At 47.0% G+C, this 43,992-nt stretch carries 25 protein-coding genes; 13 read left to right on the top strand and 12 right to left on the bottom strand.

The genetic code is table 11. The features are described from left to right. The first annotated feature begins 334 nt into the window (after nt 1-334). The gene (locus ED312_RS07645; RefSeq protein ID WP_123215419.1) at nt 335-1,444 is read left to right on the top strand and encodes a LytR/AlgR family response regulator transcription factor; all 1,110 of its coding nucleotides are present in this window, start codon (nt 335-337) and stop codon (nt 1,442-1,444) included. A gap of 200 nt (nt 1,445-1,644) precedes the next feature. Here ED312_RS07645 and ED312_RS07640 read toward each other — a convergent pair whose 3' ends face one another. From ED312_RS07640 to ED312_RS07585, 12 genes are all read right to left on the bottom strand, one after another. Continuing rightward, nucleotides 1,645-2,055, bottom strand: coding sequence for an OsmC family protein (locus ED312_RS07640; RefSeq protein ID WP_123215418.1), 411 nt, complete (start codon nt 2,053-2,055; stop codon nt 1,645-1,647). Nucleotides 2,056-2,142: 87 nt separating this feature from the next. Beyond that, nucleotides 2,143-3,015 carry a helix-turn-helix domain-containing protein gene (locus tag ED312_RS07635; RefSeq protein ID WP_123215417.1) on the bottom strand — a complete coding sequence of 291 codons (873 nt, stop codon included), beginning with the start codon at nt 3,013-3,015 and terminating at the stop codon, nt 2,143-2,145. 165 nt (nt 3,016-3,180) lie between these two features. After that, a complete protein-coding gene (locus ED312_RS07630) occupies nt 3,181-4,476 on the bottom strand; it encodes a cryptochrome/photolyase family protein (protein WP_123215416.1) in 1,296 nt (431 codons plus the stop codon). Continuing rightward, nucleotides 4,469-5,167: a lycopene cyclase domain-containing protein gene (locus tag ED312_RS07625; RefSeq protein ID WP_123215415.1), complete on the bottom strand. Its 699-nt coding sequence runs from the start codon at nt 5,165-5,167 to the stop codon at nt 4,469-4,471. Before ED312_RS07625 ends, ED312_RS07630 begins: the two co-directional genes overlap by 8 nt. A 1-nt stretch (nt 5,168) precedes the next feature. After that, entirely contained in the window at nt 5,169-5,621 is a 453-nt protein-coding gene (locus ED312_RS07620; RefSeq protein WP_123215414.1) for a sterol desaturase family protein, read from the bottom strand. After that, on the bottom strand, nt 5,618-6,100 hold the full coding sequence (locus tag ED312_RS07615) for an SRPBCC family protein (protein WP_123215413.1): 483 nt from the start codon (nt 6,098-6,100) through the stop codon (nt 5,618-5,620). The genes ED312_RS07620 and ED312_RS07615 overlap by 4 nt, the downstream gene beginning before the upstream one ends. Further along, nucleotides 6,097-6,597: a hypothetical protein gene (locus ED312_RS07610; protein WP_123215412.1), complete on the bottom strand. Its 501-nt coding sequence runs from the start codon at nt 6,595-6,597 to the stop codon at nt 6,097-6,099. Before ED312_RS07610 ends, ED312_RS07615 begins: the two co-directional genes overlap by 4 nt. Next, complete coding sequence (locus ED312_RS07605; RefSeq protein ID WP_123215411.1) at nt 6,594-7,430, bottom strand: phytoene/squalene synthase family protein; 837 nt, start codon at nt 7,428-7,430, stop codon at nt 6,594-6,596. Before ED312_RS07605 ends, ED312_RS07610 begins: the two co-directional genes overlap by 4 nt. Continuing rightward, nucleotides 7,427-8,908 (bottom strand): phytoene desaturase family protein, encoded by a 1,482-nt coding sequence (locus tag ED312_RS07600; RefSeq protein ID WP_123215423.1) that lies wholly within the window; start codon nt 8,906-8,908, stop codon nt 7,427-7,429. The genes ED312_RS07605 and ED312_RS07600 overlap by 4 nt, the downstream gene beginning before the upstream one ends. Before the next feature lie 4 nt (nt 8,909-8,912). Continuing rightward, nucleotides 8,913-9,587, bottom strand: a complete 675-nt coding sequence (locus tag ED312_RS07595) for a MarR family winged helix-turn-helix transcriptional regulator (RefSeq protein ID WP_317125668.1) — start codon at nt 9,585-9,587, stop codon at nt 8,913-8,915. A 273-nt stretch (nt 9,588-9,860) separates the two neighbouring features. Further along, nucleotides 9,861-12,512, bottom strand: coding sequence for a beta-1,3-glucanase family protein (locus ED312_RS24105; RefSeq protein ID WP_206363227.1), 2,652 nt, complete (start codon nt 12,510-12,512; stop codon nt 9,861-9,863). 37 nt (nt 12,513-12,549) lie between these two features. Beyond that, entirely contained in the window at nt 12,550-15,978 is a 3,429-nt protein-coding gene (locus ED312_RS07585) for a glycosyl hydrolase family 18 protein (RefSeq protein WP_123215409.1), read from the bottom strand. A gap of 464 nt (nt 15,979-16,442) precedes the next feature. Between ED312_RS07585 and ED312_RS07580 the strand changes: the two genes are divergently transcribed. From ED312_RS07580 to ED312_RS07525, 12 genes are all read left to right on the top strand, one after another. Further along, entirely contained in the window at nt 16,443-19,430 is a 2,988-nt protein-coding gene (locus tag ED312_RS07580) for a SusC/RagA family TonB-linked outer membrane protein (RefSeq protein WP_123215408.1), read from the top strand. A 17-nt stretch (nt 19,431-19,447) separates the two neighbouring features. Next, nucleotides 19,448-21,079 carry a RagB/SusD family nutrient uptake outer membrane protein gene (locus tag ED312_RS07575; RefSeq protein ID WP_123215407.1) on the top strand — a complete coding sequence of 544 codons (1,632 nt, stop codon included), beginning with the start codon at nt 19,448-19,450 and terminating at the stop codon, nt 21,077-21,079. Between the two features lie 100 nt (nt 21,080-21,179). Beyond that, nucleotides 21,180-23,060, top strand: a complete 1,881-nt coding sequence (locus ED312_RS07570) for a right-handed parallel beta-helix repeat-containing protein (RefSeq protein WP_123215406.1) — start codon at nt 21,180-21,182, stop codon at nt 23,058-23,060. Nucleotides 23,061-23,155: 95 nt separating this feature from the next. Further along, on the top strand, nt 23,156-24,244 hold the full coding sequence (locus ED312_RS07565; RefSeq protein WP_123215405.1) for a Gfo/Idh/MocA family protein: 1,089 nt from the start codon (nt 23,156-23,158) through the stop codon (nt 24,242-24,244). Nucleotides 24,245-24,255: 11 nt separating this feature from the next. Next, on the top strand, nt 24,256-25,836 hold the full coding sequence (locus ED312_RS07560; RefSeq protein ID WP_123215404.1) for a sodium:solute symporter family transporter: 1,581 nt from the start codon (nt 24,256-24,258) through the stop codon (nt 25,834-25,836). 81 nt (nt 25,837-25,917) lie between these two features. Further along, nucleotides 25,918-28,119: an alpha-L-rhamnosidase-related protein gene (locus ED312_RS07555; RefSeq protein ID WP_240643056.1), complete on the top strand. Its 2,202-nt coding sequence runs from the start codon at nt 25,918-25,920 to the stop codon at nt 28,117-28,119. 9 nt (nt 28,120-28,128) lie between these two features. Further along, a complete protein-coding gene (locus ED312_RS07550) occupies nt 28,129-30,975 on the top strand; it encodes a glycoside hydrolase family 2 TIM barrel-domain containing protein (protein ID WP_123215403.1) in 2,847 nt (948 codons plus the stop codon). A gap of 38 nt (nt 30,976-31,013) precedes the next feature. Further along, the gene (locus ED312_RS07545; RefSeq protein WP_240643055.1) at nt 31,014-32,129 is read left to right on the top strand and encodes a glycoside hydrolase family protein; all 1,116 of its coding nucleotides are present in this window, start codon (nt 31,014-31,016) and stop codon (nt 32,127-32,129) included. After that, on the top strand, nt 32,116-35,403 hold the full coding sequence (locus ED312_RS07540; protein ID WP_123215402.1) for a glycoside hydrolase family 2 TIM barrel-domain containing protein: 3,288 nt from the start codon (nt 32,116-32,118) through the stop codon (nt 35,401-35,403). Before ED312_RS07545 ends, ED312_RS07540 begins: the two co-directional genes overlap by 14 nt. 130 nt (nt 35,404-35,533) lie before the next feature. Next, nucleotides 35,534-38,947, top strand: coding sequence for a glycosyl hydrolase (locus ED312_RS07535; protein ID WP_123215401.1), 3,414 nt, complete (start codon nt 35,534-35,536; stop codon nt 38,945-38,947). 220 nt (nt 38,948-39,167) lie between these two features. Further along, nucleotides 39,168-41,486: a DUF5703 domain-containing protein gene (locus ED312_RS07530; protein ID WP_123215400.1), complete on the top strand. Its 2,319-nt coding sequence runs from the start codon at nt 39,168-39,170 to the stop codon at nt 41,484-41,486. A gap of 40 nt (nt 41,487-41,526) precedes the next feature. Then, complete coding sequence (locus ED312_RS07525) at nt 41,527-43,992, top strand: pectate lyase family protein (protein ID WP_123215399.1); 2,466 nt, start codon at nt 41,527-41,529, stop codon at nt 43,990-43,992.

Here is a 43,992-nt window from a genome sequence, read left to right as displayed (position 1 = left end):
ATTTCAAAGAACATGAATATAAACAACTGAAAATCAGTTTATTTCAAGTGGACACTAGTGAGTTAAACATTCTTTTAATTTGATGAAACAAAGGTATGTTCGCAGAGTGCCTCAAAAAATACACAAACGGCTATTATTAGTGTACTTTTTTCCCTTGTGCGGTATTTATTTAGGAAAAAGAAGAAGTTTTAACAGTTTTCCATAGCTGTGGAGGGATGTATCGGGAAGAATTTAATCTTTTCAGCAGCGTGGAGTTTTGGGTAAATTTGTATAATTTTTCGTTTCTGCAGGTAATCCGGATACGTTTACCTGAATAATAAATACCGGTGTTCGAATGAAAAAATCGCGTTTATATGTTTTCATTTTTTTGGGAATAAGTGTTGTCGTCCTGCTGGCGGGCTTTGTTTCGCTGCAATATTTTTATCGATCGGCGGAGAGAAGCCTGTGGGACACCCAGCTGGAATCCGGGCAAAGGGAAACCAGGGAAATAGCTGTGCTCCTGGAACAGCAATTGCGGGCGGGATTACCGGAAGAACAGGTAATACGTAATCTGCAACAAAGTATTCTGAATACCGATATCAGGAGTGAGTTTATCTGTATGTACAATACGCAAGGCATAGAATTGTGCCACCCCGATCCTGCTTTGGTGGGACAAAAGATAGGCGAAAACAATTCCCGTTTCTATCTGTCTGAAAGTGAAAAGGAAATTGCCTTCAGTGAAGTATTGCGATCGGGAGAACAGTATGAGGGCATACGATCGTTTTCTGACCCTGCTCGCTCTTCGGAGATCGTCAGTGTTTATCCGGTAGGCGGAACGGACTGGATGGTGGCATTTCACGCGAATATTTCTGTTTTGCAAACCCAGTTGTCCGGTTTGTATAACCGGTTCATGCTGGGAGCTCTCCTGGGGGCACTTGCTGTTATTTTGTGTTGTTTCGGGATAGTGCGGTGGATATACAGAAAATATGAGAAAGCCACGGAGACGGAAAAAAAAGAACTTACCGAAAAGGTGAACCAACTGACCGCCTTCAATGAAAGTCTCAGGGCTTCGAGAGAAAAATCAAAAGAACAATTCGTTACTGCATTGATAGAAGAAGAAACGGCATCCCGTAAGCGGATAGTGACATATCATAAGAACGAAATGGTGGCCATACAGGTAGAAGAGATCGCTTTCTTTAACCTGGTAAACGGTATGACTTATATACATACTTTTTCCGGACAGAAGTTTCAGAGCAATAACAGCCTGGACGAATTGATAAAGCAGGTGGGACCGGATAGTTTTTATCGTGCTAACAGGCAGTTTCTAATTAATGTACAGGCGATAAAAAACATATGGATGTATGGGAAAAACCAATTACGGATTACTGTAGAGCCAGATACCGGCGAAACCGTGGTAATAAGTAAAAATAAGGTGGCAGAGTTCAAACAATGGCTTGACAGGTAGGAAGAGTGAGGGTTGGTTGCAAGTTGCAGGTTCCAAGTTCCAAATGGCCCTGTTATCGTGAGTAAAAGTTGTAACACAGACACACAAAGAAGACACAGCGGTTCACGTAGCAGTTATACTTTGTGTAATTACTAAAGGCTCTACTTGTAATAACAGTAACTATAGCTTGGAACTTGCAACCTGGAACCTGCAATCCAATATCATACAAGTTTGGCTTCGAGTTCGATGTCAAAACTAAAGGCCTGGCTTACGGGGCAGGTTTCTTCGGCTTTTTTGGCGATGTCCTGAAAGGTATCGTTGTCAATCCCGGGAACTTTAGCCTGGAGTTGAAGTAAGGATTTTGTGATTTTTCCGTTGTCGAGGGTTACGGTAGAGGAAGTGCTCAGTTCCTCCACTTCATATCCTGCTTCGGTGAGATCCAGGCTCAGTTTCATGGTGAAACATCCCGCGTGGGCTGCGGCCAGAAGTTCTTCCGGATTGGTGCCTTTACCTTCGGCAAAACGGCTGTTAAACGAATATTGGGTCTTATCCAGCACATTACTACCTGTGGTAAGATGTCCTTTTCCTTCTTTGATACTGCCGTTCCATACGGCTTGTGCTTTACGTTTCATGGTTTATTACATTAAGAGTTAAACATTCTTTTATTTTTGATGAAACAAAGATAGGCCCGTCTTAAGCCGCCGGAAATACACAAAAGTCTATTCTGATTGTACTTTTTTCCCTTCTGTGTATTTTTTCCTGAAAACGGCCGGACTGCTTCCTGCTTTGTTGGTGAACAAACGGTTGAAATATGCAGGGTCTTCATAGCCCAGGTCATAAGCAATCTGCTTTACACTGAGTCCCGTATAGTTTAATAGTCTTTTGGCTTCAAGGACGATCCTGTCCTTTATGACTTCATTGGGCTGGGGCAGATCATGACGTTTAAATTTATTGGACAGCGTTTTAGCCGCTACACCGAGCAAGTCGGCATAATCGGATACACTGTGTTTTTTCCGGAAATGGATTTCCACCAGGCGGCTGAAGTCCCTGAAAAACTCGATTTCCTGGTTTGGCTCGCTGTTTAGTTTTCCCAGTTGCTGCTCTTTCCAGAGCCGTGTGGCACGTATAATGATTTGTTTCAGATAAATCCGAAGCATTTCTTCCTGAGTGGAAGCCTCTAGTTCAAATTCCTCACGGATCTGTTCGTACAGAGCGAGAATAATCGTATTCTCCCTCGGAGACAATTCGGTGACAGGGATCTGGTAAATATTGTTGAACAACAGGCCATCGCAGGCTACTTCGGCATCGTGTATCTGTATACAATAAAAGTCCCGGTTGTAATACATAAAATAACCCTGCTCTTTCCCGGCTTTGTCCATACGCATAAACTGGTTACTGTTTATAAAGAAGAGCGAAGGCCTGCGGGTGTTGTAACGTGTAAAATCCACAGTGAGTTCGCAACCCGCGGGGAGATATAGAACCTTGATATAAGCCGCATAGGACGAATGGTTTATTTCGTCCAGCGTAAGCACTGATACAGGTAAAAAACCTATTTTCTTATAGTTACTGGTGTATTCCCGGTTTAGTGTCATTTTTCTTTTAAAGATGCGTTTTTATACCGAAAGGATGCTATACAAGTAAAGTTAAACAAATTATGATAATCCGCGAAGTTGACAAAAGCTGTTTAGGAAGGAATTAACGTTATCCGGTCAAGCCTGTCTTTTATCAAGAGGAGTTTTTGTAGCATGTGGTTAATGTTATGAGGCCAGTCCGTTTTTATAGGCGTCCAAGGCACGTTTTCTGGCAAAGCTGTGCTCCACTATAGGTTGATTGAACAAATCCGAATCATAATCCGGATACCATTTGCGAATGTATTGCAGGTCTTTATCAAACTTCTTGGTCTGGGACTCCGGATTGAATATCCGGAAATACGGGGCGGCATCGCAGCCACATCCGGCAGCCCATTGCCAGTTGCCATTATTGGCTGCCAGGTCATAATCCAGTAACTTTTGTGCAAAGTAAGCTTCTCCCCAACGCCAATCGATAAGAAGGTGTTTAGTGAGAAAGCTGGCTGTGATCATCCGCACACGGTTGTGCATGCACCCGGTTTGATTGAGTTGGCGCATGCCTGCATCTACGATGGGATATCCTGTTTTGCCTTCGCACCAGCGTTGGAATTCTTCTTCGTTATTGCGCCACTTTATCTGCTCGTATTTTTCCTTGAAGCAGCGGTTTTCCACTTCCGGAAAATGGTATAGTATCTGCATGAAAAATTCCCGCCAGATCAGTTCGTCAAGCCAGGTTTTATTGTGTTGAAGGGCAAAACGCACGCATTGTCTTATGGAAATGGTGCCGAACCGGAGATCCTTACCCAGGTTTGTCGTATGCTCCATGGCAGGATAATCCCGGTATTTATCATAGGTGTCTATGACAGAGGGATTCAGTTCCGGTACGGAAAAGGTGATATCCGTTTTTTCGTAACCGATTTCTTTCAGCGTGTGGAATTTGTTGTTCTTTCCGGGAAGGAAATTGTCTTTTTTTATATCGAAAGCTTCATAATCCGTTTCCTTCAGTAAATTTTTCCAGGTCTTCGAATAGGGGGTATACACCGTATACGGATCACCGTCTTTTTTAACAACTTCGCTTTTTTCGAATATGACCTGGTCTTTGTAGTCCTGGAACGCTATATTTTTTTGCTTCAGTAGTTCGTGTATATTTTTATCCCGCTTTAATGCTTCGGGTTCGTAATCCCTGTTACAAAAAACACGTTCTATGTCATACTGTTCCAATAGCTTTTCAAATGCTTCTTGCGGAGTGCCGAAAAAGGTGAGGAGGGAAGAGCCGTTTTTCTGTAATTCCGAATTGATGTGTTCAAGCACCTGATGAATATAATGCACCCTGCGATCTTTTTTGTCGATAAATTGTTTCAGTATATCCGTATCGAAAATAAACACCGGTAAAACGTTCCTGTCCGATTGAAGAGCATGGTACAAACCGGAGTTATCATGGAGCCTGAGATCTCTGCGAAACCAGAATACGTTTATTTTATTCATTGTTTTCAATATTTTTCGAGAATTTGCGAAAAAAGAAGATATTCCACAGAACAAGCTCATAACCGTAAACGGCGTCCTCCACAGGAATGGTGAGTATCCGGATCTTCATGAAATCTTCGGGATTATAATTTACAACAGCTTCTTCCGGTCCCGTACCTGTGAGAATTCCGTTAACTACCAGGAATGGCAGAAGTAAAGCGGCATATACTGCCGTAATTTTGGTTATGGAATCATATTTAACTACAAATTTCAAAAAGACCAGGGAGAGTCCTGTGGTGAAGAAGGTCACAAAAGTATATAGTTTATCATAGTGTATTACCGCAATTCCAAAGCATAAAAAGATGGCCATGTAAATCCCATAAGGTACTTTTGACCGATCTTTCCCGAGGTTCAGAAACAGATCCAGGCAGTAGTATGTAAATACACAGGAAAAAGGAATGCAAATAAAAAAGAGCCATTCTTCTACGGGCAGGTTTAATAACCGGAACCCTGTAAGATACCGCTCGTTAAACCACCAAACGCCGTTTGCGGCAAACCATATGTCCCAGAGAATAAAAGGAACAGCTACTAAAAGGCTGGCTTTAAGAAAGGGAATAAAATATTTGTCGAACCTTACTTTTCTGTGAAATGCATATATAAAGCAAATAATAATCGTGAAAAAATTGACAGCCAGGTACAGGTAGTTTTCCATATTATCTTTTTTGTATATACATTTTGAAATACTTTACCGGTACCCAGAGAAAACCGAAGCATTCACCTTCTCCTTTGTCCGTATGTTTATGATGTTGTTTGTGGGCCCGCCGGATGCCCAGGAGATAAGGACTTTTGGTATTGCGGAAAATCCGTATACGCTGATGGATAAAAATGTCATGCACAAAAAAATAGGCAAAACCATACAGCGTTACTCCAAGTCCTATATAAAACCAGGGACTAAAGTCGTTTAAAGATCCGTAATATAGCATACCGATGGCCGGAATGGCAAAAATCAGGAAAAAATAATCGTTGCGTTCCATTTTCCCGCTATGACTCTTATCGTGATGGTCTTTATGCAAAACCCATAAAAACCCATGCATTATGTACTTATGGGTAAGCCAGGTAATACCTTCCATGGTAAAGAATGTAATAACTACAATAAGCAAGTTCATAGTACTTGTTTTTTTCGTCCGTTGCTGTTAAATCTCTCTTCCAGGACCCGGTATCTGTAATCAAAAATAGCTTCCAGTTTGCGCTTTATCATCATGCGGTGCAGCCATTGGCCTAATATACCCATTGGAAGTTTATAGTCTATCGTATCTTTTATCAGGACACCTTTTTCGTTAGGAATGAACTCGTGAAAATGATTCCACAGCGTATAAGGGCCTTTCTCCTGGAAGTCGGTAAAACTGCGACCTTCGCTGACCTGGGTGATAATCGTTTGCCAGTGCATCTGTATACCCAACAGGGGAGAGACTTTATAGTCGATGGTCATCCCTTCATAAATTTTATGTGTTTCGGGTTTTGAGACTATTTTAAATCCCATGGTATCCGGCGTTATTTCAGGGAGATTTTCCGGGTTGGAAAAAAAACACCAGGCAGTTTCTATATCACAATACAATTGTTGTGATTTGTGTAATTGATATATCATCTCTTTAACATTTTTTCCTCTTCCGGGGTTAACATATCATTTTTATTCAGGAAATTAAAAATAAGATCCTGTAATTCGGTATCAGTGATGTGAGAATAATTGTTCACAATAAATTTTTTGTCCTCTTCCAGATCGGATTTATAATTCAGGATACCGGGGATTTCCCGTTGTATGGACATCCGGATAAAACGTACTTCCACATCATCCGGTACCTGTGCTACGGCCTTTTCCAGGTTTTTCTTTCCTTCCGAAAAAATCTTCAGTTTTTTAAAAGGGTTGAACAGATGTTTCGCACTGATAATCTGGAAAGCTCCCAGGTAAGCTGTCTGCCTGCTGCTTTTTGTTATATTTTCGAGAATATCCAGTGTTTGCATGCATATTTCCTTATTAAACGGAGCCATAGTGTAACGTTTCCTTATATTTTCGGGAAATTCCTGTTGCTTCACGGCAAAAACGGTATTGGCCGTTGTAAAAAATATGAGCAACATTAGTTTCATATCATAGCCATTTTAAACTGAAGGTAGCTGCTCATCATCAATGATATTTTTTTACCGTTATGAATACGAACCCGTTCGGAAATGATCTTTTGTGCAGGTGTCTGCTGTATTTTGCGGAACAGGGAAGTATAATAGGTATAGGCCAGGTATATGCCGAATTTAGCCGAATGGGGTAACATTTTTATACCTTCCAGGGCTTCCCGGAATTCTTGTTCGATCTCCTTTTCGATCTCCAGTTTTACCCCGGTATCGAACTCCTTCATATTGACGTTCGGGAAATAAGTTCTACCGAGGATATTATAATCGTGTTTCAGGTCCCTGAGAAAGTTCACTTTTTGAAATGCCGATCCCAGTCTCATAGCATAGGGCTTGAGCTTTTGGTATTCTTCTTTATTACCTTTTACAAATACCCGCAGGCACATAAGCCCGATAACTTCTGCAGAGCCCAGGATGTATGTATCATAGAGATCGGAATCGTAATTAACAGGTCGGAGGTCCATTTCCATGCTACGAAGAAACGTATCTATAAGTTCCCATTCTATCCCGTACCGGTTTACGGTTTGCTGGAACGCATGAATAACGGGATTCAGGGATATTTGTTCTTTTATGGAATAGATCGTTTCTTCCCGCAGATGTTGCATGAGGTAGTTCTTGTCATAGCCGTGAAAACTATCCACAATTTCATCGGCCAGGCGGGCATATCCGTAAATTGCATATATGGCAGGGCGTATCTCATTGGAGAGTGCAAGTATCCCAAAAGAGAAACTTGTACTGTATTTTTTGGTGGTTTCCTGGCAGATCTTGAATGATAACTCGTCAAAAAGAATTTTCATACCAGTATGTTTTTAAGTTGATTTATTTCTTTGGCCACTATTTTACCGGAAATAATAGAAGGAGGAACTCCGGGCCCCGGAACCGTGAGTTGCCCGGTATAATACAGGTTTTTTACTTTTCGGTTTTTTATAGATGGTTTCAATACCGCTGTCTGGTTTAGTGTATTGGCCAGGCCATAGGCATTGCCCTGGTAGGCATTGTAATCCCTGATAAAATCTTTGATGCAATAACTTTTTTTATAGTCGATGTATTCCGCCAGGTTCGAAGTGCCGGTGTGTTTTTCCAGCCGGGAGATCATTTCCGTGAAATACGTTGCACGTAATTCTTCATGATCTTCTATACCCGATGCCAGAGGCATGAGCAGAAACAGGTTTTCATGTCCTTCGGGGGCCACTTCATCATCTGTTTGTGACGGACAACAGGCATAGAAAAGTGGTTTGGAAGGCCATTTTTTATCACGATAAATTTCATCGGCATGTACATCGAAGTCATTTTCAAAAAATAAGGTATGATGTTTCAGGTTTGGTATCCGGGTACGAAACCCCAGATAATAAATCAGGCAGGAGGGAGCAAATATCCTCTTTTGCCAGTAATCTTCGCTGTAATTACGATATGATTCATCCAGGAGTGTTTCCGTATGGTGATAGTCCGATCCAGCAATTACAGCATCGAATAAGAGGGTTTTCCCGTTGACGGTTATCGCATGGGCACGGTCATCAACGACATGTATTTTTTCTACGTCGGCATTCACGTGAAAATGTGCACCTTGCTGTCCGGCCACAGTGATCATGGCTTCGCAAACACGATAAAATCCCCCCATGGGATACCAGGTTCCCAGTTTATAACCACCGTAGTTCATAAGACTGTACATTGCAGGAATATCTTTGGGAGTAGCTCCTAGAAAAAGCACCGGAAATTCCATGAGCGTTATTAATTTCGGATTTTTGAAATACCGTCGCACGTGATTACGGAAATTGGTGAGCAGATCCAGTTTCAAAGTATTCCGGGCTATTTTCAACGAAAGGAATTCTGTCCATGACAGGCAGGGTTTGTTGATAAATTCCCGCATACCTATCTCATATTTTATTCTGGCTTCTTCCATAAACCGGTCCAGTTTACGGGCAGCTCCATCTTCGAGATTTTCAAAAAGCCTGCGCATGTCATCGTATTTTTCCGGAATAGCGGTAATACCATCACGAAATACCATTTCAAACTGGGGATCCAGGGAAACCAGCTTATAAAAATGATCGGGGGCAGTATCAAAATCCTTAAAAAACTCTTCGAAGATATCGGGCATCCAGTACCAGCTGGGCCCCATATCAAACACGTAGCCGTTAGAAGTTTTAAACTGTCTGGCCCGCCCGCCCATGGTACTGTTCTTTTCAAATACATGCACCTCATGGCCTGCCGAAGCGGTATAAGCAGCGGCAGAAATACCGGAAAAACCTGAACCGATAATAGCGATTTTCATTGTCATAGGATCAATTTTTTCCGGGTAAATACTGTGCATTTACCTTTTCAAGTAAATCTCCCGGCGAGATATTTTCAGAATAAATAGGGCGATGAAACCTGTCCAGCTTATCGAGCAGTCGTATGAGTTCCATTTTTTCGTGAGAGGTAAGGTTTCCCGTAACTATCTGTGTTGCTTTACGTATTTTCAGCATTTGCTTTTCCAAGGTTTCGGAACCTTTTACAGTTAAGTAAATTATCTTACTTCGTTTATCTTCCGAAGAGGTTTTCTGTTCGATCCATTCATGTTCGAGTAGCCGGTGAATTATTTTGATTCCCGCCGATTTATCGTGAATATTCTTTTTAATCAATTGCATTTTTGTCATAGGTCCGAAAGCCTTCAGGTTTATCAGGTAGATAAATTCTTCCTGGGTGGAAAATTCGGAATCGTGTATAGCGGCTTTTGAATAAGTCTTTGCATAACGGTTGAGATGTACCAGTAGCGTATTAATGACACTGTCCGGGCCGCGGCCGTTTTCTTTACCTTCCCAGTAAGGTTCGTTATCCTGAAGTAATACGGATTGTTCCCGGTGGCAAATCCACTTTTTAAAGCCCTCTACTCCGGGGCCATAGGCAGGATAGTCCGCGGATTTTTCGTAGTCCTCAACTAACGAAATAACATCTCTTAGCAGTGTATAGTTCATCATTTCTATTATAGAATTGGAGTAAAATTACTCTTTTTATTTTAAGTAATAGTATAAATATACTCTTTTTTTTAAAGATATTATCGTGAGGGGCAGGAATTCGTTTGGGTTTCTATGCTGTTAACAACATGTTATACATAGGTGTTGCGGGGTGTCTGTGATCGGAAATTAACCGCTGAGTAGGGAGGAAAGAAAGTGTTTCGGATAAATATAAAAAGGTTTATGGCATTACTCTTAAGAGAAACCATAAACCTTTTTCAGTTTTTAATATGAAATTTATTTCCGGATAAACCTCCGGGTTTTTTCTTCGCCGTTGACATTCATCTTGAGTATGTATATACCGCTTTTCAGGCTGGAAACGTCTATATCTTCTCCGGGCTGTACATTCCGGAATGGTATAACGAGTCGCCCGTTCATATCATATATGCCAATACCGGCATTATCTCCATCGAATTTAACTTGTAAATGGCCGGGAGTAGGATTGGGGTACAAGATGCTTTCTTCTTCTTTTTCCTGTAGAGCCGGGACTGAAGCTGTCGATTGCTGCACGATACGCCACCAGTTAATGTTCCATGCGCCACTCTGTGCGTAGATACCAAAATTGTGTGTTCCTGCATTGAGGTATGCGGAATGAGACACAGTAGTCCAGTTCTGCCATCCGCCTGTAGACGGAATATTAACCGTACCGAGTACCGTTGCTCCTGCATTGATATCCAGGGATAATTGTCCGCCTCCACTTTCGCTGGCTACCCGGTACTGTATGGTGTAATTACCGGAAGAGGGGATGTTAATGGCATTATAGGCCATCCAGTCTCCCGTATCTATATATCCCACATTCAGTCCGCCACCGGAATCTGTTGTGTTTTCGGTTTGCACACCACTCATGTTATTGTAACTTTCCGCCTCGATATGTTGTGAAAATCCGGGGTCTCCGCCGCCGCCGTTGCCATTGCGCTGATAAACTCTTACGTAATCTACATACATATTAGCAGGAAGAGCACTGTTGTCTACCTGGAAACCGGGCCAGTTTCCGCCTATGGCCATATTGAGTATCAGAAAGAAATTTTCATGGAATTCCTGGGTTCCGTTTACGCCGTTGCTAATGTCAGCTACGTGATATTCCTGTCCGTCCAGGAACCACCGGATATAGTTTTCGTCCCATTCCACTGCGTAAACATGATATGCCGTAACATTGGCCGGAGTATCTCCTCCGTAATTCGCATAGTTTCCGTTGTGGTCTTCCCAGTGCATGGTGCCATGTATATTGGGAGAAGTATTGATATGTTCCATGACGTCTATTTCACCGCATTTAGGCCACCCAATGGAAGATATGCTGTTGCCCAGCATCCAGAATGCGGGCCATGTACCCAGGGAAGAAGGGATGGCAATACGAGCTTCCATTCTTCCGTATTTAAAGGATTTTCTACCTTGGGTCTTCATCCTGGTTGAGGTGTAGCCATATCCTCCGAAATTTTCCTGCCTGGCCGTAATGACCAGGGCCCCGTTCTGAACGCTGGCATTTTCCGCCCGGTAATATTGCAGTTCATTGTTTCCCCACCCATTAGCACCATTTCCTGTTTCAAATACCCAGTCCGGGCCAATACCATCGGTAAATTCGTCTTGCCATACCAGTTGCCAATCACCTTCCACCGCATTTTGCTGACCGTTATTATCCCCGAAACCTATGACCACTTTTTGCGGATTCGGAGTATGTACCGAAGAAGAATAATCCCATACGTCGTCATACGGAAAGCCATAAGAAAGGTCATCTATACTTATTCCCTGCTGGTGCCAGAATTTGGCGTAGTGGTTACAGGGAGATTCCTGGTAGTATTCGGAAGCATCCGACCAATCCTGCTGCCCGACGTTCGGGGTAGTAATATCAATAACATGCCTGTTCAGAGCGGCACAAATTTGCGCCTGGACCAGTTTGTCGGTGGTATCATCCTGTACACCCATGTCAAGAACACCTTTACCTTCAAATACTTCCTGTGTGGTAGGACGCCGGGTAATAATAGCCTGTCGCCCCTGGAAACCTCCCGAAACGGCGGTCATTACAAGCTGTTCACCCTGAACACGTCCCTGCCACACCCCGGCATCCCCGGAATCGAAAATAAGGTCTTCATTGGCGTATTTGGCCCATACGGCATCGACATATGGTTTCATATAATGTACATAGGGACCGGGAATGGGCATCGTACCTACGCTGCCATCGGCAAAATCCTCAATTTTCCCGGGAGCCGTAATCTCTTCGGTCTCCGCGTCCAGGCACCCCTGGAATTCTACAGGTACGCTCGAAGGGAATGCAGCCAGGATTTCGCTGTGTGTGGCCTGTTCTCCCACTTTTTTGTAATAACCGCTATTACCGTACAATTCCATGGTTAAAGGATATTGGTAAGAATCCACCCTGGTAGGATTGCCAAAAAAACCATATTCATTATTGGTAAGTTCTATAATTTCATATTTGATACCGATATTCGGATCGGTGGGATTGGTATAACTGGGAGAAGTGTACCCTCTCTGTGCTCCCGAAGCTCCGAAAAAGTAGAGGTATAACGGGCTTCCGACAGAGATAAAAACCCGGCATCCCTGGATGGGAGGGATCATTATTGTTTTATTGGGAATATCACTTAGCCTGGTGAAGCAGTCGGCATATTTGCCATCTCCTCCCGGCCCTGCATTCCCTCCAACGACAGGTCCCTGGATCGTATTGTACGAAGGACTCATGGGAAAGGTATTACCCGTAGCGGTGTTTACCCAGATATGCTGGCTGGGTTCTGCAAGGTCTTCTCCTACTACAGCGACATAAAGTTCACTGTCAGGGTAAGGCGAGTTGTTGTTGATCTCAAAGGGAACGGTTGTTTGTGCTTCTGCATGGGCATAAAGCAACAAAAACATAAGTAGGATGTTATATACTGTTTTTTTCATAATGTAAGATTTTGGGTCACCCGCTTTATAAAAACATCTAGTTTTTAATCACGGGTATGGTTATAGATTTATTATCGGGACTGTAAATTTTGAGGTAATATGCTCCTCGCGGCAGGGAGGACCCTTCTATGGTTATTTCATTCCTGCCTTTACGAAGGTCTCCCTCACTGACATTCCGGATAAGCCTTCCGGAATTATTGTACATCAATATTTTTGTATTACCGCTTTTTTTGAGATTTACTTCCAGCGTAGCGGTTCCGTAAAACGGATTCGGGTACAGTACGGCCGGTGACACCTCTTTACCGGAAGCTATAGAAGCACTGTTACACGGCCCCAGGTATTCCCAGACATCCCATTCTGCCGAATGTGTTTCCGGGTTTTCGTTCTGCGTCCACCATTTTGCCCTGTATAATCCACCGTTATGAGAAACCTGGTCATCAGCAACATATATACTATTGGCCCCCCAGGCAGGAGCGGAACAACCGGAAACGGAACCTGCCGTAAGCGTTAGTTGTGCGCTTGCTGTGTTTCCTTCATTGTCCGTAACAGTGGCGGTTATGGTATACGTTCCGTCCGAAGGTGGAGTCCAGGAGGCAGCATAGGAACCTTGCGTTCCGGAAGCGGTAAGGGTTTGTCCGTTCACTTCAAATACAACAGAGGTAATGCTGCCGTCATCATTGGCGTTTACCGAAAGCGTTACCGGCTCCCCTGTGGTTACGGTACTGCCGTTGGCTGGTGATGTGAAAAATATACTCGGATTTCCTCCGTTACCCTGGCAATCATCAGGAGCTTCATCGTGAATGGCATTGAGCAGGGAAATAGCAATATTATCGTTCGTGTCCTGCGAAAGCTCCCATATCATAATCCCGGAAGCACGGTCTGCTGCCAATTGTGTTTTCTGCCGTATTGTGGCCAGCCCGTTGTAGTAATCACCATTATAAGTATCGCTGTTCGGATCGGCTCCGCTGGCTACGAGATTACGGTACGAACTCCAGGATGGCCGGGCGTAGAAAGGCACACCGAGGACGGCTTTGGATGCCGGAAGTCCACGCCCCAGCCAATAATCGAGCGTCTGTACGGCATAGCTGTAGGGCGAATGCGTAGATCCGCTTCCTCCGTCATAAGCCATAAGGTTAAGGAAATCAATATGAGGGAATACGCTGTCCAGGATACCGTCGGCATAATAGCCCACTGCGGCAACTGCTGCTGTGAGGAGTTTGCCGTTGCTATGCATCACTTCTGCAAGTTTTTGCATCATGGCAGCATAGTTCTGTGGCTGGTTACCTTCACGGGGATATTCCCAGTCTATATCCACCCCGTCCAGGTTGTACTGGTTGACAAGGCCGAGCAGGTTATCGGCAAAGTTCTGACGGGATGCGGCATTGGCGGAGAGTGTTTCAAACCCGGGATTGTTGAGGTCGGTCCATCCGCCTACGGCGATCATTACCTTAACACCGCTGGTATGAGCGCTGGAAACTATTTGTTGCAGTTTTGCCGGGTTTTCGATGGCCGTAAGGCTACCGTCTCCCGATGCCTGCGGATTGATAAAAGCATATATAATATGTGTCAGCTTGTCATATTGTATTTCGGCAGCAGTCCCAGCCCAGGACGGCATATACCCTACAATACGAAAATCATCAGGACAGGCGGAGTCTGTACTTGCGGTTATGGATATACTTTCCGAAGACACGGTAGTTCCTGCATCGCTTGTGGCAACTACTTTGATATTGTGACTGCCTTCCGGAATATTATTCCAGGTAAAACTATAAGGGGCTTCGGTATCTTCCCCCAGTTTTTCTTCCCCGTTAAAGAACTCTACCTTGGTTATGGTACCTCCCGATGCGGTGGCTTCAATGGTTATATTTTCACCGGCCCCGAAAGCCGTTCCGCTTTCCGGGGAGGTGATACGTACCGTGGGGAGTGTACTGCCTTCCCCGGCGAATGCTTCGTTTACCGTATTGATAAGGGGAGAGGACATAGAGGGCCAGCGTTTCAGTTTGGTACCGAAACTTTCCGGACTTCCGCTGAATTCGAGATCACCGTATACGGTCCATACGATGGCTCCGGCAAGGTCATTATCCACAATAAACTGCGATTTATGGGTTATGGATTCTTCATCATCATAACTCAGAAAATAATTATCCTTGGTCAGGTAGGGAACTTTGGCCTGGTCGTCCCAGTGCCTGGTCCATCCCCCGGCATTCATGGCCTGCTGAATGAAGAAATAATTGGGAGTCCCATCGTAAACATCCCTGGGCCAGTTGACAAAATCCGCGCAGGTAACGATAGCGCCGTCCGGTTGAACGGTTTCGTTTCGTTTTTGAGTAGCGGTATTGAGCCCGGCAGGACCGTCCGTAATCACCCCGCGTCCATAAAAAGGCATTCCGAAGTTGATCTTGTTTTTCGGAACCCCGAGCGAAGTAAGTGCATTTAAGGTAGACTGCCAGTTAAAATCCGGGGCCTCGGCACCGTCATAAGGATATAAAGGAGAATTATGCCCTGCAATGTCCGACCACCCGCCATTGAAATCATAGGTCATAAAGTTAAAATAATCCATGGTCGCTGAAAGGGAGGACCAATTGAACCCCTGGACTTTCACCGGGTCGGCAGAGAATGCGGCGGTGATAAGTTTATCCGGGCCAATGGCGGCACGCAATTCCTGTACGAGGATCAGGAAATTGGTAAAATCGGCCTGGCTTCCTGTAAAGTTCATCCCGGCGTATGGCCCCGGGTATTCCCAGTCCAGGTCGATACCGTCAAAACCTGTATTGATAAGCCTTTGGCAATCGGCGATAAAGGTCGCTCTTTTCTGCGGATCGGCCGCCATTTCGGGAAAGTGCTTGCACATGCTCCATCCTCCTATAGATGCCATTACCTTTACGTTGTTCTGATGGGCAAGTTCCAGTACTCCCGGGGCTCCGTCCTCTTTCCGGAGGGGCAGCGGCAGCGTACCGCTGAGCCCCCAGCCCGGATGTTCCCAGGTATTGCCGTTTACTTCGACCACAAAACCCTGGGCTTCCGCACGGGTCTTGATATCTTCACTGATATAATGCACCGCTTCGATCTCACCGAAAAGCAATAGCATATCCCAGCTGTCATAAATACTGGTAAAAAAAATGTCGGCCGGCTGTTGTACCTGGCCTTCCTGGTGAATGTTCTTGTTTCTCAGGTCCCCGCTATGAAGCGATCCGTCTACCGAAACACCGAAAAAGGAATAATTGAGAATGGTATACTTTGAATAATCGATATTAAGGTGCGTGAGCGAACCGGCAGACGGTACACCCGCAGCCGAGCTTTTCCAGGCATCCCAGTTGGTGATATAACCGATTATTTCTTTCTGATGGTCCGCCGTGGAGGCATTTCCGCCCGTATTTACCTGGGCATATGGGACGTTACCGAATGTCAAAAATAAGATAAGGGGTGTGATCCACTTCCGGAGAAGGATCTTAAGTAGGTGTGAATTCATGATAAAGGGTATTTGTGTTTCTATAAATTAAATTTTAATAATAATTCTTACTTTTTTAACCATTAAAAAGGTACAATAAAAACAGGCATGTTTCCAATTTTTTTAGCTTAACTGCAGCAATTTGTAGCTGAACAGGGCTGATTTAAGTACCAAGCATTTTCCGGTGATGATCTGTGTAAGTGTCTGAAAATAAAGTGTGTTCGATCCCCGTTTTTAAGCTGAATGAAAAACCGTATGGCTTTGGGAGACCCGGAGAAATGAAGATGAGCAAGGTATTAACAGGACAGAACAGGATACATTTTGCACTGGAGCATCATACTTTTGAAAGTCAGGTTTTTGATAGCAGGTTTGTACATTTTCAGGTATTCTCCCTGTACATTTTAACCCGGCCCTGTCACGCTACGGATATCGCTTTTCGGTATATATGACCAAATATATTAATTCATAATAATCAAAAAGAGAATATGATGTTACATAAACTGCATTTGATCGTTGGTCTGCTCTTTGCCACACTAGTCTTTTCGCAGGAAAAGACTATTACCGGTAAGGCAGTTGATGAAGGAGGGATAGTTATGCCCGGGGTGAATGTCCTTATTAAGGGCACCGGCAGGGGAACCCAAACCGATTTTGACGGAAATTACAGCATCCTGGCTTCCGAAGGAGAGCGCCTCATTTTTTCTTATATCGGAATGCAATCGATTGAAAAAATTGTAGGCACAGAGAATGAGATTAACGTAACCCTTGTGGAGAGTGCGGAAAATCTGGATGAAGTGGTGGTTATAGGATACGGTACGCAAAGTAAGCGGAACGTAACAGGGTCGGTAACCTCGGTAGAGGTAGAGCAGATGGAATCCCAGCCCAACACCAATGTGGCTCAGGCCATGAGGGGGAGGGTTGCGGGTGTACAGTTCAATGATAACGGCAGGCCGGGACAGAGCGGAAATCTTCTTATCCGGGGACAGTCGTCACTTACCGCCAGTAATGATCCCCTTATCATTCTGGATGGTGCATTTTTTTATGGTGAACTTTCCGATATAAACCCGGCCGATGTAGCATCTATGGAGGTGCTTAAAGACGCCAGTGCCACCGCTATTTACGGGGCTAGGGCTGCTAACGGGGTTATCCTCATTACTTCCAAGGGGGGTACATCCGAAAAACCGCTGATCCGCTTTAATACCTATGCAGGGTTTTCGGAGTATGCCAATACCGTTTCTCTCTACGATGCAGAAGGTTACCTGCAACGCCGGAGAGATTATAACATTCAGAATGCAAGACCGGGGGAAACTCCCATTCTGGACGTGGAAAATATACTCGATTCACAAACCGAATTATTGCAATACCGGGAAGGCAAAACCGTTGATCCCTGGAAATACGTGAAGCAGGGAGCCCTGCAAAGCTCATATAATCTCAGTGTTTCCGGGCGAACGGAAAAGACCAGCTATTTTATTTCCGGCGGATATGTGGACGAAAAGGGACTGATCCACGGGGATAAGGCAAGCAGGTTGTCCTTACGTATGAATATAGAGAACAAGATTACGCCCTGGCTCACCGTCGGTGTAAACAGTATGTACTCGCAGCGCAACCTTTCCGGGATCAATGCGGATATCGAAGGGGTGTACTGGCTGTCGCCCTATTCCAGGGTAGAGGATGAAAACGGTGAAATTCTGCCTTACCCTACCAATGATCAGTTGTTGCTCAACCCGCTCTTCAACGCTACACAGCGCAGGAATGAAGAAATTTACAACAATCTTATGGCCAGTGCCTTTCTGAAGATTGATTTCCCGTTTTTAGAAGGTCTTTCCTATAGGTTTAACTATAACCCCAATATACAATGGGGGCATGATTACACCTTTATACCTATCTATCAGCAGAATGGTATAAACAACCTGGGAGCGGCAAACAAGACCAATGAGAACCGCTTTAACTGGCAGATGGAACATATAGTGAAGTTCGAAAAAAGAATAGACGATCACAATTTCGACCTTACGCTTCTTTACGGGGCCAATAGTCTTTATATGGAAAGCACTACGGCGGAGGGGAGAAATTTTTTTACCGATGTCAACGGATGGGATAACCTGGAGATCGCAGACGTACAGCGCAACTATTCTTCGGGGGAGGACCGTACAGGAGTTTCGGCAATGGCCCGGCTCAATTACCAGTTTAAAAGCCGCTACCTGTTTACCTTTACAATGAGGAGAGACGGTTCTTCCGTTTTCGGAATAAATAACAAGTACGGCAATTTTCCTTCTGCCGCATTGGGGTGGATTGTAAGTGAAGAACCTTTTATGGATGCCGTGAGAGAAAAGATCAATCTCCTGAAATTGCGTCTGTCTTACGGAAAGATCGGTAACCAGGCCGTTTCCCCGTATTCTTCGCTGGACAAGTCCATGTTTGATCAATATGTGTTCGGCGATGGGAGCGACACCCATACGGGATCGTTCCCCGTTTCGGAAAACATGCCCAACCCCAATCTGAAATGGGAAACCTCTGTTTCTTTTAATGCCGCATTGGATTTCGGGCTCTTTAATAACCGTATCAATGGTACGCTGGAATATTACAATACCAAAACCACCGATCTGCTTACCGGGCGCAGTATTCCCACGACAAACGGTTTTTCCAATGTGCTGTCTAACGTCGGAGAGATCAGCAACAAGGGTTTTGAAGCGACACTTAATACAACCAACATCGATAAAAATGATTTCGGCTGGACATCATCGGTGGTTTTCTCTACTAACAAAAACGAGATCGTACATCTGTACGGGAGTGATACCGACGGTGACGGGACAGAAGACGATGACCTGAATAACGGTTGGTTCATCGGGCACCCCATCAGCGTTAATTTTGATTATGTTTTCGACGGTATTTATCAGGAGGGTGATGACCTTCCGGACGGGTACCGGCCTGGCTGGGTAAGGGTGAAGGATATCAACGGTGACGGACAGATAACTCCCGAGGACCGTACGATAGTCGGACAGAGACAGCCCAAGTATCGGATCGGATTTGGAAATGATTTCCGTTACAAAGGCATATCCCTCTCTTTCTTCCTTAATGCAGCTGCCGGATGGGAAGCCCCGATGCCTTTGCTGGACCCCAGCCCGTATTCCGGAGCAAATTATGCCGGAAGGTCCGTAAATATGATCGATGCCGGGTACTGGACCCCTGAAAACCGTTCTGCTTCGCGGCCGTCACTAAACTGGACGAATCCGCTGGGAATGTCTTTCTATCAGAGCAGGGATTTCGTGAGGCTACAGGATGTTACCCTCGCCTATAATTTTTCGGATGACCTGGTTAAAAAGCTGGGACTAAATGCACTTAAAGTGTATGTGAGCGGACGGAACCTCTATACCTGGACCGACTGGATAGGCCCCGACCCGGAAAGCGGTTATTCGACAATCAGAGATCTTTATCCTTCGGCGCGAACCATCGTAGGAGGGCTTGATATCAGTTTCTAATCCATAAAAAACAAGTGATGAAAACTAATCATATAAAATATACTGTATATCTGGTAATGATAGGAGTGGCATCCGTATTGTGTTCCTGCCAGAAAGATTTTTTAAAAGAAGAGCCCATAGGAATACCCAATTCCGGAAACCTGCTGGTAGATAAAGAAGGTTTTGAGAGTGCGGTTACCGGTTTGCATATCGCAGCAAGAGAACTGTTCTTTTATCCCGATGGTTCCCGTATGAACTCTTTCTGGCTGGGGACCGACGTGGCCTGTACGGGGGATCGCGGATTAGCCGATTTTGAGAATTACCAGACCTGGCTTACCCCGGCGCAATGGAGTGTGGAATTTTACTGGAACTGGGCTTACCTGGACCTTATTCCCAGGGCAAATAATATACTGGCCTATATAGACAATCCCGATATTTTCTGGGAAAGTGAAGAGGAAAAGAACGCCATAATTGCCGAAGCGAGATTTTTCAGGGGATATGCCTATAATATGCTTGCCAATCTTTATGGCGGAGTACCCATCGTAGACCGGATATCCGACAGTCCCAGAACAGATTTTGTACGTAGCACCCGCAGGGAAGTATATGAATTTGTCCGGGAAGACCTGGAGTACGCAAGTCAGTGGTTGCCTGCAGAAGCCCCGGAAGATGGCAGGATAGAGCGGGGAGCGGCCAACCATCTGCTGACGGAAGTATATATCAGCCTGGAAGATTATGAGGCGGCTGTGGCCAGTGCTACGGCGGTCATAGGTTCTCCGCGTTATCGGTTGATGACAGAGCGGTTCGGTAATTATACGGACAGGCCCGGAGATGTTTTTGCAGATTTGTTCAAGGATGAGAACCAGAACCGTTCTACTACGGTAAACACCGAGACTATCTGGGCGCTGCAATTTGAATTCCAGACCGCAGGAGGTACCGCAGGAGGACAAAAGTGGTATGCCAACGGATGGTTGAGAGCATGGGGACCAAAATGGTGGGATATAAGAGATCCTGACGGAAATACAGGTATGGAACTTACTACGGACAGTCTCGGCCGTGGAGTGGCATGGGTGAGGCCCACATCCTATTTCTATAACGATATCTGGAAAGAAGACCCTTCGGACATGAGGAATTCCGGATACAACATCAAACGGAAATACTATTACAACAATCCCGATTCCCCATATTTCGGGCAGGAAGTAGACCCAATGGCCATTCAGGCAGATACTATGGTGAATTATTATCCCATGATCATGAAGATAGAGCCTCAGTTATTTCCCGAAGGAGAATCTTTCGGAAGGGCTTTTAAAGACACCTATGTCATGCGCCTTGCCGAGACATACCTGTTAAGAGCGGAAGCATACTGGCGTATGGGAAATTCCGAAATGGCGGCTGCAGATATAAATGAACTCAGGAACCGGGCACATGCTACGGAAGTAGAACCCGCAGAGGTAGATCTGGATTACATCCTGGACGAAAGAGCCAGGGAACTTATTATTGAAGAACCCCGAAGACTTACGCTGAACAGGGTAGGCAAACTTGCCGAAAGAGTGAGGCGGTATAATCCGGAGAGCGGAAGCTCCGTTCAGGATTATCACAATCTTTTTCCCATTCCGCTTTCTGCCATCGATGCAAATATCGATGCCCGGCTCGAACAGAATCCGGGATATTAGTACTGTTAAGAGGTGCTGGCAAAACTGCAAGGAAGTACAGGATGGTTGAAACCCCGGGAAGCCCTAAATTTGGACAGAACATATAGAATCTGATAGTGTAATGAGACCTTTCTTATTAGTAATAAGCATAGTATATACTTTATTTTCAGTAGATTGTTGCTGGTCTTCGGAAATATGGGTATCCAATAATGGAAATGACCGGAATCCCGGGACGGAAGAAAAGCCGCTGGCATCGATTGACATGGCATTGCGGAAAGCGCGGGAATTACGCAGGTTGAACGATCCTTCCATCAGGGGAGGTATAGATATTATAGTGAAGGACGGGCTTTACAGGCCGGATGCTCCTGTGCTCATAAGACCGGAAGATTCCGGCACAGCGGAAAGCCCTACCGTAATACGTGCGGCTGACGGAGCCCGTCCGGTAATATCCGGTGGACGTAATATTGGTAACTGGAAGAAATTGCAACAACCGTTAGCGGGCCTTCCCGGAAGAGCCGAAGGCAAGGTATGGGTAGCCGAAATCCCTTTTATGAGAGGAGGATGGCTTCAGTTCCGCCAGCTTTGGGTAAACGGCAAAAAAGCTGTTCTGGCCAATACACTGAACGATGGTAAACTAAAACGGATCCTTTCCGTGGACAATGAGGAGGAAGCCCTGTGGATCCCTACCCCCGGTATTACGTTTGGCGATGGATCCCACCCGGAATTTGTAATTCATCAGTGGTGGGCCATAGCCAATCTCAGGGCCAGGAACATACAGGTAAACGGCAATAAGACCAAACTCACTTTTGAACAGCCCGAGAGCAAAATAGAATTTGAACACCCGTGGCCCGCACCATTTATAGACGAAAAAAAGGAATATAACGGTAATTCCGCATTTTTCTTCAGCAATGCCATAGAGTTGCTCAACAGTCCGGGAGAGTGGTTTGCCGACTACAAAACCGGAAAAGTATACTACTGGCCGAGAGAAGGTGAAGACATGCAAAAGGCCGAAGTTATTGCTCCGTTTTTGCAATCGATTACGAAAATTGTCGGCTCGGCAGATTGCCCGGTGTCCCATATCGGTTTTAAAGGGATCACCTTTGCACATACCACCTGGTTACGACCTTCCGAAAAAGGGCATGTACCGTTGCAGGCCGGATTTTATATTCTCGATGCCTATAAACTGGAAACCCCGGGAACCCCCGATAAGGCCGCGCTTGAAAACCAGGCCTGGGTCGGCCGTCAGCCTGCAGCTCTGGAAGTAAGGTATGCCGGTAATATTTTCGTGGAACGCTGCCGCTTTACACATATGGCGGCAACAGCTGTCGATTTTATTGCTGGCGTCAACCAAAGCCGGGTGGAAGGTAATGTTCTCTCCGATATCGGGGGAACAGGAATACAGGCCGGATTTTTCGGAAGTGAGGATTTCGAGGCACATTTGCCCTATGATCCTTCCGATCGCCGTGAGCTGGTCCGCCATATAAAAATAACCAATAACCTGGTATCCGACGCTACCAATGAAGATTGGGGCTGTGTGGGAATAAGTGTGGGATATGCACAGAACATAACCATAGCGCACAATGAAGTAAGAGATGTCAACTATTCGGGGATATGTGTCGGGTGGGGATGGACGAAAACCGTCAACGCTTCCCGCAATAACCTGGTGCACGCCAACAGGATACACCGTTTTGCCAGGCAAATGTACGATGTGGGGGGAGTATATACCTTGTCCGCCCAGCCCAATACGGAGATCAGCGGGAATGCTATTTACGATTTAATGAAAGCTCCCTATGCCCATATTCCGGAACACTACCAGTATATATATCTTGACGAAGGGTCATCCTATATCAGTATTAAGGACAACTGGACGGAAAAAGACAAGTTCTTTTCCAATACCCCCGGCCCCGGAAATGAATGGGAGAACAACGGCCCGGATGTATCTGAAGAAATAAGAAAAAATGCCGGTATTGAGCCGGAATACAAGGATATTTTAAAAGAATAGGCGCTGGAAAAAATATAAACATGCCTTAAAAATAATTCTCTTCGCTATAAAGGGAAATCCCCGGAAGGAAAAACAAAACCAATCGTGTAAACACAATGACAAACAATAAAAAATTACGGCTGGGAATACTGGGCCTGGGCGAAGGCAGGAGCACCATGCACGCCGCCCTGACGAGTACGGAAATAGAACTCATCCAGATCTGTGACCTGAATGAGGATCTATGTCGTAAAAGAGGTGAAGAAATGGGGTTTGGTAACTATACGACCAGGTATGAGGATATGCTTGACAATCCCGACATAGAAGCCATAGCCATCTATACGCCGGACCATTTGCACGCTTCACATATCACGGCTGCCTTACGGGCCGGTAAACATGTGGTCTGTACGAAACCCCTGCTCGACGATCTGAAAGATGCGGCCGGATTGCTGAAACTTCAGGAGGAAAAGGGCCTGAAACTGTTTGTAGGGCAAAGCAGCCGTTTTTTTGAGCCCATGAAACGACAGCGGAAAGATTATGAGGCCGGGCTCATAGGTGAACTCATTACCGTAGAAGCGTACTATCATGCCGATCACCGCTGGTTTCTGGCCAAACCCTGGTCGCTCGAACCTTCGTTCCAATGGTTGTACGGGGGATTGAGCCATCCTGTGGACTTTATCCGGTGGTACCTGCCCGATGTGGAGGAAGTAATGGGCTATGGTATGCTGAGTGCCAATGGTAAAAAGGGAGGGCTGAAAAACCCGGATACCATGCATTTTGTTTTCCGGGCCTCGGATGGAAGGGTAGCCCGGGTATCAGGGGCATATACCGGCCCGGTGCAACCTGTAAAAAGAGATAGCGAAATGAGCTGTATCCTCCGTGGTACCGAAGGTTGCAGTCAGGGCGATTATATGGATATCAGGTATGCCATTACCGATAATACCGGAGAAGAGCGCATCGTAACGTGGGAACATAAACTCAAGTATTATTTCCCTTTCGAGGGGAAAAGCCATCACGCCGGCGAATACCGCAATTACCTGGAATATTTTGCCGGATGTATACGAAATAACGAAACCGCATATCCCGATCTCAGGGAAGGTATTGGTACGGTGGCCCTGTTGAAAGCGATGGAAAGATCATTGACATCGGGAAAACCGGAGAAAGTAAAGGATGTACTGAAAGAATACGGATTGGGCCAGAGCCATTAACCAGCCGAAAAATGAATATATACGATAAGTTACAACCTGTCGATTTTATTGTAGTGGGGATTTACCTCGCTATAGTGATCGGTATGGGGGCCTGGGTAAGCTTCAGGAGCAAAAGTGCCGTAGGGGATAACCAGTTTCTGGCCGGGAATTCGCTACGGTGGCCCGGTATCGGTTTTACCATGTGGGGGACCAATGTAGGCCCTTCCATGCTAATAGCATCGGCGAGTATCGGGTTTACTACGGGGATCGTCGCCGGAAATTTCGCCTGGTATGCCTTTGTGTTCATATTTCTTCTTGCCGCAGTTTTTGCCCCGAAATACCTCGGTGCCGGAACTGCTACGTTACCTGGATATATGGGAAATAAGTTCGGGGCTTCCACCCGAAGTATACTGGCCTGGTACACCTTGATAACTATCCTTGTCAGCTGGTTGTCCCTGACCCTTTTTGCCGGGGGCATCCTTATCCGGCAGATACTGGGACTTCCCATGGTACTCTCGGTCATGGTACTTCTGGCCATAGCCGCATTCTTTACAATTGCGGGAGGGCTCAAAACCATTGCCTATACGAATGTTTTTCAGATGATACTGCTTATCGTGGTATCCCTGGCACTTACCCTTACCGGCCTGGACAGGGCCGGTGGGATCGGCACGCTGAAAGATGCCGTTCCTGCCGGGTACTGGAACCTTTTTCTGCCTTCGGACAATGCGGACTATCCCTGGCCCGCCATTCTACTCGGATATCCGGTGATGGGCGTGTGGTTCTGGTGTACCGATCAATCGATGGTTCAGTCCGTACTCGGGGCAAAAAGCCTGAGGCAGGGGCAGCTGGGAGCCAATTTCACCGGGTGGCTCAAAATACTCGATGTGCCTTTGTTTATCCTTCCCGGCATATTGTGCTATGTACTTTTTCCCAACCTCGATGACCCGGATAAAGCTTATATGACCATGGTTACCGAGCTCTTTCCTCCCGGAATGCAGGGACTCGTAATGGCCGTACTTATTGCCGCCTTGGTGAGTACCGTAGATTCGGCGCTTAACGCATTGAGTACCGTATTTACCATGGATATTTATGCAAAAAAATATAAACCCGGGGCCGGTTCGGGAGAAATAAGGAAAACCGGTCATATCGTTACAATAGCAGGTGCAGCTATAGCCGTTTTCATAACTTTGGCCATAGACAGTATAAAAGGACTGAACCTGTTCGACGTATTTCAGTCCGTACTCGGATTTATAGCCCCGCCGATGACTACCGTATTCCTTTTTGGCGTGTTGTGGAAGAAGGCGACCGCAAAAGCGGTGAATATCGTCCTGACGTTGGGAACGGCTCTCAGTATTGCAACCGGAGTTTGTTACCTCTGGATATTTCCGGCAGAAACACATGATTTCTGGCCGCACTTTTTGTTGTTGTCCTTTTACATTTTCCTGGCATTATCAGCTATGATGATTATTGTTTCCCTTGCGGATAACAACGATACCGGCACAACTTTACGTGAAGATCTGCCTGCTACGGCAATGTCCGGTACTGTCTGCTGGTTATGGGCAGCGCTGGCCGTAATCATGGCAGGGTTATACCTGCTCTTTAACGGCTGGTAACCGGGAAATCCCGAAGTTGTCCATTAAAAACTGATAAGGTAAATGTGAGGCACGGAATAAAAGAAAATATATACTGATAAAATGAAAAACAATAAAAAATATATCCGTTACAGCATACTGGCCCTTGTGGCCATGTTGTGTTTACTTGGAGGGCCCGCAGCCGCACAGCAAAAGAAGGCGGATGCCACCTGGATATGGTACCCCGGGGATTATGAAATATGGCTGAGTAATAAAATGCAGGCACGCCGTACGGAACGCGGTGCATTTTTTCCGCCTTTGTGGCGTTATTACAGCCCTTATGCACTGGTAACCTTCCAAAAGCACTTTACCCTTCCTGAGGATGATATTATCCGTATTTCAGCGGAAGGAGACTGCAAAATCCAGCTGGACGGAGCTATGTATTACGGAGACCCTTCAAGGATGACCGTTCCTGCCGGAAAGCATCATCTAACCGTAAAAGTGTATAACCAGGAGAGAACCCCGGCGCTTTTCGTACAGGGAAAACACCTGGCGAGTGACCCTTCCTGGGAAGTAACTTACGAGGATAAGGAATGGATAGACGAAACAGGCCGTGCTTCCGGGCAGTCCGGGACCGAATGGCAGCAGGCAGGAAGCTGGAATTTCAATTCCCCCGAAAACAACCCTTCCGCATTCAAACTGGAAACCACCCCGCAGTACGCGGTGTCCGTTAGTGAGGAAGAACACGGGGTGATTACCGACTTCGGAAAGGAAACTTTCGGTTTTATCCGCCTGCACGGATTAAAGGGAGAAGGAAAGATAAAACTGTACTACGGGGAATCGGAAGAGGAGGCCCGGTCGGTCGAGGCCTGTGAGACCCTGGATGAAATTACTGTGGATGACACCCTCCCGGAGACCTATACCCTCGATACCTCCAAGGCTTTTCGTTATGTACAGGTACGCACCGAAGGGACGGCAAGGGTAGACTCCATATCCATGCTTTATGAATACCTCCCTCTCGAATACCGGGGGAGTTTTAAAAGTTCGGACGACCTGCTGAATGAGATATGGGAAGTATCCGCCTATACCATGCATCTGACCACCAGGGAGTTCTTTATAGACGGCATAAAGCGCGACAGGTGGATATGGTCCGGCGATGCCTATCAGAGTTACCTGATGAACTATTACCTGTTTTTCGATAATCCTTCTGTAAAACGCACACTCTTTGCCCTGAGAGGAAAAGACCCGGTAAACAGCCACATCAATACCATTATGGATTATTCCTTTTACTGGTTCCTCGGGGTATATGATTATTACCTGTATTCCGGGGATAAGGATTTTATCCGGCAGATTTATCCCGGTATGGTATCGTTAATGGATTTCTGCCTTCAGAGACGAAACGAGAATAACATGGTGCAGGGCTTGCCCGGCGACTGGGTGTTTATCGACTGGGCGGACGGGCTGAGCAAGGAAGGTGAGGTCAGTTTCGAACAATTACTGCTGGCCCGCAGTCTGGAAGCCATGTCGCTTTGTGCCGGTATCGTGGAAGATAATGAGGCTGCCGAAACCTATAAAAAGGAGACCGAAGCATTAAAACAGGATATTTTCAGTGCATTCTGGTCCGAAGAAGAGCAGGCATTCCTGCACAACCGGGTAGCAGGTAAAACGATAGATAAAATAACCCGCTACACCAATATGTTTGCCATTTTCTTCGATTATCTGAACGGGCAGCAAAAACAGGGAGTAAAACAAAATGTATTACTGAACGACGAGGTACAGCAGATCACCACACCGTACATGCGCTTTTATGAACTCGAGGCCCTCTGTGCCATGGGCGAACAGGAATACGTGCTTGATGAAATACGGGATTACTGGGGGGGCATGCTCAATCTGGGAGCCACTTCTTTCTGGGAGAAATACGATCCCTCCGAAAAAGGGGCCGACCAGCTTGCCATGTATGGCAGGCCTTTCGGTAAGAGCCTGTGCCATGCCTGGGGTGCAAGCCCCATATATCTCTTCGGAAAATATTACCTGGGGGTAAAACCTGTCACACCGGGATATGAGACCTATTCGGTAGAACCGGATCTCGGCGGACTGAAATGGATGGAGGGCAAGGTGCCTACGCCAGAAGGGGAAATAGAAGTCTATTGCAGTACCGGGGAAATGCGTATCCGTGGTGCCGGTGGAACGGGAACATTAACATTCAGGAGTAAGATCCCGCCCGTTTGTCGTGAAGGAGAAATTAAGAATACCGCGGAAGATACCTATCAATTGCAGATAGCCCCGGGAGAAACATATAACATCAAATACAAATATAAAAACTGACCGTTAACCATGAGAAAAACATTTCTCTTTTATCTGATATTGAGCATGGTATCCCTGAGCAACCTCGAAGCGCAACAGGGAAACGAAACAGAAGTCCTCTATCTTTCCAGTAAGGGCTACCAGGATACCAGAACCTGGGAGTTTAAAGTGTCTGAGGGAAGAAACAGCGGAAAATGGAGTACCATTGAGGTCCCTTCCGTGTGGGAGCAGCAGGGTTATGGTAAATACCAGTACGGTATCAGGTTTTATGGGAAGCCCCACCCGGACGGTATAGCCGATGAGGTAGGCGAATACAAGTATACCTTTACCGTTCCGAAGGAATGGGAAAATAAAAGAGTGAGAATAGTGTTCGACGGCTCCATGACCGATACCGAAGTAAAGATCAACGGCCGTTCTGCCGGATCAAAACACCAGGGAGCCTTTTACCGTTTTCAGTACGATATTACCGGCCTGTTGAAGTACGGCCGGGAAAACCTGCTCGAGGTCACCGTAAGCAAGGAGTCCGAAAACGGTAGTGTAAACCTGGCAGAACGAAGAGCGGACTACTGGAATTTCGGGGGGATATTCCGTCCCGTTTTTCTCGAAGCCCGTCCGGCACAAAATATAGAACGTACTGCCATAAAAGCCGAAGCAGACGGAAGTTTCGAAGCGGATGTCTTTTTGGGAGACGGAGCTTCCGGCCTCCGGGTAGAAGCGGTCATAACCGGTACCGATGGCAAAAAGAAAGGGACGCTGCGGGGAGAAGTTTCCCCGGGGAGCGACAGAGTAAGGCTGTCCGGAACATTCGGTGATATAAGGCAATGGACTGCCGAGACCCCGGATCTTTACCATATCGATTTTTTACTGTACAAAGGAAACGATCTGTTGCATAAAACTTCCGACAGGTTCGGTTTTCGTACGATAGAAATACATAAAGGAGATGGTATTTATGTCAATGGCCGGCGTGTGCTGATGAAAGGAGTAAACCGGCACAGCTTTTGGCCCGAATCGGGGCGTACGCTTAATAAGGAACTCAATTATGCCGATGTGCGGCTTATTAAGGAGATGAATATGAACGCCGTAAGGCTGTCGCACTATCCGCCCGACCCGGAATTCCTGGATGCCTGTGATGAACTGGGGCTGTATGTTATGGATGAACTCGGGGGATGGCACGGACATTACGATGATGCCGTAGGAAAAAAACTGGTAAGGGAAATGGTAACCCGCGACCTGAACCACCCTTCCATTATTTTCTGGTCCAACGGGAACGAAGGGGGCTGGAATACCAATCTCGACAACCAGTTCGATATCTGGGATCTGCAAAAACGTCCCGTACTACATCCGCAACAGGAACTTAGCGGGGTAGAAACCATGCACTACAGATCCTACGGGGAGACGCTCGAGTATTTCCGAGGTGAAGAGATTTTCATGCCTACCGAGTTTCTGCACGGTCTTTATGACGGTGGACACGGTGCGGGGCTGCATGATTACTGGGAAGTAATGCGCAAACACCCCAGGAGTGGCGGAGGGTACCTATGGGTATTTGCAGATGAGGGGATAGCCCGTACCGATCAGAACGGACGGATAGATAACCAGGGGAATTACGGGGCAGATGGTATCGTAGGGCCGCACCACGAAAAAGAAGGCAGTTTCTATACCATAAAACAAATATGGTCACCAGTAATTATAACTCAGGAAGAAAGACTCCCGGATGATTTCGATGGCGTCTTTACCCTGGAAAACCGTTACGATTTCACCAATACCAATCGCTGTACGCTGGAATGGGAACTGGCGCAGTTTCCGAATCCGGAAGACAAAAATGCAGCGCGGAAGACCATAGAGAAGAAAACGATAAAAGGCCCGGATATACCCCCCCATACTACCGGGGAACTCCCGATAAAACTGCCCGGTAACTGGAAGGAAGCGGACGTACTTTACCTTAAAGTACTCGACCCGGAAGGCAAAGAATTGTGGACATGGGCCTATACCTGGGATAAAGAAAAAGAACCTGTGGCTGAGCATACAGAAGGCAAAATCTCCCTGCAGGAAACAACGGACTATTATCAGGTGATCGCTTCCGGCACACAGATAAAAATAGACCGGAAAACCGGGAAATTGCATGAGGTTGTACAGTCGGGGAAGGTAATGGATTTCGGGAACGGTCCCCGGTTTATCGCTGCACGAAGGGGCGACAGGACCCTGGACGGTACCGTAGATAAGGAAGCGGCCAAAGGAGAGGACCGCATCTATGAAGAGATAGCCTATGAGGAAAAACTGCAACATATTTCCGCCGAAGAAAAAGACGGTGAGGTAGTGGTCAGTGCCGAATATTTCGGGCCTTTACAAAAAGTACAATGGACGGTAAAGGCAGATGGTAGCGTACAACTGGATTATGAATATGACTATCACGGCATAGTGGAACTGGCAGGAGTCTCCTTCGGTTATCCCGAAGATAAGGTGAAAAGCGTCAAATGGCTGGGGAAAGGGCCTTACAGGGTCTGGCAAAACCGCCTGAGAGGGACCGCGCTTGATGTTTGGGAGAATGATTACAATGATCCTATTCCCGGAGAATCTTTTGTATATCCCGAGTTCAAAGGGTATTTTAACCAATGGCAATGGGCGGTTTTCCGTACCTCACAGGGAGAAATACAGTTAAGTAACTCCCAGTCCGGCAGTTATCTTGGTGTATATACTCCCAGAGATGGCAGGGATGCCCTGTTGTACACCCTGCCACAAACAGGTATAGCCGTGTTTGATGTGATACCTGCCGTGCGAAACAAGGTAAATGCCACCGATCTCGTAGGTCCTTCGTCGCGGCCCAAATGGATAGAAGGAGTTAAAAAACATACGTTATACCTTAAATTCAGGGCAAATTAAGTCTCTGTTAACCTTTGTGTATAAAAACATAGTACTATATGGACAAGAATAGAATATACATACCCGTAATACTGCTCCTGCTAACTTTATCTGCGGCATGCATCCCGGAAAAACCGAAAAGGGAGGTGACCAATGCCGTGATGCAGGAAATCTATGAGGAGATAAAAACCCCCTTTAAATACGGACTTGTAATGGTTCCGCCGGATAATTCCTTGAAAATGGACTGCCCCAGTATTTTTCGCAAGGACGGAAAGTGGTATATGACCTATCTGATGTACGACGGACGCGGGTACGAAACCTGGCTCGGAGAAAGTGATGATCTGCTGCACTGGAAAGAAAAAGGAAAAATCATGTCTTTCTCCGATACCACCGACTGGGATGTCAATCAGAAAGCCGGTTATATTGCTTTGCAGGACTACGAATGGGGAGGTAGCTACGCCTGGGAAACCTATGACGATAAGTATTGGATGAGTTATTTTGGCGGTGATAGCAGAGGGTATGAGGCAGGAGTACTTTCCATAGGGATGGCCTACACCGAAAAATCTCCTGTCGAAGCGCACGAGTGGGAGAGGTTACCGAACCCTGTCCTGACTCCTAAAGATGAAGATGCGAGCTGGTGGGACAACAGCACGATGTACAAAAACTCGGTGATCCGGGATGAGAACCGGGAAACAGGTCATGATTTTGTGATGTTTTACAATGCCCGTGGCGATAGTATTAACCCGGCTCGTGGTGCCGAACGCATTGGTATGGCAGTATCGGATGACATGAAGAACTGGAAACGTTTTGGCAAGGACCCTGTTATTAACCATCATACGGGGATTTCAGGAGATGCCTACATACAGCGTATTAATGATTTATGGGTGATGTTTTACTTCGGGGCATTCTGGAAGGACGGTGCATTTAACCGGTTTGCCGTTTCCAACGACCTTATACACTGGAAAGACTGGGAAGGAGACGACCTGATCCGTTCCTCCGAAGACTACGACAACCGCTTTGCACACAAATCGTTTGTGGTAAAACATGACGGGGTGGTATATCATTTTTATTGTGCTGTGAACGAGAAAGATCAGCGGGGAATTGCCGTGGCAACCTCAAAAGACCTCGGGGAAAGTGATATGTATTTTGTAACCGGAAACAATGAAGAAGAATAAACTGTTTTTTTATATCATATGTACTTTTCTGGCCGGTTGTGGTTTAGCCCTGGCGCAAACCGTAACCGGTGAACCGGCAGGAATACCCCGGGTACCACAGAAATATGCCGATAGCCCCTGGGAAGATCCCCTGGTGACCAGCCTTAACAGGGATGCAGCCCGTACAACGGCCTATTCCTATACTTCCGTAGAAGATGCTCTGGAAGGCAACAGGAATAAGAGCCGCATACAAATGTTAAACGGTTTATGGGATTTCAAGTACAGCGCAAATCTCCGCGAAGCCCCGAATGATTTTTATGTTGACAGGGTAAAAGGCTGGAATACGATAGAAGTCCCTTCCAACTGGGAAATGAAGGGCTATGACATTCCTATTTATAAAAGCGCCGTATATCCTTTTCGCCCGGTAAATCCGCCTTTTGTTCCCGTCGATTACAACGGTGTGGGGTCCTACCAGCGTACGTTTACCGTACCTCCGGGCTGGCAGGACAAAAACATTACCCTGCATTTCGGGGCGGTCAGTTCGGCCTTCCGGGTATGGGTAAACGGGGAATTTGCAGGCTATGGAGAGGATAGTTTTTTACCTTCGGAATTTAATATTACCCCATACCTGGAAGAAGGAGAAAATATACTCTCCGTACAGGTGCTGCGCTGGAGCGACGGCTCGTACCTGGAAGATCAGGACCACTGGCGGATGAGCGGTATTCAGCGTGAAGTATACCTCATGGCCGAACCCAAACTGCGGATACGTGATTTTTTCTGGCAGGCCGAACTGGATGAAAATTATGAAAATGCACTTTTTAAGCTTCGTCCCGATATCGAAAACCTCACCGGGGATACGATCCGGGATTACACCCTGCAGGTACAACTGTACGATCCCGAAAACCGGGAAGTATTTGCAGAGCCGATGGAAAAACCCGTAGAAGATATTCTTAATGAAAGCTATCCCAGACTCGACAATGTCAAATTCGGGATGTTTGAAAAAAAGGTCCGGGCACCCCGAAAATGGAGTGCCGAAACGCCCGATCTGTACACGGTAGTCCTTACGCTTCGCAATCCTTCCGGGGAAATCGAAGAGGTAAAGAGCAGTAGGGTGGGGTTCCGTTCCATAGCATTTTCGCCAGATAACGGTAAACTGCTTATCAATGGCAAGGAAACCTATGTATATGGCGTTAACCGCCACGATCACCATCCGGTCCGCGGAAAAGCGCTGACCCGTGAGGACATTGAAAATGATGTCAGGACGATCAGGCAGTTTAATTTCAACCTTATTCGTACCAGTCATTATCCCAATGATCCGTATTTCTATGAACTTTGTGATAAGTATGGTATTATGGTGATGGATGAGGCCAACCTGGAGACCCACGGCCTGGGAGGAAAGCTGGCCAATGATACACGCTGGGTACACGCCCATATGGAAAGGCTTACCCGTATGGTACAGCGCGACAAGAATCATGTTTCCGTTATTTTCTGGAGCCTGGGAAACGAGGCGGGGAAAGGTCCGGCCTATGCGGCCATGGCCGGGTGGGTGCACGATTTCGATCTCACCCGCCCCGTACATTACGAACCCGCACAAGGTAACCCTAGATTAAAAGGATATATTGCTCCCGGTGAGCCCGGTTATCCCAAAGATCATGCCCACCGTATCGAAAATCCTGCGGACGAACCTTATGTAGACATGGTGAGCCGTTTCTACCCGGGGGTGTTCACGCCGGAATTACTGGTGGACCGGAAGGTGGATACACGTCCTGTCATTTTTGTGGAATATGCACATTCCATGGGAAACTCTACAGGAAACCTGAAAGAGCTATGGGATGAATTTCGTTCCCTCCCGCGGGTGATCGGGGGATGTATATGGGATTTCAAGGACCAGGGACTGCTCAAAAAAGATTCGGCAACAGGAAAGGAATTTTATGCCTATGGAGGGGATTACGGGGAAAAACTGCACGATGGCAATTTCAATATCAACGGTATAGTGGCTTCGGATGGCCGGCCTAAGGCAGCCATGTATGAGTGTAAATGGGTATTTCAGCCGGTAAAAAGCAGTTTGGAAGGAAAAAAGATACGTATATCAAACCGACAGGCAGCTACATCGCTTGCAGGGTACATACCGGAAATAGAAGTGCTTGAGAACGGTGTTTCTGTACTGCGTAAAGAACTCCCTGCTATAAATATCGAAGCAGGTAAAGATACTGTATTGAGCATAATACCATATCTTCCGGAAATGGATGCAGCTTCGGAATATCTGTTAAATCTGAAATTCTTTTTGTCAGAAGAGAAGGAATGGGCGCCGAAGGGATATATTGCAGCCTCAGACCAATTTGTGCTCCGGGAACATGACCCTGTGACCACAGGTTCCGTTACAGGTGTAAAAAATGGCAGGCCTGAAGTTCGGAAGGATTCCCGTTTTTACACCGTCAAAGGAGAAGATTTCCAAATCGGTTTCGACCGGAAAAACGGTGCATTAACGTCCTATGTATTCCGTGGAGAAGAACAGTTATTCCGCCCCCTGATGCCACATTTTACCCGGCCGCTTACCGATAATGACAGGAAGGGCTGGAAACCCCATGAGGTGCTGAAACCCTGGTATGAGGCCAAGCCGCAACTGAAAAAAATGTATATGGAGGAGCAGGATGGTGCCGTAACGGTTCGGAGCACATATACCGTTATAAAGAAAAAGGCCGAAGTAGAAGTGTCCTACACAGTTACGGCGGACGGAACGATTTATGTGGACTATCACCTGAAAGCCTCCGAAGACCTGCCCAATATACCCAAGGTCGGCATGCAAACGGGGATAAAGGATGCCTACAGGAGTATCTCCTGGTACGGAAAAGGCCCGTCGGAGAACTATTCCGACCGTAATCACGGTTTCGCAGCAGGGATATATAACCTTCCGCTGGACAAGTTTACGGAGCCTTATGTAATGCCACAGGAGAACGCCAACCGTACCGATGTACGCTGGATGGCTTTTACAACTTCCGGAAAGGAAAAAGGCTTATTGATTGTGGCCGGTGATTCCGTATTAAGTATGAGCGCCTGGCCCTATACGGAAGCCGGTATCAATAAAGCCAGGCATACCTTTGACCTGCAGGATGCCGGTTACATCACCGTAAACATAGACCTTGTGCAAATGGGAGTAGGAGGAAATGACAGCTGGTCAGAAGTGGGACAACCGCTGGAGAAATACCAGGTTCCGTCAGGAGAATATCATTATAACTTTTATATTGTTCCTTATGCGAAAGGAGGGATGGATGCTATGTTACAACGATTTGAATAGAAATGCTAATGTGCCAATGCGATAATTGGATAAATGTTTAAAAGAAGAATAATTTCTCCCCTTTGAGGGGGAGATGCCAAAGGCAGAGGGGGTGCCGCCCCAGTTTCCAGAGATATAATAAGTGACTAAAATGCATAAACCAAGTAAAATATTGTGGATTGTTCTGTTCATGCTGAGCATCCTCTCCTGTAATGCTCCAAAAGAGGAGGAGGACAGTTTCGAACCTACAGTAGAATCCTCCCGTCCCTGGGTATACTGGTACTGGATGCAGTCGGCTTACTCAAGGGAGGGGATTACTGCCGATCTCGAAGCCATGAAAGAGGCCGGGATAGGCGGAGCCTACCTGATGGCTGTAAAAGGGCCCGCCGATCCGCCCCTCATCGATCCGCCCGTACTACAGTTGAGCCAGGAGTGGTGGGATATGGTAGCGCATGCCATGAAAGAGGCCGACAGGCTGGGGATCGAGCTTGCCATGCATGCTTCCGACGGGTTTGCCGTAGCCGGGGGGCCCTGGATCACGCCCGAATTGTCCATGCAGAAAGTGGTGTGGTCGGATACCCTGGTAAACGGGGGACAAAAACTGGATATGCAGCTTCCCGAACCTCCCGGTTATAAGGGGTATTATAAGGATATTGCTGTCTTTGCACTTCCTGTTAAGGAAAATTACCGCGAGAGCACACAGCTACAGCTACAGATAAGCTGGAGCCTGGAGGATAAGGCAGATCTCGGCTTTCTGAGTGACCGCGAAGGAGAAGGAACTGTAAAAATGTACGAAAAAGGATGGGTGCAATACAGTTTTGAAGAACCTTTTACCTGCCGGAATATAGAAATAGTGACAGGAGGAAACAATTACCAGTCGCACCGCCTGATCATAGAAACCAGTAACGACGGGAAACATTTCGAGCGTGTAACACGCCTGGTCCCCCCGAGACAGGGATGGCAGGATACCGATGCCGCGTATACCCATGCCATAGAGCCTGTGACCGCACGGTATTTCCGTTTTGTCTATGACCCCGAAGGCTCCGAACCGGGGGCAGAAGACCTGGATGCCGCCAAATGGAAACCATCATGGAAAGTAAAAAAGATCATTCTTTCGGAAGAACCCAGGATCGACCAGTACGAAGGCAAATCGGGTATCGTATGGCGTATCGGTCCTGCCTCAACCAAAGCAATGCTTCCCGAAGAAGATTGCCTTGCCAGGAAAGACCTTGTAAATATTACGGCACAGACCGATGCGGAAGGGAGACTAAACTGGAAAGCACCCGAAGGAAAATGGAAGATCATGCGTTTTGCACATACTTCCACAGGGCATACCAATGCCACCGGTGGTGGCGGAGTGGGGCTGGAAGTAGATAAGTTCAACCCTGAAGCCATACGTTTACAGTTCGACAAATGGTTCGGGGAAGCCATACGAACCGCCGGTCCCGGACTGGCTGAAAGCGTACTGCGAATTTTGCATATCGATAGCTGGGAATGCGGCAGTCAGAACTGGTCGCCCGTATTCCGTGAGGCCTTCAGGGAACGGAGGGGATATGACCTGGTGGACTACCTTCCCGTGATGGCGGGAATTCCCCTGGAAGATGCCGAAACTTCCGAGAAGGTCCTTTATGATGTACGTAAAACCATTTCGGAACTGATAACCGATAATTTTTTCGGCACCATGGCAGAAGAGGCCCGGAAGGCAGGTGTGGAGTTCAGCGCCGAAAACGTAGCACCGACCATGGTCAGCGATGCCCTCCGGCACTTCCGGTATGTGGATTTTCCCGGCGGAGAATTCTGGCTTAAAAGCCCCACACACGACAAGCCCAATGATATGCTCGATGCCATTTCAGGAGGACATATCTACGGCAAGGATATCATCCAGGCCGAGGCATACACGGAACTGCGGATGGACTGGGACGAGCATCCCGGAAACCTTAAGGCTCTGGGCGACCGGAACTATGCCCTTGGCATAAACCGTTTCTTCTATCACGTCTTTGTGCACAATCCGTGGACAGACCGGAAGCCCGGAATGACCCTTGATGGGGTAGGAACCTACATACAGCGCGACCAGACCTGGTGGAAACCGGGAAAAGCGTGGATAGATTACGCCCGGAGGGTTCAGTACGAACTTCAAAAGGGACAACCGGTTATAGATATTGCCGTGTTTACCGGGGAAGAGTTGCCCTCGAGAGCCGTATTGCCGGACCGGCTGGTGCCTTTTCTGCCCGGGGTGTTCGGACAGGAAACCGTACAGAAAGAAAAAATACGGCTGGCCAATGTAGGACAGCCACTGTCCCGTATGCCCAGAGAAGTGACCGCCTCGGCCAACATTACGGACCTGTCCGGTTGGATAGACGCTCTGCACGGGTATAAATACGATTCCTTTAACCCGGATGTCCTGCTCCGGAAGGCAAAGGTAGAAGACGGTAAAGTGACTTTTGGCGCCGGGATATACTACAGCGCCCTGGTATTCCCGGGAAGCAGGAAAATGTCACCGAACCCCGTGATGTCGGCCGAAGTGGCGCAGAAAATACTGGAACTTGTGAAAGCGGGAGCCACTGTACTTCTGGGAGATAAACCGCTGCGTTCCCCCGGCCTGGATACTCCGGAAGAACATGAAAAACTGCAGGTAGCCATACAGGAATTATGGGCGGATGCCCGGGAGAATACGACCGGAAAAACAAGCCAGGGTAAACTGGGAAAGGGAACCGTGGTGATGCTGCCTTACATTCATAAAGATTTCGAACCTTTGGGGATAGCACCCGATATAACCTTCAGGAATGAAAACAATACTTCGGAGGTACGCGATATGGCTTTTACGCACCGTACTACGGCCACGGAAGAAATATATTTTATCGCAAACCAGAAAGAGGAGAAACGGAAGGTGAATGTCTCTTTTCGTATTAGTGGCCGGGTCCCGGAACTGTATGATGCCGTTTCGGGCAGGACAACACCCTTAAAGGAGTGGAGGACGGAAAACGGACGGACGGTAATTCCGCTGGAATTCGATGAAAATGCTTCTGTTTTTATAAGGTTCGGAGATAAAACGACGGCAACCTCCCTCAATGAAGGAAAAAACTGGAAAGTATATACTCCCGTGCAGGAGCTTAAAGGTGAGTGGAAAATAACTTTTGACCCTGCTTTTCACGGGCCGGAATCACCGGTAGTGGGACCCTTGTTCGACTGGAGTACCTCTGCTAACGACAGTATTCGCTATTATTCCGGTACTGCGGTATACGAAAAGACCTTTATCTGGAATGGCGGGGATAATGAAGTCTGGCTCAATCTCGGGGAGATAAACAATATTGCAGAAGTTACCCTCAATGGTAAGGACTGTGGTACAATATGGACCTATCCGCATCGTGTGTCCATAACGGAAGCATTAAAGAAAGGGAAGAACAAGCTCAGAATAGAAATAACCAATACCTGGGCCAACCGGCTCATAGGAGACCGGAAACTCCCCGAACCGGAAAGATTGACCAATACCACGGCCCCGTTCCGTTTGGAAGATACCCCATTATTAAAAGCCGGGTTATTAGGACCGGTGGTTATTGAGGAGTAATGTAGTTGTTAGTTCGGGAGTTCAGGAGTTCGGAGAATTGGAGTAGAATTATTTAAAGAATAAACATATGTAAACACACTGTAGAATAACCGGGGCTTCGGTATACTCATCGCTTAGCTTGAACACTCAGCCGCCTTCGTTCCGACTGTAACCGTAACTTAGAATTTAAATTTGAAACCTGTAACCTGCAAACTCGTAACCTGTAATTTGTAACCAATTAATGAAACACATATTACCCTGCATATTACTCATTCTCACCACCATCCTCCGGGCACAAACCCCGGTACTGGAAGATTACCATCCTGTATGGACGGAGCAAAGCAAAAATGCCTCCGGGTCCATGCCATTGGGAGGTGGAGATATAGGCATGAATGTATGGGTAGAAGAGGGCAGCCTCTATTTTTATATATCCCGGAGCGGTACGTTTGACGAGCACAATACCCTGCTCAAGCTCGGCAGGATGAAGATCAGGCTGGATCCTAATCCCTTCGGTGAAGATTTCCGCCAGGAGCTGGTACTGAAAAACGGTAATGTGGAAGTGAGGGGCAGGGGAACAAGGGTAAAGCTGTGGGTAGATGTCTTTGACCCCGTAATCCATGTCGATATCCGGAGCAAATCCCCTGTTTCGGTCAGTGCCGTTTATGAAAACTGGAGGTTTGAAGACAGGAAGGTGAAAGGAAAGGCCAATAATGCCAATTCGTATAAATGGGCTCCTCAGGGAGAAATCCTGACGTACAGGGATTCGGTGTTTTTTATGGAAGACGATATCCGCTTTTTCCATCACAACAGGAAAAAAAACGTTTTTGACGTAGCTGTAGAACAACAACAGATGACAGCAGTCAAGAACCAGATGTATAATCCGCTTACCGGCCTTACTTTTGGCGGGCAAATCAAGGCTCCGGGGATGCAGGCTTCCGGAACGGTTCATGGCACGTATGCCAATACTGCCTTTAGAGGATGGAAATTACAGACTCCGGCCCCCGTTAAACACCAGCAGGTGGATATCTACCTGCACACCGAGCAGACTGAACATATAAAGAACTGGGAGGATGGCCTGGAACAGGAAATTTCTGCCTATGGTAAAGAAAAGCTTACCGTTAGGGAAAAACGTACCGTGCAATGGTGGAATGAGTTCTGGGAACGCAGTTTTATATTTACCGGCAAGCAGCAGGCAGGGAAGAAAGATTCGTTATGGCAGGCCGGCAGAAACTACCAGTTGTTCCGGTATATGCTCGGGTGCAATGCCTATGGCGATTACCCTACCAAGTTCAACGGCGGGTTGTTCACCTATGATCCGGTCCATATTGACAATACATTGACATTTACCCCGGATTTCCGCAACTGGGGGGGAGGTACGATGACAGCACAAAACCAGCGTCTGGTCTATTTTCCCATGCTCAAGAGCGGGGATTTTGACATGATGGATGCCCAGTTCGGTTTTTACCGGAGACTACGGAAAAACGCCGAATTGCGGAGTAAGGTATACTGGGGGCACCGTGGGGCGTCGTTTACCGAACAGCTGGAAAACTTCGGCTTGCCCAATCCTTCGGAATACGGGTGGAAGCGCCCCGATGACTATGATCCGGGCATGCAGTATAATGCCTGGCTCGAATACCAGTGGGACACTGTACTGGAATTTTGTCTGATGATGCTGGAAAGACACAGGTACAACGGAGATCATATAGCCCGCGATATACCGTTTATCCTGAGCTGTATCAGGTTCTTTGACGAACATTATCAATACCTTGCCCATAAACGTGGAGCAAAGGCCCTGGACCAGAATGGCCACCTGGTCCTGTATCCCGGGTCTTCTGCCGAAACCTATAAAATGGCGTATAATGCTACTTCCACTATAGCCGGGTTAAAGGTAATTACCCAAAAACTGACGGAATTACCGGAGAGGGGGCTGAGCGAGGAGGAAAATACCTATATCCGTGAAGTTTCCGGCCGGATTCCCCCGCTGAACTTCAGGGAGATAGAGGGACATAAGGTATTATCCCCGGCCAGACTGTGGGAAAGAATAAACAATACCGAGGTACCGCAACTTTACCCGGTGTTCCCGTGGAGAATTTACGGCGTAGGCAAACCCGGCCTTGATATTGCCCGGAATACCTGGAAATATGATCCTGATGCGATCAGGTTCCGGAGCCATGTAGGGTGGAAGCAGGACAATATATTTACGGCGGTGATGGGAATGACCGACGAAGCCATGTCATTGAACCTGAAAAAAATGTCGGATTCCGGAAGAAGGTTCCCGGCCTTCTGGGGCCCGGGCTTCGACTGGGTGCCCGACCACAACTGGGGAGGTTCCGGTATGATTGGCATGCAGGAAATGCTGCTGCAGACCAGGGGGAATACCATTTACCTTTTCCCCGCGTGGCCGCAGGACAGGGACGTACATTTCAAACTGCATGCTCCCGGAAAAACTACGGTAGAGGTAAAACTGGAAAACGGAAAGACCGAGATCATCAAAGTACTCCCCAAAGAAAGAGAAAAGGATATTGTTAACATGATAGGCGGACCGGGCAGTTATCGGTAAAGCCGGGATGTCCCCGCCCAGAATACTAAAAAAGATATATATGAAAACTCTTGTAAGGAACACAGTAACCATGCTGCTGTTATCACTTATCCTGCTTACCGGCGTACAGTGCACAAAGCAGCAGAACAAATCGGAAAAGCAGCCCTTGAAGATAGATTTTGATTTTGCCGGGCGGAAGCAGGAAGAAGTACATTATCCGGGCTATGCTTCATGGGTCGTTGAAGAAGGGACCGAATCCGGGAAACAACTGGAAGGAGTGACATTACACCTGCAGGGAGAAATATCCTCTTCATGGTATAAGACAGGCATTCAACAGGGAGGTGAAAACTTGCTGATTAATGACGGTTTGCGTGCAAAAAACAACGTTACACTCACCATTGGCGGGCTCAGGGAAGGGGAACATTCACTGCTGGTTTTTCACAATACATTCGACAGTCCCGAAGCCAGGGAATTCCGTCCGGTGAAGATCTACGTTAACGGAGAACTCATGGAGAATGTCAAGCCCAGTAACAGGGCCCTTCATCTCACGGATGCAACGATGTCTTACCTCACATTTACAGCCGAAAAAGGTAAAGATGTCGTGGTCCGTTTCGAAACCGGAACGGGAACCGGTATTTCCAACGAAAACCTGGTCATTAATGGCCTGGAGATCGATATGCCCAACAAGATGAAACAGGTTTACGATCCGGAACCTGCCCATAATGACCTGCATGTTCCCGGAGAAGAGTACAGGCTCAGTTGGGATGCCCCACAGGGAAGTTCATCTTACCATGTCTACCTCGGGACTGATAAAAATGCTGTGGCCGGTGCCACTACAGGCTCTCCCGAGTACCTTGGGGAAACCGGGGAGCAGAGTTTTCCGGTGGGAAAACTATACAGCATGCAAACCTGTTTCTGGCGGGTAGATGTAACCGATAGCAATGGCGAGACCACCCCGGGGGCCATATGGTCCTTTCGTCCGGCCCAGCCGGCATTTCCCGGTGCGGAAGGCTATGGACGCTACGCTATCGGCGGCCGGGGTGGAAAAGTGGTGGAAGTGACCAATCTCAATGATAGCGGTCCCGGAAGTCTGCGGGAAGCGGTAACCAACGATATCGGGCCCAGGACTATCGTATTTGCGGTGTCCGGAAATATAAAACTGAAATCGCGACTGGTAGTGAATCAGCCCTATATTACCATTGCCGGGCAAACTGCCCCGGGGAAGGGAATATGTATAAGCCGTGCCCCCGTAGGACTTACCGGTGACGACGGTATTATCCGTTTTTTAAGGGTGAGGGTCGGGGCAGGAAGAACCTATGACGGTATGGGGCTTACCGGGGCAAATCACAGTATCATAGACCATTGCTCCATAAGCTGGACTATCGATGAGGGCTTCAGTTCCCGCGGGGCACACAATATTACGCTGCAAAATACCCTTATTTCCGAAGCGCTTAACGTGGCCGGCCACGGAAAGTACCAGGAGGGCAAAATGCACGGTTATGCGGCATCCATAGGAGGCGATATAGGAAGTTTTCATCATAATCTTCTCGCACATAATTACGGCAGGAACTGGAGTATCGCCGGTGGGATCAACGGAGACGGGTATTACACCGGCCGGCTCGATATCAGGAACAATGTGGTGTATAACTGGGGGCACCGCGCTACCGATGGCGGGGCAAACCAGGTGAATTTTGTCGGGAATTATTATAAACCCGGGCCCTCTACCGATTTCTTTTATGCCCTTAATGCACAACACGAGGGAGTAGGACTGGGAAAACAACAGTACTTTTTTGACAAAAATGTAATGACGGGCTATTTCGATGAATCCTCCCAGGAAAAAGGACGGACCATTTCCATTTCCGGGATGGCACAGATCGATTACGAAACCTATGTGGAAAAGCCGTTTTTTGTTCCCCATGTAAAAACACATACTGCACGGCAGGCCTATAAAAATGTGCTTTCGGACGTAGGCGCCAACCAGCCGCAGACCGATATGCACGACAAACGTATTATACGCGAAACACGCGACAGTACTTATACCTATAAGGGGAGTATAAGCGGGCTGGCCGGAATGATAGACACTCACGAAGATGTCGGGGGATGGGAGGATTATCCTGAAGAAAAACGCCCCGACGACTGGGATACCGATCACGACGGGCTTCCTGACTGGTGGGAAAAGGCCCGGGGCCTGAATCCCCGTTCGGCAAAAGGGGATTTTACCGATACCAATACGGATTCTGACAAAGACGGATATACCGAAATGGACCAATATCTGGATTGGATGGCCCGGCCACATTATTTTATAAGCCCGGGAGAGAAGATCACCATTTCCGGAGAAGATTTGTTTGCCGGGTATGACGATCATCCGGAATACAATATCCCGGAACAGGATACTATGAAAATAACAGCAGAAAATGGCAAGATCACCGCAGTTGCTGTTAAACCCGGATTTGCCGGTTTTGAAGTAGAAGTAAAAGATGCTGCCGGAGATACGATGCGCAGAAAAGTGAATGTGTTTGTAAAATAA

Source organism: Sinomicrobium pectinilyticum (genome assembly GCF_003725735.1).
Taxonomy (GTDB): domain Bacteria; phylum Bacteroidota; class Bacteroidia; order Flavobacteriales; family Flavobacteriaceae; genus Sinomicrobium; species Sinomicrobium pectinilyticum.
This window is presented reverse-complemented; position numbering and strand designations above follow the sequence as displayed.

Excerpts from the sequence above, each read along its gene's own strand:
- ED312_RS07620 (WP_123215414.1), bottom strand. The coding sequence starts at position 5,621 with ATGAACTTGCTTATTGTAGTTATTACATTCTTTACCATGGAAGGTATT.
- ED312_RS07615 (WP_123215413.1), bottom strand. The coding sequence starts at position 6,100 with ATGATATATCAATTACACAAATCACAACAATTGTATTGTGATATAGAA.
- ED312_RS07550 (WP_123215403.1), top strand. The coding sequence starts at position 28,129 with ATGAGAAAAACATTTCTCTTTTATCTGATATTGAGCATGGTATCCCTG.
- ED312_RS07580 (WP_123215408.1), top strand. The coding sequence starts at position 16,443 with ATGATGTTACATAAACTGCATTTGATCGTTGGTCTGCTCTTTGCCACA.
- ED312_RS07640 (WP_123215418.1), bottom strand. The coding sequence starts at position 2,055 with ATGAAACGTAAAGCACAAGCCGTATGGAACGGCAGTATCAAAGAAGGA.
- ED312_RS07565 (WP_123215405.1), top strand. The coding sequence starts at position 23,156 with ATGACAAACAATAAAAAATTACGGCTGGGAATACTGGGCCTGGGCGAA.
- ED312_RS07610 (WP_123215412.1), bottom strand. The coding sequence starts at position 6,597 with ATGAAACTAATGTTGCTCATATTTTTTACAACGGCCAATACCGTTTTT.
- ED312_RS07560 (WP_123215404.1), top strand. The coding sequence starts at position 24,256 with ATGAATATATACGATAAGTTACAACCTGTCGATTTTATTGTAGTGGGG.
- ED312_RS07600 (WP_123215423.1), bottom strand. The coding sequence starts at position 8,908 with ATGACAATGAAAATCGCTATTATCGGTTCAGGTTTTTCCGGTATTTCT.
- ED312_RS07605 (WP_123215411.1), bottom strand. The coding sequence starts at position 7,430 with ATGAAAATTCTTTTTGACGAGTTATCATTCAAGATCTGCCAGGAAACC.
- ED312_RS07630 (WP_123215416.1), bottom strand. The coding sequence starts at position 4,476 with ATGAATAAAATAAACGTATTCTGGTTTCGCAGAGATCTCAGGCTCCAT.
- ED312_RS07585 (WP_123215409.1), bottom strand. The coding sequence starts at position 15,978 with ATGAATTCACACCTACTTAAGATCCTTCTCCGGAAGTGGATCACACCC.
- ED312_RS07570 (WP_123215406.1), top strand. The coding sequence starts at position 21,180 with ATGAGACCTTTCTTATTAGTAATAAGCATAGTATATACTTTATTTTCA.
- ED312_RS24105 (WP_206363227.1), bottom strand. The coding sequence starts at position 12,512 with ATGAAAAAAACAGTATATAACATCCTACTTATGTTTTTGTTGCTTTAT.
- ED312_RS07555 (WP_240643056.1), top strand. The coding sequence starts at position 25,918 with ATGAAAAACAATAAAAAATATATCCGTTACAGCATACTGGCCCTTGTG.
- ED312_RS07635 (WP_123215417.1), bottom strand. The coding sequence starts at position 3,015 with ATGACACTAAACCGGGAATACACCAGTAACTATAAGAAAATAGGTTTT.
- ED312_RS07525 (WP_123215399.1), top strand. The coding sequence starts at position 41,527 with ATGAAAACTCTTGTAAGGAACACAGTAACCATGCTGCTGTTATCACTT.
- ED312_RS07530 (WP_123215400.1), top strand. The coding sequence starts at position 39,168 with ATGAAACACATATTACCCTGCATATTACTCATTCTCACCACCATCCTC.
- ED312_RS07545 (WP_240643055.1), top strand. The coding sequence starts at position 31,014 with ATGGACAAGAATAGAATATACATACCCGTAATACTGCTCCTGCTAACT.
- ED312_RS07535 (WP_123215401.1), top strand. The coding sequence starts at position 35,534 with ATGCATAAACCAAGTAAAATATTGTGGATTGTTCTGTTCATGCTGAGC.
- ED312_RS07645 (WP_123215419.1), top strand. The coding sequence starts at position 335 with ATGAAAAAATCGCGTTTATATGTTTTCATTTTTTTGGGAATAAGTGTT.
- ED312_RS07540 (WP_123215402.1), top strand. The coding sequence starts at position 32,116 with ATGAAGAAGAATAAACTGTTTTTTTATATCATATGTACTTTTCTGGCC.
- ED312_RS07625 (WP_123215415.1), bottom strand. The coding sequence starts at position 5,167 with ATGGAAAACTACCTGTACCTGGCTGTCAATTTTTTCACGATTATTATT.
- ED312_RS07595 (WP_317125668.1), bottom strand. The coding sequence starts at position 9,587 with ATGATGAACTATACACTGCTAAGAGATGTTATTTCGTTAGTTGAGGAC.
- ED312_RS07575 (WP_123215407.1), top strand. The coding sequence starts at position 19,448 with ATGAAAACTAATCATATAAAATATACTGTATATCTGGTAATGATAGGA.